This window comes from Aeromonas sp. 600948 (assembly GCF_049174875.1).
Classification (GTDB): Bacteria; Pseudomonadota; Gammaproteobacteria; order Enterobacterales; family Aeromonadaceae; genus Aeromonas; species Aeromonas veronii_A.
Genome location: NZ_JAAKTY010000008.1, coordinates 1 through 56,381, shown reverse-complemented (window position 1 = coordinate 56,381; position 56,381 = coordinate 1). Strand labels below are relative to the sequence as shown.

General features: G+C 60.9%; 52 protein-coding genes and 1 riboswitch (1 of these 53 running past the window's edge). Of the genes, 23 read left to right on the top strand and 29 right to left on the bottom strand.

Annotation, left to right across the window (positions count from 1 at the left end):
• From G5182_RS08955 to G5182_RS08945, 3 genes are all read left to right on the top strand, one after another.
• Positions 1-1,500: the 3' portion of a cation:proton antiporter gene (locus G5182_RS08955; RefSeq protein ID WP_204420232.1), read on the top strand. The gene continues 288 nt to the left of window position 1, outside the view; the window shows 1,500 of its 1,788 coding nt (coding positions 289-1,788); its start codon lies off the left edge, out of view; it ends in the stop codon at positions 1,498-1,500.
• A complete protein-coding gene (locus tag G5182_RS08950; protein ID WP_421254340.1) occupies positions 1,497-2,069 on the top strand; it encodes a DNA-J related domain-containing protein in 573 nt (190 codons plus the stop codon). The genes G5182_RS08955 and G5182_RS08950 overlap by 4 nt, the downstream gene beginning before the upstream one ends.
• A 66-nt stretch (positions 2,070-2,135) precedes the next feature.
• Positions 2,136-2,384: a hypothetical protein gene (locus G5182_RS08945; protein ID WP_005343091.1), complete on the top strand. Its 249-nt coding sequence runs from the start codon at positions 2,136-2,138 to the stop codon at positions 2,382-2,384.
• 160 nt (positions 2,385-2,544) lie between these two features.
• On the opposite strand, the gene dmeF is transcribed toward G5182_RS08945, so the two are convergent.
• Positions 2,545-3,504 (bottom strand): CDF family Co(II)/Ni(II) efflux transporter DmeF, encoded by a 960-nt coding sequence (gene dmeF, locus G5182_RS08940; protein ID WP_421254339.1) that lies wholly within the window; start codon positions 3,502-3,504, stop codon positions 2,545-2,547.
• Positions 3,505-3,575: 71 nt separating this feature from the next.
• Here dmeF and G5182_RS08935 point away from each other — a divergent pair, with 71 nt between their 5' ends.
• From G5182_RS08935 to G5182_RS08925, 3 genes are all read left to right on the top strand, one after another.
• Positions 3,576-3,851, top strand: coding sequence for a metal/formaldehyde-sensitive transcriptional repressor (locus G5182_RS08935; RefSeq protein ID WP_005343089.1), 276 nt, complete (start codon positions 3,576-3,578; stop codon positions 3,849-3,851).
• Between the two features lie 170 nt (positions 3,852-4,021).
• The gene (locus tag G5182_RS08930; protein ID WP_421254338.1) at positions 4,022-5,218 is read left to right on the top strand and encodes an aromatic amino acid transaminase; all 1,197 of its coding nucleotides are present in this window, start codon (positions 4,022-4,024) and stop codon (positions 5,216-5,218) included.
• 66 nt (positions 5,219-5,284) lie between these two features.
• Positions 5,285-6,217 (top strand): LysR family transcriptional regulator, encoded by a 933-nt coding sequence (locus G5182_RS08925; RefSeq protein ID WP_216952117.1) that lies wholly within the window; start codon positions 5,285-5,287, stop codon positions 6,215-6,217.
• A 63-nt stretch (positions 6,218-6,280) separates the two neighbouring features.
• Here G5182_RS08925 and G5182_RS08920 read toward each other — a convergent pair whose 3' ends face one another.
• The 4 genes from G5182_RS08920 to G5182_RS08905 all read right to left on the bottom strand — a co-directional run bounded on the left by G5182_RS08920 (position 6,281) and on the right by G5182_RS08905 (position 9,809).
• A complete protein-coding gene (locus G5182_RS08920) occupies positions 6,281-6,604 on the bottom strand; it encodes a DUF1820 family protein (RefSeq protein ID WP_216952118.1) in 324 nt (107 codons plus the stop codon).
• Positions 6,605-6,728: 124 nt separating this feature from the next.
• Positions 6,729-7,628, bottom strand: a complete 900-nt coding sequence (locus G5182_RS08915) for a YjjW family glycine radical enzyme activase (protein ID WP_421254337.1) — start codon at positions 7,626-7,628, stop codon at positions 6,729-6,731.
• A 10-nt stretch (positions 7,629-7,638) separates the two neighbouring features.
• Positions 7,639-9,165, bottom strand: a complete 1,527-nt coding sequence (locus G5182_RS08910; RefSeq protein ID WP_421254336.1) for a YjjI family glycine radical enzyme — start codon at positions 9,163-9,165, stop codon at positions 7,639-7,641.
• A gap of 164 nt (positions 9,166-9,329) precedes the next feature.
• Entirely contained in the window at positions 9,330-9,809 is a 480-nt protein-coding gene (locus tag G5182_RS08905) for a L,D-transpeptidase family protein (RefSeq protein WP_227341454.1), read from the bottom strand.
• Between the two features lie 281 nt (positions 9,810-10,090).
• Between G5182_RS08905 and G5182_RS08900 the strand changes: the two genes are divergently transcribed.
• On the top strand, positions 10,091-13,270 hold the full coding sequence (locus G5182_RS08900; RefSeq protein ID WP_421254335.1) for a S41 family peptidase: 3,180 nt from the start codon (positions 10,091-10,093) through the stop codon (positions 13,268-13,270).
• Between the two features lie 15 nt (positions 13,271-13,285).
• Here the strand turns inward: G5182_RS08900 and G5182_RS08895 are convergent, their stop codons facing one another.
• Positions 13,286-14,578 (bottom strand): ferredoxin reductase family protein, encoded by a 1,293-nt coding sequence (locus G5182_RS08895; RefSeq protein WP_227341456.1) that lies wholly within the window; start codon positions 14,576-14,578, stop codon positions 13,286-13,288.
• A gap of 179 nt (positions 14,579-14,757) precedes the next feature.
• Here G5182_RS08895 and G5182_RS08890 point away from each other — a divergent pair, with 179 nt between their 5' ends.
• Positions 14,758-15,117, top strand: a complete 360-nt coding sequence (locus G5182_RS08890) for a hypothetical protein (RefSeq protein WP_421254334.1) — start codon at positions 14,758-14,760, stop codon at positions 15,115-15,117.
• 99 nt (positions 15,118-15,216) lie between these two features.
• On the opposite strand, the gene G5182_RS08885 is transcribed toward G5182_RS08890, so the two are convergent.
• The 4 genes from G5182_RS08885 to G5182_RS08870 form a co-directional block, all read right to left on the bottom strand.
• Positions 15,217-16,266 carry an HlyD family secretion protein gene (locus G5182_RS08885; protein ID WP_216952122.1) on the bottom strand — a complete coding sequence of 350 codons (1,050 nt, stop codon included), beginning with the start codon at positions 16,264-16,266 and terminating at the stop codon, positions 15,217-15,219.
• Complete coding sequence (locus G5182_RS08880; protein WP_216952123.1) at positions 16,266-17,606, bottom strand: glycosyltransferase family 2 protein; 1,341 nt, start codon at positions 17,604-17,606, stop codon at positions 16,266-16,268. Before G5182_RS08880 ends, G5182_RS08885 begins: the two co-directional genes overlap by 1 nt.
• Positions 17,599-18,942, bottom strand: a complete 1,344-nt coding sequence (locus G5182_RS08875) for a diguanylate cyclase domain-containing protein (RefSeq protein WP_227341458.1) — start codon at positions 18,940-18,942, stop codon at positions 17,599-17,601. The genes G5182_RS08880 and G5182_RS08875 overlap by 8 nt, the downstream gene beginning before the upstream one ends.
• Positions 18,943-19,562: 620 nt before the next feature.
• Positions 19,563-21,407, bottom strand: a complete 1,845-nt coding sequence (locus tag G5182_RS08870; protein ID WP_227341459.1) for a M3 family metallopeptidase — start codon at positions 21,405-21,407, stop codon at positions 19,563-19,565.
• A 273-nt stretch (positions 21,408-21,680) separates the two neighbouring features.
• On the opposite strand from G5182_RS08870, the gene G5182_RS08865 reads away from it, so the two are divergent.
• Both G5182_RS08865 and gbpA read left to right on the top strand, forming a co-directional pair.
• Positions 21,681-23,363 carry a methyl-accepting chemotaxis protein gene (locus G5182_RS08865; protein WP_227341460.1) on the top strand — a complete coding sequence of 561 codons (1,683 nt, stop codon included), beginning with the start codon at positions 21,681-21,683 and terminating at the stop codon, positions 23,361-23,363.
• 265 nt (positions 23,364-23,628) lie between these two features.
• Positions 23,629-23,714, top strand: a riboswitch (cyclic di-GMP riboswitch).
• 65 nt (positions 23,715-23,779) lie between these two features.
• Positions 23,780-25,201: an N-acetylglucosamine-binding protein GbpA gene (gene gbpA / locus G5182_RS08860; protein ID WP_421254333.1), complete on the top strand. Its 1,422-nt coding sequence runs from the start codon at positions 23,780-23,782 to the stop codon at positions 25,199-25,201.
• A gap of 150 nt (positions 25,202-25,351) precedes the next feature.
• On the opposite strand, the gene G5182_RS08855 is transcribed toward gbpA, so the two are convergent.
• The 11 genes from G5182_RS08855 to G5182_RS08805 all read right to left on the bottom strand — a co-directional run bounded on the left by G5182_RS08855 (position 25,352) and on the right by G5182_RS08805 (position 35,558).
• Positions 25,352-26,188 (bottom strand): transporter substrate-binding domain-containing protein, encoded by an 837-nt coding sequence (locus tag G5182_RS08855; protein WP_040067363.1) that lies wholly within the window; start codon positions 26,186-26,188, stop codon positions 25,352-25,354.
• Positions 26,185-26,946, bottom strand: coding sequence for an amino acid ABC transporter ATP-binding protein (locus G5182_RS08850; protein ID WP_421254332.1), 762 nt, complete (start codon positions 26,944-26,946; stop codon positions 26,185-26,187). Before G5182_RS08850 ends, G5182_RS08855 begins: the two co-directional genes overlap by 4 nt.
• On the bottom strand, positions 26,943-27,605 hold the full coding sequence (locus G5182_RS08845; protein ID WP_159142968.1) for an amino acid ABC transporter permease: 663 nt from the start codon (positions 27,603-27,605) through the stop codon (positions 26,943-26,945). Before G5182_RS08845 ends, G5182_RS08850 begins: the two co-directional genes overlap by 4 nt.
• 92 nt (positions 27,606-27,697) lie before the next feature.
• Positions 27,698-28,363, bottom strand: coding sequence for an amino acid ABC transporter permease (locus G5182_RS08840; protein WP_216952129.1), 666 nt, complete (start codon positions 28,361-28,363; stop codon positions 27,698-27,700).
• Entirely contained in the window at positions 28,360-29,571 is a 1,212-nt protein-coding gene (locus tag G5182_RS08835; RefSeq protein WP_227341464.1) for a threonine synthase, read from the bottom strand. Before G5182_RS08835 ends, G5182_RS08840 begins: the two co-directional genes overlap by 4 nt.
• A 193-nt stretch (positions 29,572-29,764) precedes the next feature.
• Positions 29,765-30,712: an HTH-type transcriptional regulator Cbl gene (gene cbl / locus G5182_RS08830; protein WP_159157696.1), complete on the bottom strand. Its 948-nt coding sequence runs from the start codon at positions 30,710-30,712 to the stop codon at positions 29,765-29,767.
• 123 nt (positions 30,713-30,835) lie between these two features.
• Positions 30,836-31,903, bottom strand: coding sequence for a sulfate/molybdate ABC transporter ATP-binding protein (locus G5182_RS08825; RefSeq protein ID WP_106843854.1), 1,068 nt, complete (start codon positions 31,901-31,903; stop codon positions 30,836-30,838).
• Between the two features lie 23 nt (positions 31,904-31,926).
• Positions 31,927-32,817 (bottom strand): sulfate ABC transporter permease subunit CysW, encoded by an 891-nt coding sequence (gene cysW, locus G5182_RS08820; protein WP_227341465.1) that lies wholly within the window; start codon positions 32,815-32,817, stop codon positions 31,927-31,929.
• Complete coding sequence (gene cysT, locus G5182_RS08815) at positions 32,814-33,653, bottom strand: sulfate ABC transporter permease subunit CysT (protein WP_139436707.1); 840 nt, start codon at positions 33,651-33,653, stop codon at positions 32,814-32,816. The genes cysW and cysT overlap by 4 nt, the downstream gene beginning before the upstream one ends.
• A 271-nt stretch (positions 33,654-33,924) precedes the next feature.
• Positions 33,925-34,500 carry an RBBP9/YdeN family alpha/beta hydrolase gene (locus tag G5182_RS08810; protein ID WP_227341466.1) on the bottom strand — a complete coding sequence of 192 codons (576 nt, stop codon included), beginning with the start codon at positions 34,498-34,500 and terminating at the stop codon, positions 33,925-33,927.
• Positions 34,501-34,556: 56 nt separating this feature from the next.
• Positions 34,557-35,558, bottom strand: coding sequence for a sulfate ABC transporter substrate-binding protein (locus tag G5182_RS08805; protein ID WP_128814869.1), 1,002 nt, complete (start codon positions 35,556-35,558; stop codon positions 34,557-34,559).
• A 215-nt stretch (positions 35,559-35,773) separates the two neighbouring features.
• On the opposite strand from G5182_RS08805, the gene G5182_RS08800 reads away from it, so the two are divergent.
• The 4 genes from G5182_RS08800 to G5182_RS08785 all read left to right on the top strand — a co-directional run bounded on the left by G5182_RS08800 (position 35,774) and on the right by G5182_RS08785 (position 38,375).
• Positions 35,774-37,036, top strand: coding sequence for an MgtC/SapB family protein (locus G5182_RS08800; RefSeq protein ID WP_227341467.1), 1,263 nt, complete (start codon positions 35,774-35,776; stop codon positions 37,034-37,036).
• A gap of 86 nt (positions 37,037-37,122) precedes the next feature.
• On the top strand, positions 37,123-37,713 hold the full coding sequence (locus tag G5182_RS08795) for a sugar O-acetyltransferase (RefSeq protein WP_227341468.1): 591 nt from the start codon (positions 37,123-37,125) through the stop codon (positions 37,711-37,713).
• Complete coding sequence (locus tag G5182_RS08790; RefSeq protein ID WP_216959552.1) at positions 37,710-38,048, top strand: DUF1294 domain-containing protein; 339 nt, start codon at positions 37,710-37,712, stop codon at positions 38,046-38,048. The genes G5182_RS08795 and G5182_RS08790 overlap by 4 nt, the downstream gene beginning before the upstream one ends.
• A gap of 114 nt (positions 38,049-38,162) precedes the next feature.
• The gene (locus G5182_RS08785; RefSeq protein WP_040067337.1) at positions 38,163-38,375 is read left to right on the top strand and encodes a hypothetical protein; all 213 of its coding nucleotides are present in this window, start codon (positions 38,163-38,165) and stop codon (positions 38,373-38,375) included.
• Positions 38,376-38,460: 85 nt separating this feature from the next.
• Here G5182_RS08785 and yrfG read toward each other — a convergent pair whose 3' ends face one another.
• A complete protein-coding gene (gene yrfG / locus G5182_RS08780) occupies positions 38,461-39,141 on the bottom strand; it encodes a GMP/IMP nucleotidase (protein WP_203977625.1) in 681 nt (226 codons plus the stop codon).
• A gap of 143 nt (positions 39,142-39,284) precedes the next feature.
• Here yrfG and nudE point away from each other — a divergent pair, with 143 nt between their 5' ends.
• Both nudE and cysQ read left to right on the top strand, forming a co-directional pair.
• Positions 39,285-39,893 carry an ADP compounds hydrolase NudE gene (nudE, locus tag G5182_RS08775; RefSeq protein ID WP_216959555.1) on the top strand — a complete coding sequence of 203 codons (609 nt, stop codon included), beginning with the start codon at positions 39,285-39,287 and terminating at the stop codon, positions 39,891-39,893.
• Between the two features lie 37 nt (positions 39,894-39,930).
• The gene (gene cysQ, locus G5182_RS08770) at positions 39,931-40,743 is read left to right on the top strand and encodes a 3'(2'),5'-bisphosphate nucleotidase CysQ (RefSeq protein WP_005357849.1); all 813 of its coding nucleotides are present in this window, start codon (positions 39,931-39,933) and stop codon (positions 40,741-40,743) included.
• On the opposite strand, the gene G5182_RS08765 is transcribed toward cysQ, so the two are convergent.
• Positions 40,740-41,057: a hypothetical protein gene (locus G5182_RS08765; protein ID WP_227341469.1), complete on the bottom strand. Its 318-nt coding sequence runs from the start codon at positions 41,055-41,057 to the stop codon at positions 40,740-40,742. The genes cysQ and G5182_RS08765 overlap by 4 nt on opposite strands.
• 123 nt (positions 41,058-41,180) lie before the next feature.
• Here G5182_RS08765 and G5182_RS08760 point away from each other — a divergent pair, with 123 nt between their 5' ends.
• Entirely contained in the window at positions 41,181-42,452 is a 1,272-nt protein-coding gene (locus G5182_RS08760; protein ID WP_227341470.1) for an aromatic amino acid transport family protein, read from the top strand.
• 72 nt (positions 42,453-42,524) lie between these two features.
• On the opposite strand, the gene G5182_RS08755 is transcribed toward G5182_RS08760, so the two are convergent.
• The 3 genes from G5182_RS08755 to metJ form a co-directional block, all read right to left on the bottom strand.
• A complete protein-coding gene (locus G5182_RS08755; protein WP_227341471.1) occupies positions 42,525-42,863 on the bottom strand; it encodes a tRNA-binding protein in 339 nt (112 codons plus the stop codon).
• A gap of 72 nt (positions 42,864-42,935) precedes the next feature.
• Complete coding sequence (locus tag G5182_RS08750) at positions 42,936-43,670, bottom strand: AraC family transcriptional regulator (RefSeq protein ID WP_227341472.1); 735 nt, start codon at positions 43,668-43,670, stop codon at positions 42,936-42,938.
• Between the two features lie 41 nt (positions 43,671-43,711).
• On the bottom strand, positions 43,712-44,035 hold the full coding sequence (gene metJ / locus G5182_RS08745; RefSeq protein ID WP_005340251.1) for a met regulon transcriptional regulator MetJ: 324 nt from the start codon (positions 44,033-44,035) through the stop codon (positions 43,712-43,714).
• Positions 44,036-44,255: 220 nt separating this feature from the next.
• Between metJ and metB the strand changes: the two genes are divergently transcribed.
• Both metB and G5182_RS08735 read left to right on the top strand, forming a co-directional pair.
• On the top strand, positions 44,256-45,428 hold the full coding sequence (metB, locus tag G5182_RS08740) for a cystathionine gamma-synthase (RefSeq protein WP_227341473.1): 1,173 nt from the start codon (positions 44,256-44,258) through the stop codon (positions 45,426-45,428).
• The gene (locus tag G5182_RS08735; protein WP_216979568.1) at positions 45,428-47,884 is read left to right on the top strand and encodes a bifunctional aspartate kinase/homoserine dehydrogenase II; all 2,457 of its coding nucleotides are present in this window, start codon (positions 45,428-45,430) and stop codon (positions 47,882-47,884) included. Before metB ends, G5182_RS08735 begins: the two co-directional genes overlap by 1 nt.
• Before the next feature lie 91 nt (positions 47,885-47,975).
• Here the strand turns inward: G5182_RS08735 and G5182_RS08730 are convergent, their stop codons facing one another.
• Both G5182_RS08730 and G5182_RS08725 read right to left on the bottom strand, forming a co-directional pair.
• Complete coding sequence (locus G5182_RS08730; protein WP_005343043.1) at positions 47,976-49,241, bottom strand: inorganic phosphate transporter; 1,266 nt, start codon at positions 49,239-49,241, stop codon at positions 47,976-47,978.
• 25 nt (positions 49,242-49,266) lie between these two features.
• Positions 49,267-49,947 (bottom strand): TIGR00153 family protein, encoded by a 681-nt coding sequence (locus tag G5182_RS08725; protein WP_005340244.1) that lies wholly within the window; start codon positions 49,945-49,947, stop codon positions 49,267-49,269.
• A 169-nt stretch (positions 49,948-50,116) separates the two neighbouring features.
• Between G5182_RS08725 and G5182_RS08720 the strand changes: the two genes are divergently transcribed.
• Positions 50,117-51,085 carry an inorganic triphosphatase gene (locus tag G5182_RS08720; protein WP_216979569.1) on the top strand — a complete coding sequence of 323 codons (969 nt, stop codon included), beginning with the start codon at positions 50,117-50,119 and terminating at the stop codon, positions 51,083-51,085.
• Between the two features lie 91 nt (positions 51,086-51,176).
• Here the strand turns inward: G5182_RS08720 and dapA are convergent, their stop codons facing one another.
• The gene (dapA, locus tag G5182_RS08715) at positions 51,177-52,049 is read right to left on the bottom strand and encodes a 4-hydroxy-tetrahydrodipicolinate synthase (protein WP_005357833.1); all 873 of its coding nucleotides are present in this window, start codon (positions 52,047-52,049) and stop codon (positions 51,177-51,179) included.
• Between the two features lie 280 nt (positions 52,050-52,329).
• Between dapA and rsmC the strand changes: the two genes are divergently transcribed.
• The 3 genes from rsmC to glgA all read left to right on the top strand — a co-directional run bounded on the left by rsmC (position 52,330) and on the right by glgA (position 56,177).
• Positions 52,330-53,358 carry a 16S rRNA (guanine(1207)-N(2))-methyltransferase RsmC gene (rsmC, locus tag G5182_RS08710; protein WP_216979570.1) on the top strand — a complete coding sequence of 343 codons (1,029 nt, stop codon included), beginning with the start codon at positions 52,330-52,332 and terminating at the stop codon, positions 53,356-53,358.
• A 151-nt stretch (positions 53,359-53,509) separates the two neighbouring features.
• Positions 53,510-54,727, top strand: a complete 1,218-nt coding sequence (glgC, locus tag G5182_RS08705; protein WP_216952148.1) for a glucose-1-phosphate adenylyltransferase — start codon at positions 53,510-53,512, stop codon at positions 54,725-54,727.
• Complete coding sequence (gene glgA, locus G5182_RS08700; RefSeq protein WP_216979571.1) at positions 54,717-56,177, top strand: glycogen synthase GlgA; 1,461 nt, start codon at positions 54,717-54,719, stop codon at positions 56,175-56,177. The genes glgC and glgA overlap by 11 nt, the downstream gene beginning before the upstream one ends.
• Positions 56,178-56,381 lie beyond the last annotated feature (204 nt).

Below are 56,381 nucleotides of genomic sequence, written 5' to 3'. Positions count from 1 at the left end.
AGCTTCGCCGTCATCGGCAGCGCCGGTTACTTCCTGCTGGGGCTGGACTGGCGGGTCGCCACCATGCTCGGCGCGGTACTGGTGGTAACGGGCCCGACGGTGATCGCCCCCATGCTCAACGTGATCCGCCCCACCCGGGAGGTGGACCGCATCCTGCGCTGGGAGGGGATCGTCATCGACCCTATCGGCGCCCTGTTTGCGGTGCTGGTGTTCGAGGCGGTCCGCCTCGGCAGTCAGGGAGATCTCATCAGCCATACCCTGCTGGCGCTGGGCAAGACAGTGCTGGTCGGTTCCCTGATCGGGGTGGCAGCAGGCTGGCTCACCACCCTGCTCATTCGCAAGGACTGGCTACCGGTCAGCCTGCACAAGTTCGGCGTGCTGGCGCTGGTGCTGCTCACCTTCAGCCTCTCCAACTGGCTGAGCCACGAGTCCGGTCTGCTGGCGGTGACCGTGTTCGGCATCTGGCTCGCCAATCAGGAGGGGCTGGATCTGGAGGAGGTGCTGGCGTTCAAGGAGGATCTCGCGGTCATCCTTATCTCCAGCCTGTTTATCCTGCTGGCAGCGCGCCTCGATCTGGCCCAGCTCTGGCAACTCGGCCCCATGGTGCTGGCGCTGCTCTGCGTGGTGCAATTCGTGGCGCGTCCGCTCTGTATTCTGGTCTCGACCTGGGGCTCGGATCTCTCCTGGCGAGCTCGCGCCCTGCTGAGCTGGATCGCCCCGCGTGGCATAGTCGCGGCGGCAGTCAGTGCCTCGTTTGCCATCAGCCTGCATCAGGCCGAGATCCCCGATGCCGACAAGCTGGTACCGCTGGTATTTGCGGTGATCATCTCCACCGTGGTGTTGCAGAGCCTCACCTCGGCACCGCTGGCCAGCCTGCTCAAGATGCGCCAGAGCGCCCCCAACACCTGGCTCATCATAGGGGCCAACTCGGTGGCGCGGGCCATTGGCAAGGCGCTGGCGGATCAGGGGGTGCCGGTACAGCTCTGCGATCCCGCCTGGGAGTTCTGCAAACAGGCGCGGATGAGCAACCTCCCCTGCTACTTCGGCAACCCCCAGTCGGAACATGCCGAGCTGCACCTGCCGCTTACCAGCATCAGTACCGTGCTGGCACTCTCCCCCAACCGCCACAACAACGCCCTCGGGGTGCTGCACTTTGCCCACCTCTACGGCGAGGAGCAGGTCTACTCCCTGCGATCCAGCGAGCAGCACGGCAAGGCCAACCGGGAGAGCGCCACCTTTCGCGCTCGCCAGAACCTGTTCGGCCCCGACATCAACTATGCCAAGCTGAGCAGCCTGCTGAGCCGGGGCGGCCAGATCAAGGCGACCCGCCTGAGCGAGACGTTCGACTGGGCCCAGTATCAGACCGCCAATCCCGGCGCCATCCCGCTGTTCATCATGGATGGCAAGGGCAAGCCCCAGATCGTTACCGGCCCTGTCACCCCGCAGGCGGGTGAGCTGCTGATCGCCCTGCAGCCACCCAGAGAGCAGGGTGCCGAATGAGCGAAGCCAACCACAATCCGCTGATCGCCCCTCTGCTGGTGCTATTGCAACAGGCGGCGGGAAGCTACAAGGTGCATGAACTGATGGCCGCTCTGCGCCAGCAGGGGGAGATCCCCCGGCTGGCCGACGATGAGCAACTACAGCTGTTTCGGGTCAACTTCCTGATCATGAACGCCCTCTACCAGTTGCAGGCCGAGCTCTGGCAAGAGGGATGGTGGCTGGTAATCAGCACCCTGGATATCCGGCTCGAACCGCTGGCCGGGAATCAGGAGGCCAACCACGGCTTTGCCCTTGGCGAAAATCTGCGTAGCTACTATCTCGACTGGCAGGTGTTCTGGCAGACCGACCGTGCCGAAGTTGAAGCCCTGCTCAACCGCTTCTGGCGCGCTTATGACGGTGAGGGGCACAAAGCCGAGGCGCTGGCCCTGTTCGGGTTGAATGAGGGGGCGAGTCAGGAGGCGATCCGCCGCCGCTGGCGGGAGCTGGCACTGCAGCACCATCCGGATCGGGGTGGCAATGCCGAGACCTTTATCCGCATCCGCTGGGCCTGGGAGGTCCTGTGGGGATGATCCGGTTGCCGTCCGCACAAAGAGAGGCATAGACTGGAGCTGAATCCCCCTTCACAGGAGAGCATCATGACAGTCAGTGAACTTCGCAAGCTCTATCAACAACAGATCCTGCAAGAGGCCGAAATACTCCACGACGTGGCCATCCCCGGCTGGATCATCGAATTCAGAGGCAATGATGGCGCTCTCTACGAGCTGACCGATACCCTCGGCTGCCCAGTCAGTTTCGATACGGTCGAACAGGCCCGCGATCATGTGCATCTGGTAGCTGACTGCCCGATGCAGGTAGAACACCTCTATCGCTTCTTCGAACGTTAACTCAAACCGTCACATCTCACCCCTAGCCCCGGTGAGGCTTGTACCAGGCACATAGTCAGCACGTGCCTGCCACAGGCCTCCCCAGAAAAAACTGCTTCGATTTACTCGTGTTGCAGAGTACAAGTTGCACGCTATCTGGCATAGACAGCCATAAATCTGGCTATGGAGTGGCTATCTCTATGGTCACATGGACCAGCTCTTCATGTATCGCCAACCGCGCGCGGATCTCGCTGGCGGAGACAGGCGCAGTCATCAGCAGGGAGAGCACGCAGGCATACTGCTGCTGGCCCACCCGCCAGACGTGCAGATCGCGGATCTCGGCATCCGGCAGGTCGGCAATCACCTCACGGATCTCACCCACCAACGGGGTATCCATCTCGGCATCCAGCAGCACCCGACCGGAGTCGCGCAGCAGACCCCAGGCCCACACCGCCACCAGTACGGCCCCCACTATGCCCATCAGGGGATCCAGCCAGTCGGCCCCCCACAGCATGCCCCCCACCAGTGCCAGGATCGCCAGCACGGAAGTGGCCGCATCCGCCAGCACGTGGATATAGGCGGCACGCAGGTTGAGATCCTGATGGCCGTGGTGATCGTCATGGTCATGATGATCGTGGTCGTGATGCCCATGATGGTGGTCATGCCCATGGCCGTGGTGATGATGGCCGTGATCATCCTTGAGCAGCCAGGCACAGGCCAGATTCACCAGCAGCCCCACCAGCGCGATGGCGATCGCCTGTTGATAGTGGATCGGGCTGGGATCGAGCAGCCTGAACACCGACTCGAACAGCATCAGCCCGGCCACCCCCACCAGCAGGAGAGCGCTGGTGAAGCCACCCAGCACCTCGATCTTCCAGGTGCCGAAGCTGAATCTGTGGTCGCGGGCAAAGTGGCGGGCGGCGCGGTAGGCCAGCACCGAGAGGCCGAGCGCCAGCGCGTGGGAACTCATGTGCCAGCCATCGGCCAGCAGCGCCATGGAGTTGTAGAACCAGCCGCCGCCGATCTCCGCCACCATCATGATGACGGTCAGCAGCACGGCCCAACGGGTTTTCTGTTCAGCCAGCGGATTCCCTTCGTGGACGACGGGTTGGTGGCAGTGGGATGAGACAAGGGATGACATGGATTTCTCCTGAGAGCGACGATGCAATATACTATACCCCAGTATAGTTTTATTGATCGAGAGGATCCTGCATGTCACACACCATTCACGGTAAAAAGAAGCTGCTGGCACGGGTACGTCGCATCAAGGGACAGGCCGGTGCGCTGGAGCACGCGCTGGAGCAGGAGAGCGACTGCGCCGCTATTTTGCAGCAGATCGCGGCCATTCGCGGTGCCGTCAACGGCCTGATGCTGGAGGTGCTGGAAGGGCACATGCGTGAGCATCTGGGTGCCGAAGAGGCGACCCCGGCCGAGCGGCTGGAAGATCTGGATCAAGTAGTGCGGGTATTGCGATCCTATCTGAAGTAGGACCGGTGAATGAGGCTGCGGGCGACCCCGCATCATTCCGTTTACGGCTGTGTGGCGTCTGCCCGCCAGCCCCCGTCCCTTTCGGGCTTGAGCCACCGCCAGCTTTGCGCCATGATGTCCAGCCCGGCTGACCGCCGGTTTTACTGGACAGTCAATTTCAAGGATCCCCCATGTTTGAACACGTCGATGCCTATGCTGGCGACCCCATCCTGACGCTAGTCGAGACCTTCCACAAAGACACCCGCGAGCAGAAGGTGAACCTGGGGATCGGCCTCTATTACGACGAGCAGGGGCGCATTCCGCTGCTGCCGTCGGTGCAGCAGGCCGAAGCCCAGCGCGCGGCCGCCCCTGCCCCGCGCCCCTACCAGCCGATGGAAGGCGCCGCCAACTACCGCACCGCAGTGCAACACCTGCTGTTTGGTGCCGACCATGAAGCGGTCAAGGCGGGACGTATCGCCACCATCCAGACCATCGGCGGCTCCGGCGCGCTGAAGATCGGCGCCGATCTGCTCAAGCGCTACTTCCCGACCTCCGAGGTGTGGGTCAGCAATCCCACTTGGGACAACCACAAGGCGATGTTCGAGGGAGCTGGCATCAAGGTGCACGACTACCCCTACTACGATGCGGCCACCGGCGGCGTGCAGTTCGATGCGATGGTCGACTGCCTGAGCACTCTGCCGGCCAAGAGCATCGTGCTGCTGCACCCCTGCTGCCACAACCCGACCGGGGTGGATCTCTCCCGCGCCCAGTGGGATCGGGTGATCGCGCTGGTGGTCGAGAAGAACCTGATCCCCTTTATGGATATCGCCTATCAGGGTTTCGGTGACGGACTGGAAGAGGATGCCTACGCCATTCGCGCCATGGTGGCCGCAGGGGTCAGCTTCTTCGTCAGCAACTCGTTTTCCAAGAACCTCTCCTTCTACGGCGAGCGCTGCGGCGGTCTGTCGGTCATCTGTCAGGATGCCGAAGAGGCGAGCCGCGTACTGGGCCAGATGAAGGCCACCGTACGTCGCAACTACTCAAGCCCTCCCACCCACGGTGGCCAGATCACTGCGGCGGTGATGAGCCAGCCGGAGCTGCACGCCCTGTGGGTCGGCGAGGTGACCGAGATGCGCACCCGCATCAAGGCCATGCGCCAGAAGCTGTTCGAGGTGCTGAGCGCCAAGGTGCCGGGCCGCGACTTCAGCTACTTCATCAACCAGCGCGGCATGTTCAGCTACACCGGCTTCACCCCGGAGCAGGTGGACAGGCTGCGCGAGGAGTTCGCCGTCTATCTGGTGCGATCCGGTCGCATGTGCGTGGCGGGCCTCAACAGTCGCAACGTCGACTACGTAGCCGACGCCATGGCCGCGGTGCTCAAGGGCTAATCCGCACCAGCCCCGCTTTGGCGGGGCTTTTTTGTCTTGTCTCTTCCCTTCGCTTGTGGAGTACTTATGGATCTGATCGCACTCTCTCGGCTGGGAGGTCGCCATCTGGTCACCCTGCATCTGCTGCTCGACAACCAGAGCGTCACCCGCACCGCCGAGCGGCTATGCACCACGCCTTCCACCGTTAGCAAGACCCTCAACCAGCTGCGGGGTCTGCTGGGGGATCAACTGCTCTACCGCCAGGGCAACCAGCTGCTGCTCACCCCCATGGCCGAGCGACTGGCTCCCACCCTGCACCGGTTGTTGGGGGAGCTGAACGGCCTCACTCGCCAGAATGCCTTCAACCCCCAGCAGTGGCAGGGCTGCTTGCGGCTGGGATTGCGCGAGAGCGTGATGACCTGGCCGGTGGGCCCCATTCTGGGTCAGCTGATGAAAGAAGTCCCGGGCATGGTGCCGGAGATCTGGAACAAGGATGAGCAGGGGCTGGAGGCGCTGGCAGCGGGCAAACTCGACTTCGTGATCCTGCCCCATGACCAGAGCCAGCCGTTACCGCGCCAGCCTGGGCTGGTGTGGGAGACCCTGCGGGAAGAGAAACTGGTCTGTCTGCTGCGCAAAGACCACCCGGCGCTGGCCAAGCCCTGGGATCTCGATGCCTACCTGAGCTGGCGCCATATCGCCATCCGGGATCAGGAGCTGGCCAACCCCTTCTTCGAGCAGAGCCTTGCCCAGCAACAGGTGCGTCGCCAGATTGGCGCCACCCTGCCCGATTTTGCCAGCGCAGCTGCCCTGCTGCCCCAGACCGATCTGATCCTCACCGCCATCGGTGGCTGGGCGGCATGCATCGCCAGCCAGCCAGATCTGGAGCTGCGTCCGGCACCGTTCGATTACGGCAAGGTGAGTCACAGTCTGGTCTGGTATGGCCCGGCCGGTGATGGCTCGGCCCGCCACTGGTTCCGCCAGCGGATCCTGCAACTGGGTCGCGAGCTGGTCGAGCCCTGAGCCAGGTGACAGCGAGAAGAGATGGATGTTTCGCCACGGCGAAACATCCACGGCAATGAGGGATCAGGGACGTTTGGTATAAATGGGACTGGGGAAAGAGGCGACATTGCTACCCAGATCCGTAATGCGGGCAGCCCCCTGCTTTTTCACCTGATCGATGCGCAACACCTGATGCATGGGGATAAGGGTGTGACGCACATCGGCAAATTCGCTCTTGAGCTTTTCATGGCTGGGATCGACGATAAGCGCCGTGTGGTTGTCCCAGACAAAATCGGCGATCTCGATAAAACCGAACAGTTGGCCCTGATTCACCTGGCGCACATAGACCTCGTAGCGCTCGTTGTGGCAAATAAACTGAACCCGATATAACGCCTTGCTTTCACTCATGATTTATCTGTGATGGAGGAGGGACGGATGGGCAATATCATAACGAGCCCCAAGGCCCCCTCCAATAGACAGAAGTCACAGTTGTGTGCTTTTACTACACAGCAAGGGAATCGATCAGACCTCTTTAGATCAGCGGTGGCAAGGTCACCGCCCCCACTCCCGCAGCACGCAACCGACTCGCCAGCCACTCCAGCTCGCTGCGGGTCGCCTCTGGCCAAAACCTCGCCTCCCCCCGTACCCCGTGGTGGCGAAAGCCATTGAGGCGAATGGGCACAGGCCCCAGCTGCTGCAAGAAGGCGGCGAGATCCGCGTCCAGCTCACCATTCGCATCCAGAAAATCGCTCTTGCCCGGCACGTGGAGCAGCCGCAGTTCGGTCAGCTTGCCGTGACTTGCCAGCAGTTGCAGCGATGCCAGCACCCGTTCGCGGCTGTAACCGGTCAGCGAGAGGTGTACCGAGTCACGCCACCCCTTGAGATCGAGCATGGCACCATCGAGCACCGGCAATAGCCGCAGCCAACCGCTCTCGGCCAGCGAGCCGTTGCTGTCTAGCAGGCAAGTGAGATGGGCCAGATCCGGCGCGGCCTTGATGGCGGTAAAGAGCGCAACCACGAAGGGGAGCTGAGTAGTCGCCTCACCGCCTGAGACGGTAATCCCGCTCAGCAATGGGCCGTAGCGGCGCAGCAGGGCCAGCACCTCGGCCACCGTCATGGTAGCGGTCTTGGGATTGGCACTGCGCGGGCAGACATCCAGACAGGCGTCGCAGTCGGTACAGAGCGCCGCCTGCCAGCGCACTCTGTGCTCGCCAGAGTGACCCTCATCCAGAGAGAGGGCACCGCTCGGGCAGACCGCAAGGCAGTCGCCGCAATCGTCGCACAGCCCTATGGTGTGCGGGTTATGGCAGCCGGGGCAGCGAAAGTTGCACCCCTGCAGAAACAGCACCAGCCGGTTGCCCGGCCCGTCGACACAGGAGAACGGCAGCACCCTACTCACCAGAGCGCTGCGTGTTGGCAAGACATCAGCCATCGGTGCGAACTCAATACTCGCCGATGGTCGATTCGTGGGCGACTACCCGCGGTGCCCGCTGACGAATGGCGGTCACTTCACTCGCCTCGGCACCGAGACAGGTGGTCTGCAAGCGCGATCCCTCCTCTGCGAAGCGAGCCACGTCGCTCTTGCGGATCATATAGCCGGTCACCCGCACCAGCTCGCTGTCGGCCACGTTGGCGGTGAACTCGCGCATGCCGATGGCAAGCGCTCCCTTGCAGAGCTGCAGCAGTGCCTGCGGGTTCTGGCGGATGGTGGGATCCAGCGTGAGGATCTCGCTGATCCCCGAATGGTAATAAGTGTGGTGCGGCGCCAGCGCCAGCACATGGCTGGCCGGATCCGGCTCCTGCCCGTAGGGGATGCGCACCCCGGGGGTGACTGCCACATCGATGCTGAGGCCACCTTGCGAGTGCAGCAGGGCGCGACCACCCCAGGCATGGGTTTGCGGCGTCGCAGTGACATATTCCGAGAGCTGGGCCGAGATGCGATAGCCAAGCTGGTTCGCCTCCTCGCCATGGCCGTAGCGATCCGGCAGATTCTCTTTATCCATCAGGATATTGACCGCTTCCGCCATGCCGTAGATGCCGAACATGGGGACAAAGCGATCCTCATCCAGCAGCCCCTCTTTCACCAGGAAGCTGTTGAAGAAGCCGGACTCCTGATGCAAGAAAGCGGCCCGCGCTTCGATCAACTGGGAGGCCAGACGGCAGTAATGGGGCAGCAGGCAACCGAGGAAATCATCGATCCCCTGACACTGCTCGGCGACCCGCTTGAGGGAGATGCGCACCAGGGTATTAGCGCCACCGGCCTGCGGCAGGGCGTTGTAGCAGCTGACGATACCAAAACCACGCTGGTCGAAGGTATCGCGGTGGATCGGGTAGTTGGCGATGTGCGGCTTGCTGCACTCGGCGATATTCTTCACCGCCTGCAGCAGCAGGCTGTCCGGGGTCTGCTCCGGATCGTGGAAGAAGGTGAGGTTCGGCGCCACCTGCTTGAGCTCGTTGTCGATGCGCAAGATCAGGCGGCAGATACGGTTGTCATCCGGCCCGATGTTGACGTGCATGAAGGCGTCCGGCAGCACCCTGTCCAGATAGATCCAGAACCCCTTCAGCTTGCGATAGAGGGTCTCGTCATCCAGTTCGCCGACAAACGGCAACAGCAGATGGTCGAGCCGCCCCAGCCAGACCGGCATGCCGGTGACGGAGGGGACATGGTGATAGAGGATGCGCAGGGCATTGAGCGCCTCGTCGAAATCCTGCGGCGCCGCCAGCTCCAGCCAGGCAGAGCCCTGAGTCAGAAATTTTTCATAGTCCGGCAGCACATAACGCGGCTTGTAGGGGGCGTGCCCTTCGAACATGTCGCAGATAAATCCCTGCTCCATCGCCTCGGCGACTGCGGCAGGCAGGTCGGGGTAGGGCAACGCATTCTCGGCGGCCAGCGCCAGTGCGTGGCTCTTCTGGGCAGCGGAGAGATGGGGATCGCGCACGATGCGCTGACAGGTTTCGATCAAAGACATGGGACACTCCTTCACGGATAGAACCCATATCCTTACCATTTACAGGCTTTTTTTGAAGTGACATTCACAACAATGCGAATGTCTCAAAAAGACATCCGTTAAAGGGGATCACAACCAGAACAGAACGGGGGCCTTGTCTGCCGACAAGGCCCCCGTTCTGCGGATCAGGGCTCGATGATGATGGGCGTACCCGGGTCAATGGCATTCCAGAGCTCATCCATCTCGTGGTTAAGTACCGCAATACAACCGTTGGTCCAGTTGGAGGGCTGTACCCGACGGTTACCCATCCGGTTAAGCTGACCATGGATCATGATCATGCCACCCGGGTTCACCCCCAACTCATTGGCGCGCTTGATATCGTCAAGATTCGGGTAGTTGATATGTATCGCTTTATAAAAGCCGGAGTTGCTCTTCTTGTAATCCAGGGTGTAGCGCCCCTCCGGGGTACGTTGATCCCCTTCCCGCTGCTTGTGCCCCTTGGGAGCCGGGCCCAGTGCAACCCAGTAGCGCTTCAGTTCCTTGCCATCCTTCATCAGGGTGAGGCTGTAGGTAGACTTCTTGACCACCACCAAATCGGCTTTTTCGGTAAAGGCAAAACTCAGCGCGGGCCACAGCCCCAGCACACACAACAATACGGCTCTCATTCCATCCCTCGACAAGCCTCTGGCAGGGCTTTTTATGGTTGTCACATCATCTGAATAGGCTCGCCCGTTGGCGAGCGAGCGCCATGATATTGGATCGCCATCAATACTCAATAGACCCAATAAAACATATCTTGGCTGCGAACGGTGAATGGTCCATGAACGACCTGCGCAAACATGACTAATTGACAATAAAAACAAAAACATAGCTTACACTTTCTGGCTAGCCATGATGCCGCAGATCGGTAAATATGTAACAATTGAACCTGATTCAGGATGACATCATGCCTCTGCACTTCTTGCCGAACTCTTCGCTGACCCGCCTGCTGCTGGTCAGCGCACTGCTCTGGCTACCCGCCAGTGTCGCCGCCGATGCACTCTGGCTGCGCGAGCCCGCCCTCTCCCCCGATGGCAAGCAGCTTGCTTTCACCTGGCAGGGGCGCATTTTTGTCGCCAGTGCCGGGGGTGGCCCCGCCACGGCGCTCACCGGCAGCGACTACCTGAGCCAGCGGCCAATCTGGTCGCCGGATGGCAAACAGCTCGCCTTTGCCGCCAATCTCTACGGCAACGAGGATGTGTTCGTGGTGCCTGCCAGCGGCGGCGAGATGGTGCGCCTCACCCGCGATTCGCGCACCGATCTGCCGCAAGCCTTCAGCGCCGATGGCAAACGACTGCTGCTGAGCAGCCAGCGCCTAGGTGCGCCCGATGCCGACCATTTTATCGCGGAAGGCTACCAATGGGGCGAGCTCTACTGGACCCCGATCACCGGCGGCACCTTGCAGGCCGATCTGCCGCTGCCTGCGACCCTGGCCCGTCCCCACGGAGAGCGGCTCGCCTATCAGATGCCCGCGGCGGATCAACCCTTTCGCAAGCATCAGCACTCGTTTGCGGTGCCCCGTCTCTGGTTGTTTGATGGCAAGCAGCACAAGCAGCTGACCGAAGATCGAGTGGCGGCCACCGATCCGGTCTGGAGCGACAAGGGAGATACCCTCTTTTACCTGAGCGAGCGCAGCGGCGATTTCAACGTCTGGCGTCGGGATCTTGCCAGCGGCAAGGAGCAACAGCTGACCCACTATCAGGGCCATCCGGTGCGGGGGCTCAGCGCCTCTCGCAATGGCGATCTGGTCTGGTCATGGCTGGGTGAACTCTATCGCCTCGATGCCGGTAGCAGCGAGCCACGCAAGCTGACCCTCACCCCGCAAGTGGCGAGCACGCCGGATGAGGCGAGCGAGACCCTGACCCTGGCAGACGAAGCGCTGGTCAGCGAAGAGGCGGACGAGCAGATCCTGGTGAGCGAGGGCAACCTGTTTGCCGTCGACCCCGAGCGGGAGCGGGTGCGCCAGCTGACCCGAGATCCGAGCGAGCAGTCCAGCCCCCTCTTCGCCGAGCAGGGCCGCGCCCTCATCTATCTGTCGGAGCAGCAGGGGCACGCTGCCCTCTATCGCCTGCGCAAGGGGGATCCGGATCTGCTGTTCAGCGATCCCGGCACTCTGACCGAGAGCCTGCTGCTGGCGATTCCCGGCAAGGGGATCAGCCGTCCGGTGCTCTCCCACGATGGCAAACAGCTCGCCTTCGTGGTGGATGGCCAGGCCATCCATCTGCTGGATCTGGCGAGCAACAAGCAGCGGGAGCTGGTGCCTGCCAGCTTCAACCCCTCGCGCCACGAGGTGCATCTCGCCTTTGCCCCCGACTCCCGCCATCTGGCGCTCACCTTCCGCCCCGATGCGGCAGAGCAGGAGATCGCGGTGATCGATACGGCCAATCCCAAGGCCAAACCGGTCAATGTCAGCCTCAACGGCTATCAGGATGGGCAACCGGGCTGGAGCCAGGATGGCGCCATCCTCTACTGGCAATCGACTCGATTTGGCGCACTGGGGCCCGATGGCGAGCCCCTCGTCACCAACCTGCTCGGCATTTACAGCAGCCGCGCCGCCAGAGCCGATGCGATTGCCGAACTGGAGCCGCCGAAAGGGGGATACGGATTTGAAAGCGATCGTCTCAACCATCGAGAAGCGCTGCTGCTGCAACCCACCGGCACCCTGCTCGCCAGCCGCATCATCGGCGACCAAGTGATCTATCTGGTGGAAGAGATGGGGGTCAACAGCGAGAGCGAGATCAAGGGCTACAGCCAGGATCTGCGCAAAGGCAAAACCAGCGAACTGTTTGGTGAGCAGCCCGGCCCAGCGCTGGCAAGCCTCAACCAGCAGGGCACCCTGGCTACCCTGGTGCGGGATGGGGATATCACCCGGATCCATCTCGACTCCGGCGAGGCCACCAGCGCCCCCTTCGCCTTGCAACCCACCAGCCGCTGGCAGGAACGCATGACCGCCGCCTTCGATCAGATCGCCCGCCTAACCCGGGACGAGTTCTATCTGGACGATATGAACGGGGTGAACTGGGATAGCTATGTCGCCGCTTACCGCCGCCTGCTGCCGGGCATCGGCAACCCGCGGGACTTTGGCAACCTGCTGGCGGAGCTGGCTGGCGAGCTCAATGTCTCCCACACCTGGGGCAGCGGCCCCGCCCCCTTCCCGCGCATGGCGGACGAGACCGCCAGCCTTGGCGGCTACTGGCAGGATGGCGAGCCGGGGGTGATGCTCACCGCCCTGCTCTCTGGCGGCCCGCTGGATCAGGAGAGCGATATCGCCCCGGGCGCCCGCCTGCTCGCCATCAACGGCGTCCCGATTGCCAATCTGGCCGAGCTGGATCGGGCCCTCAACCATCAGGCCGGTGCCCGGCTTGCCCTCACCTTCCAGCAGGAGGGCAACAAGCAAACTGACGAGGTGGTGCTCACCGCCATCAACAAGCTGCAGGAGTACCAGCTGCAACAGGATCGCTGGATTGAGAAACGGCGGGAGCTGGTGGCCAGCCTGAGCGGAGGACGGGTCGGCTACGTCTATCTGCCGGCAATGAATAGCGAGGTCTACGATGCGGTGGTGGCGGATGCCCTCGGCAGACAGCGCAATCGCGAGGCGCTGATCGTCGATGTCCGCTTCAACAGCGGCGGCTATCTCGCCAATACCCTGGTGGAGTTTCTGACCGGCAGCGGCAGCACCAAGGGAATGGCCAGCAGTTGGCCCCGTCAGGGCAAGGGGGAAACCGACGCCGCCACTCGCCAGTGGACCAAGCCCTCGGTGGTGCTGGTGAACGCCGCCAGCTACTCGGAAGGCTCCGCCTTCCCCGAGTACTACCGCGCCCTCAAGGTCGGCCCCATCGTCGGCGATCCGATACCCGGCACCGGCACCATGGTCTATAGCCACGACTCCCGGCTGATCCCAGGCCTCTCCTACGGCATTCCGACCCTGGGGCTGCGCAAGCCGGACGGCACCTTTTACGAGAATCAGGAGCTGATCCCGGATCTGCAGGCGCCTCTCACCCCCGCCGACATGGTGGCCGGGCGGGATCCGCAACTGGAGGCCGCGGTACAGGCCGCCCTCAAGCAGTTGCCAGCCAGCGCCAAATAACAGCGCCCATCAAGCTCAACGAAAGCGAAACAGCTCGCGATGCAGATGCCCGTCCGGCAACAGCCGGGTCAGGGCATCTGCCATCCCCTCCGGCCCGCAAAACCACACTTGCTCGGGCGCATCCTGCGCGATGCGGGCCAGATCCAGCCGCCCGGCCGCCTTGTCCAGATGCAGCTGATAACGCACACCGGTGCGATGACAGAGCTCGACCAACCGCTGGTGGTAGACAGCCCCCGCCAGATCCGGCGCGCACTGGATCAGGGTGCCCCCCTCGCAGCGCTCTCCACGGTCAGCCAGCCCCTCCAGCCAGGCGACGAACGGCGTGATACCTATCCCGGCCCCCAGCCAGAGGGCTCGGCCTCCCCTCTGCGGGGCGACAAAGGCGCCATAGGGGCCGGTCACCACCACTCCATCCCCGACGCGCGCCTCTGCCACCAGCTGACGGGTATGATCCCCGAGCGCCCGCACCGCGATCACCAGCTGGCGCCGATCCGCCGACACCCGCACCAGAGTAAAGGGGTGCGGCCCCTCCTTGGCGTCAAATTCGAAAAAGGCAAACTGACCCGGGCGGTAATGGGCGAGCGGCCGCCCCAACTGCATGGTCAGCTCGCAGGTGTGATCCGCCAGCGCCCGCACCGCAATGACCCGGCCGGGATGGCGATCCCGCGCCCCCACTTGCCCCAGCAGGGAGTAGAGGGCCCCGATAGCTCCCAGCCCACCGATTAACCAGATCGCTACCCCCACCGGGGTCATGGCCCCAATCTGAGGCAGCAGGCAGAGCCCGTGTCCCCACCCCGCCAGATAGATGAGCGGTGCCAGCCGGTGGATCAGCCGAAAACGGCCATAACTCACCAGGGCCAACAAGCTCACTACCACCAGCGCGATTAGCAGATAGAAACTCCACTCACCCAGGGTATTGCCAAGGGCATGGAGCGAGATGCCATTACCTGCACCAGCGCCAGCTGCACTGGCCCCACGCCGGGCGGGACGACTCAGCCAACCCGCCGAGACCGCCCACTTGGGCGCCTCCACCAGCAGCCAGTGAGCGGTCAGTGCCAATGCGCCGCCAATGGCCGTCTGACGGTGCAATCGCAACATCCGGTCCAGACCGCCACACCACACCTCCAGCCGCGGCAGGCGCAACGCCAGCAACAGCGAAATGGCCATATAGGCCATCCCCAGCAGGCCCGTCAGCAGCAACATCTCATGGCGCCAGGGCCACACCCCGTTGGCGTCCCCCGCATAACCCAGCCACCAGACTCCAACCGCCAGCAGCGGCAACAGCCACCACACCCGTTTACTCGTCATAACATGCCCCCTGGTTCCATCGCGGCAGGGCCTTACCCCTGCTCATGGTTCCATTACAACCCCGTCCGGTCACAAGACTTTGCCAGAGGGGGAAGCTTGTGTGGCAATGTGTGACAAACGGCAACAGCAGAGGGGCCCGCCGGCCCCTCTGGTCACCCTTGCTGACTGGCACTCTCTTCATGGGGAATAGCGCAAAATCCACCTCTGCCGTGATTGACGACCCGCCTGCAAAAGGAATCAAATGGGGACGACACATATCTGCGGCGGAAACCCTGCTGCCCACCTTCCGGACAAGGAGCTCCCCCTTGCTTTCATCCACCGAACAACGCGTCTGCTCAAGCTGTCAGCGCGAGACCAACCATGTCGTGGTGCTGGTCGACAAATCCTTTGGCCAGCAGCTGACACCAGAGCAAAAGCGCAAAGCCTTTATCAAAGACTTCATTAACGGCTGGGCCGCCAGCCCCTTTCTGGCCAACATGGATCGCTTTGAACGACATGCCATCTGCGAGCATTGCGGAAATAAAGTCATTGATGAATGAAAAAGGGAGAGGCAATCGCGGGCTTCCATACACCAGCCACCTTTTATGGCCGAAACCCAAAAGAAGGCGTTGCGATTCAGGATCACAACGCCATAGACGTCAATCAAACAACACGGTCACCGGCAACCCTTCCACTTGCAGGTTCGGGGGTAATTTTTCATCCAGCGAGAGTGCGACCTTGAGGGTTGCTTTCTCCCCTTCAAACGGAGCGGCTAACTGAGCCGGCAACTTGTCCGCCAGCTCGACCTGTCTGGCGACCCTGGCAGCCAGACGCTCCCCGCTGGGCAGCTTGACGACAGCCTTGTGTCCAGGAGCCATTGAAGAGAGATATTTGGGCTGCACATAGGCTATCACCAGCGGGTCTTCTCGCTTCGAGATAAGTGCCAGAGGAGCCCCCGAGAATACCCAGTCCCCCTCCTGTACCAGCACATCTGAAACCTTGCCAGTCGCCGGAGCTCTTGGCTGTTGATGGTACGCCATCGCTTCCATCTCGGTCAGCTCCTGATCGAGCAAGTGACGAGCACTGGCTAGCGGTCCGGTCAGTTGGTCCTCACTGATTTGCAGTTCCTGCGCTATCTTCTCTGCCCTTGCCTTCTGCAGAGCTATGCGTGACTGAGTCCAATTCAGCAGGGCCGTTGCGTACTCTGCACTGGATACCAGCTTCTCTTTTTTATAACCGGCATACTCCTGATAGATGACCTCCTGCTCCCGGCTCCCCCGTTCGGCAATACCAATCTGTTCGTCCAGATTGCGCAAGATAGCCTGTTCAGCCTCAGCCTTGCTCAATTCGATGGCCGCTCTGCGCGCTTTTCGTTCCGCCATGTTGGCCTTGAGGGTTGGAGATTCAAACTGCATCAGGGCATCGCCTTGTGACACCCCCTGGCCGGGAGCCGTGTAGATGTGTCGAATAAAGCCATCCCCATTGGCAACAACCAGTTGCGGCTCGGTGGTAATGATGGCTGGCGCCTGGGTCAGCCACCACTCGCGCCCCAGATACCACAGCAGAATAATAACGGGACTGAATGCCAGTAACAGGATGAGATACCAGCGAGCCTTGAAGGCGACACGCTTGGCGGGGGCATACAATACCCGGATCCCTTCATCCGACGTGGCATCCTGCTTCTTGGGGGGATTGAATGTGACTTTCATCAGAATTTATTTCCTCGTTTTAATACCCACCAGGGGGCCATGCTGCTCTCTTCATGACCGCGCCGGAACATCTCATTCAACAGTGCGATGGCGCACCACAAGCGCATCAGCAAGGTGTACACCGGGTAAAGACACAACCATGGCAGCAGACGTAGATCTGCCTTCGGGCGTTCAGATATAGCCAGCAAAAACACGGCGAAATTAACCAGGGTAAGAAACAGGTAAACCAGATAGAGACAGATCATCAACGCAGCGACAAACTGCCCCGGATAGCTAAGCACCAACCACCAGCTATAACCCATGACCAGCAGGGGCAGCACCACGTTTTGCGCCACCCCGTAGATCAAGGTAAACAAAAAGGTCTTCCAGCCCAGAATACGCGGCGTCAGGGAGAGCTTGTGCTTGCGCAGATAGAGAAACAGCAGATCTCCATCCCAGCGTAAACGCTGCTTGGCAAGCGTGATCACGTCTGCGGGCGCATCGGTGTGACCGATGGCACGAGGGGCGAACCCTATCTTTAAAGCCGGATGGCGTTTGAGGTAATGCTTAATACGGACTGTCAGATCCAGATCTTCTGCGGTATGGGTATCCCACCCACCAATCTGGCGCAAAAAATCACGACGAAACGCACCGAAGGCTCCCGAGATATTGTTGATGAGGTTCCACTCGCTCAGTCCCGTCTTGCCCCCCTGCATGGAGATCATGTACTCAATGCTCTGCATCCGGGTCAGTACGCCATCGTTCAGATTTCGCACCCTTAATGCCCCTCCCACAGCAGGCACATCAGGATCATCGAAACAAGCCACGATCTCATCGATCATGTTGTTGTCAAAGGAGGTATCTCCGTCCGCGTTCATCACTATCTCGCCAGTCGCAGCGGAGAGACCGGCATTGAGAGTGGAGACCCGGCCTCCCCTCTGCCATTTCGGTAGCAGGACCAAACTTCTGTTCTCGCACCCCTCGAATTCACGAACACAATTGAGCGCAGCCTGATAGGTATGCGCGTTGGCCTTGGCGCCATCAATCACAGCAATGATTTCCATTTGACCGCGATAAAGCTGTTCCTTGAGCGTCAATATGGTGGAGCGGATCGCCTCACCTTCCCCATAACAGGTGATGATGCAAGACACTTTGGGACAGCGCCGAGCGCGCGGCAGTTCAGATGCCCTGGGAACCTGGCGCGCATACCATTTCAGGATCCCGGTCAACGTCAGCGCCATCAGTGGCACCTCCATCAACAGCAACATGGGCAACAGCAACAGAATCATCCGGGGAGAAAACTGGAGGCTACCCAGTATCTCTATCAGGATGTAGTGCACCGTATTCATCCACTCATGCATCCGGGCTATCTCCATCCAGCCACTGGCCGAGCCATACCGCTGTATCGTCGCCCAACAGGGCGGGCAAAGGTTGTACTTTCACCGCCAGCGTCAGAGCATCCAGTCCTTCGATGAGATTCAATGCCTGAATGCGCTCCTGCAGAATGCGCCAGTCGTCGGCATCAGTATGCGGCAACAGCAATAACAATCGGTCATCGGCATACTGGCAAACGACATCGGTATCACGGAATAGAGCTTGCAAACGGCTGAGCAGAGCGGCCAGTCGCTGCTGAGTCTTTAGCATGCCCAACTCGGCCCGCAACTCAGCCAGATGCTCAACCCGAATAGCCAGCAAGGTATGGCAGCCACCATGGCGTTGCAGCAAGCTATTGTTCCATTGCAGCAACCAGGGGAAGTGCTCCATGGCCATAGGGGTACCCCAGGTCAACGGCAGATGCAGTTGTTGAGTTCCTTCCCGTGCGATGTGGCGGGCCAGCTTGCCGATGCGATATTCATAGATGGGCGCAACCACCAGATCATCGGGTTTGTGCGCCTGGCCACATTCATGGCAACGCGCCTGGACGGCAGCCTCCATAAAACGGGCATGGCATGACAAACAACGGAATTTCTCAAGGGGCCTGTCATAGTCAACACCGATGTGACGCAGAGTCGTGACGCACTTGGGACAACGCAGCACACCCTGTCGCATGAATGCATCCTGATCATCCACGTGCCCGCAGGTGAAGCAGTGCACAGCTGGCTTGGCCTGGATGGCGATATGAGCGCATTCGGGACACACATCGACAAAATTGAGATGTGCCGAGTTGCAACTGTGACAAAGACGTACCCGGTCCACCAGCTGCTCACTCTGCAATAAACGCTCTGCAACCAGCTGCGGGAGGGCATCCCCTGCTTCGCTGCCCAGCAGGCAATCCAGCAGGGGATAGCTGTACCCCTGACGGCAACCAGCCTGCCAACGTGGCAACAAGCGAAAATGGGAGCGAGGCCAGCTGTACCAAGCCAGCTTTTCCATGTCATCCGGATGCTCTCGAGGGGTCAACAACGCCAACCGTTCAAGCATGTCAGAGGCCCGTTCATCCAGCTGTGTCAGGAGACCGTCGGCCAACATGGGAGAGAGCGGGCTCTTCACAACACAAAATACCGGCTGCAAATAACGTATCGGGTCACGCCGCACAGCCTGCAATACCCTGTCCTGCTCATCTGCAGGCAGGTTGAGCAGTAATACCGGCTGCTGCAATGGATCCCAGCAGGACAGATCGAGAAGTGGCAAGGCAACACGATCCACCGAGCCTCCCAGCAGCGCAATCTGACCGGGGTGTTCACTCGTGCTCATCATGGGGAAATAACCTCTTTCCATTCACTGACAAATAGATACCAAGCCAATAAAACGGACCCGCCTGTTGCCATGCATCGGCAGACTCAGGCAATGTCGCGAGATGCGCATTGCCCTGCACGGACAGCACAACAGCAGTGTCAACGTTATCGACGGATAGCATGAAGCAGGCGAACGCGCAGAAAGAGTTGAGAGCTGACGCCATTTTCATGTGCGGCTCAGCCATCTCGGGGGAAGAGATCTGAAGCTTTCCGAGCCCGACTCACATCGGGGGTGGCAAGGTGGGCGATTTTGCAGTTGTGGACAATTTAGTCAACCCGGAAAGATGAGAATAACTAGCAGATAGTTGAATGGATCAATCTTTATGCACAAAGATGACTACAAAAAGCACTATTAACAGAAAAGACAAAAGAGCGTAACTCAGTGAATCTACTATCTTGCAGCCTACAATTCCTATTCATGTTCATATGAATACATATCTGATGGCAAAATGCGGACCCAATCGGCAAGGCGACAAACTGTGTCGCGCACCTGCCAATAATATGGCAGCGTCTGCCACGGTTACGACAACGAATAACCATGAAAAGCACAGCTCCCGGCCTGATCACCGGGAGCTGTGCGGATTATTCGGCTGAAACCGGTTGGTAATGGTTGACGATCCACGCCTCGAAGTCGGCCAGCATGCGGGTTTCCGACTCGTTGTTGTCGGCGATAAGCTCGGCGCCGTGGACCACCCGGATATGGGCATCGAGCGGGCTTCCCTCGCCAGCCGCGGGGCGCTGCTGGGCTGCGGCCATGCAGGCTTGCGCCTGTTGCCACGCCTCAGCGGCGCTCAGGTTGCACGCCTCGGCCAGCGGCACGGCACTGAAGCCTTCACCAGTCAGGCTGCGCAGGGTCTCATCATGAGTCATGCCGTTGCCCGGCCCCCAGTAGTGGGCGGCCAGATCCGGCCCGATGCGCGGGTTGTCGGTGAGGTAGCCATCGCGCTTGAGGAAGTAAGCGCGGGTCTGTTCCACCGCCATCAGCGCCAGCAGGTAGCCGTGATAGGCGCAGGCCGACTCCTGATTAAGGAGGTGCGGAATGGCCAGCAGCGGGCGCGGGCTCTCGACACCGAGGATCTTGCGCTCCCACTTGCGGGCCAGCGCCAGCACAGCCTCGGGAGTACGTTCAGCCTCATCCATGGCGTAGAGATCCCGCTCGAAGTAGGCCACCAGCGCGATCTGACGTTCGTTAAAAGCGCGAAACGGCTGACGGGCGGCGATCATCTCCTTGATAAGCGCATCGGGGATCGCCTCTCCTGCCGCATTTCTGGCGTAGCGTTTGAGCCAGTCGGCATCGTCCAGCAGGCTGTCGCAGAACATCGACTGGGTCTCGGCATAAGCCATAGAGGTGGGCGGAAACTCCTGTGAGAAGCAGGGGGCATTGCCGGTGACATTGGCAAAATGCGCGGCGTGGCCCCCCTCGTGGAACAGGGTGTTGAGCCCGCTCCAGCCGCTGCCCACCTGCGCCGGATCGGCCAGGCTGGTGAAATTGACCACCGCAGGTATCCACTCCCCCTGCTGGAAGAAGCTCGGCACCGGGCCGTGGCAGAAGCCGTTCTCGTATTTCCCCTCCCGGGTCAGCAAGTCCAGGGTGAGGGTCGCCCCGCGATACTGGATGCCGAGACGACGGAAGCTCTCGACCCAATCCTTCAGCGCCCGCGAGAAGGGCACATAAGGATCGAGCTGGCGGGTTACATCACCACTGATGGCGTAGCGCAGGTTATGGGGCATCAGGGCCGCCTCCCCCTTGGCAGCTTTCAGCTCGGCAAGGCTTTGCTGCAGCCGGGCGTCGGTGCGGGAAATGAAGTCGTCGAGGATGGCGAACAACTGCTCCGGGCTCATCTGCTCGTTCTTGCGCACCTTGTAATCGAAGTAGTCGCGATAGCCCATGGCGCTGGCAAAGCGGTTGCGCAGCGCCACCACCTCGAGAAAGCCGTTGCCGACCACCCACTGCTCCAGGGTGTGGAACATGGCGAGCGCGCTCTGGCGCACCGCCTCGCTCGGGCTGGCGGCAAGGGAGGTACTGGCGGCGGGTAGGCTACCAGCCACCTGCTGGCCATGCTCATCCAGCAGGGTCAGTTTCAGCCCCTTGCGGCGGGCGAACAGCGCCGCCTCGGCAGCCACCAGCTCATCCATCAGGGCGGCAGCGGCGGGATCTTCAATCACATTGCACTCGAAGAAGGCGATCCAGCCTTGCAGACCGCGCTTGATATCATCCTCGTCGGCCTGCGCCAGCATCTCCCGCAATTCGGGCAGACGGGCCGGATTGGCGCAAAAAGCCTTGTAGGCCTGCTCGGCCGCGGTAAAACCGGCCTGATCGTCGCTGGTACCCATATAGGTGGACCAGAAGAGATCCTCCTTGCGCCTGTGTACCTGCAGATAGTCGGCGTTGAGCTGGTTGAAGTAATTCCTGGCAATGGAACTCATAAATTCCCTCTTGTTATGGGGTCACCCGCAGCGGGGCCCACTCCTTTTTTAGTGAAATGCCAAATGATTCACACTCTTTGGCAAAAATTGCGCAGGGATGCGCCTGAACACGCTACCAAAAAATGGGGAGTGCTGTCTGCTGGCTATACTGTTGTCAAAACGCTCATTTAAGGGCGCGCGACCACTGGTTAATAGTAAATAAGTTGTTACATCAAGCAATTGGCTGCCGCAGTAACGAGCCATAGAAAATCAACAGGGAATGAGGGTTTCGTCATGTTCAAGCTCGGTGATATCACCGTGAGCCGCAAATTGTTTTTGCTGCTCACGTTGGCGTTTGTCGGTTTTGTCTCGCTGCTGTTCATCTCGGCCAACGCGCTCCAGCGCAATCTGATGAGTGAGCGAGAGGCGCGGCTCAATGCGGTATTAAGCCAGGCCATGAGCCAGATCCAGTTTCTGGCCAGCACCCTGCCTATGGAGCAGGCGCAGCAAGAGGCACGCAAGCTGCTGACCAATATGCGCTTTGACGACAACAACTATCTGTTCGTGATCAATGAGAACCGCCAGATGCTGGTGCACCCCATCCGGCCGGAGCTGGTCGGCCAGACCATGGGGGAAGGAACAGGTGCCACCGCCGGGCAGTTCTGGCTGCAGATGGTCGATATTGCCAAGGGAGGCAAACAGGGCACCCTGCAATATGTCTGGAGCGGCCCATCGGGCGAAACTGCTGACAAGCTCTCCATGGTGTCAGGCTATCAACCCTGGGGCTGGATCCTCGGTTCCGGCATGCTGCTGCAGGATATCCAGCAGACCATCTGGGCCCAGTACATGAAGATGGGTAGCGCCACCGCCATTGTGACCCTGCTGATGGGGCTGCTGGGCTGGCGCATCACCCGCTCCATCGTCTCACCCCTCAACCAGATCAACAACGCCATGCAACGGGTCGCCCAGGGGGATCTGGTGGTGAGCATCCCGGTACATGGCAAGGATGAGCTGGGCATGGTCGCCCGCTGTACCAATCAGAGTCTCGATGCCATTCGTCACGCCCTGCTGGAGGCCAGTCTGGGTGCCCGCAACGTGGCCGATGCAGCCCTGCGCATCGCCGCCTCCGCCGAGCAGACCAATCAGGCGGTGACCAGCCAGCGGGATCAGCTGGCCCAGCTCGCCACCGCCATGAACGAGATGAGCGCCACCATCTCCGATGTGGCCGGGCATGCCGAAAATACCGCGCGGGATACCCAGGAAGCGACCGGAGAAGCTGGCCTCGGCAACCGTGACGTTCACGCCAGTGTGCACGGCATCAAGGCGCTGGCTACCGAGGTGGAGCAGGCCACCCTGCAGGTCAACCAGCTCAAAGAGGGGGTGATGCAGATCGGTGAAGTGACCGCCGTCATCAGCTCCATCTCGGATCAGACCAATCTGCTGGCGCTCAACGCCGCCATCGAAGCAGCCCGTGCTGGCGAGCAGGGACGTGGCTTTGCCGTGGTCGCCGATGAAGTGCGCCAGCTGGCCAGTCGTACCCGCCAGTCCACCGAAGAGATCCAGAGCACCATCGCCCAGTTGCAGCAACGGGCCGTCACTGCTGCCAATGCCATGGATGCCAGCCGAAAACTGGCCGAAAGCAGCGTCAACCAGTCACAACAGGCTGGGCAGGATCTCACTCTGATCGTCAACCATATCCAGCATGTGAGCGACATGGCGACCCAGATCGCGACCGCCGCCGAGCAGCAGAGCATGGTGGCCGAGGATATGAACCGCAACGTCAGCGGCATCAACGACTCGGCGCTGGAGATGTCCCAGTCCGCCTCGCAACTGGCGCAGGAGAGCGAACTGCTGGCCGGTCTTTCTCGCAGCCTGGATGAGCGGCTTGCGGTGTTCAAACTGGGCAAGGAGTCCACCAAGACCCCGATGGCACCAACTCTACATCACACCAATAGCGAGCAGCGCGCCCGTCATTGATGGCGTCAATCCGTGTCGCCTTGTCACCCAACCTGCCAGCCAAGCTGGCAGGTTTTTTTTACGTCAGCAACATGCAATCAACATGCATCTTATCGGCATATTCAACGTTAATCGGTGCCATTCACAGATAAGAGAACAATTTAAAAACAGCCAGTTAGAATGATTTGCGCGCCATTGAATGGCGCATTTAAACATTTAACTTCAAATAATTAATCAATGCAGTGCACAATGCTGATGGCCGAACATTTGGCCCATCACTAACCATCTAGTCATTTGGCAAACTGACCGAAAGGTCGGGACGCAAAGCCTCCGGTCTACAGACGTTTTGTCCAGGATAGCGGGGTTGCCACACGCAAGTGTGCATCGGGGAACTCCCCGGCCAACTGACTGCCCACATCTATCGAACAGAGGAATGTATGGCAGCAAAAATCCAACTCAATCACATCGCGGCGATGCTGGCCCTGCTGGCCAGCGGTAGCGCCCTGGCCCACGGCTACATCAGCCAGCCCGAGAGCCGCAACTACCTGTGCAAAACCGGTGGCAACAGCCAGTGTGGCGGCGTGCAGTGGGAGCCCCAGAGCGTGGAGGGCCCCTCAGGCTTCCCGCAAACCGGCCCGCAGGATGGTCAAATCGCCTCGGCGGGCAGCCCGCGCTGGAGCGAGCTGAACATCCAGACCAGCGACCGCTGGACCAAGCGTGAAGTACAGCCCGGCCCCTTCGCCATCAGCTGGACCTTTACCGCCAACCATGTCACCCGCAACTGGCGCTACTACCTCACCAAGCAGGACTGGAACCCCAACCAGCCGCTCACCCGCGCCTCGTTTGATCTGACTCCCTTCTGCGTCATCGACGGCAACATGGTGCAGCCACCCAAGGAGATGACCCATCAGTGCGTGCTGCCGGAGCGCACCGGTTATCAGGTGATCCTCGGCGTGTGGGAAGTGGGCGACACCAGCAACAGCTTCTACAACATCATCGATGCCAAGTTCAAAGATGGCAGCCAGCCACCGCTGGAGTGGAGTCAGGCAGGCACCATCTACCCCTCCATCGATCTCGCAGTGGGTGACAAGGCGATGACCCGGGTATTCGATGCCAACGGCGAGCGCCCCGATCTGCAGACCGTGCTGACCATCACCACCGCCGAACAGGGCCAGAAGAACAACTGGACCCATGCCCTCGCCAGCAAGATCAACGCAGAGCAGAGCCAGATCCGCGCCGGTCAGCAAGGAGCCGATGGCCAGTTCAATCCGGTCTACGGTATGAACCCCGTCTATCTGAAGCGAAACAGCAAGCTGGAACGAGTCGAGATTGACCTGCAACAGCTGCAACCGCCAGTGGTGGACAGCATCAGCGTCAGCGGTCTGGCCAGCGACTATGTGCTGGACAACGGCCAGGCCACCCTCGATTTCACCGTCACCGCACAGGGCGATCTGGCCGTCACCAACACCCTCTATGACCACGGCGGCGTGGCCAAGGGTGAAAGCAGTGCCGACATCAAGGACAGCAGCCACACCTTTACCATGGCGCTGGAAGGGCTCAAGGCAGGTCACCACCAGCTGGTGATCAAGGCCACCCCGAAAGCGGGCGGCGAGACCATTCAGCAGACCATGGACCTGATGTTCAAGGATCAGAGCAGCGGCGAATACGACTTCGTCTTCCCGAACTCGCTCAAATCCTATGCCGCCGGCACCAAGGTGCAGCAGCCGAAAAATGGCAAGGTCTATCAGTGCAAGCCCTTCCCCTACAGCGGCTACTGCCAGCAGTGGACCACCACAGCCACCCAGTATGAGCCGGGCATCGGCTCCCACTGGCAGATGGCGTGGGATGAAGTACACTAACCCACGCTTGGGCACATAAAAAAGGGCGTCCTCTCTAGCAGGGGACGCCCGGAAAAATCAAACCTTGCGGTTTGCATACCAACGGAACCAAGACCTCACTCTTCACTTACTTCACACACTCAACACACTCTTCAAAACAGGGGTTGTCCATTAACCCTGCCATTTTCCTCCTTCGACGATCACATCATTCGGATCGGTATCAGGGCTCAGCTTGTCACGCACATACTGGTCATAGAGTTTCAGCAAGTACTTTTCTTCCCCCAGCTTGGCGAGACGGTCGTTGACCCAGTCACGCAGCTCGATATTGCCCTTCTTCACCGCCGGGGCAATGGGATCTTCCGAGCCCAGTTTTTCGGGCAGTACCCGATAGCCCGGATTCTCCTTGGCCCAGCTGAACAGCACCAGGTTGTCCTGAGCATAGGCGTCGCCACGGCCCTGGGCCAGCGCCTGCAAGGATTCGGTATTCTTCTCGAACTTGAGCACCTTCCACTCCGGGTGGTTGCGGGTCAGCCAGATGTCGGCCGTGGTGCCGGTGGTCACGATCAGGGTCTTGCTGGCCAGATCGTCGAGCTTCTTGGCCGGGCTCCCTTCCGGCACCAGCACCTGTACCGCCACTCGCAGGTTCGGGTTGGTGAAATCCACCACCTCGCGCCGCTCCGGGGTCACCGTCATATTGGCGAGGATCAGATCCACCTTGTCGCTCTGCAGGAAGGGGATGCGACTGGCTGGCTCCACCGCCACGAACTCGATCTTGTTCTCGTCCCCCAGCAGATCCTTGGCGAAGCGGCGGCCGAGATCGGTGTCAAAACCGACGTAGTTGCCCTTCTCGTCCACGTAGCCAAACGGCGGCTTGTCGGTGAAAACGCCGACGATGAGCTTGTCCCGCGCCTTGATCTTGTCGAGAGAACCGTCCGCCGCATGGGCAGCGCCGCTGGCGATACCCAGTCCCAATAAGGCACTAAGCAGAACCGAGGTGATTTTTTTCATGCTGACTCCTTTCGTTTGATGACATTTGTATAAGAAAACTTGGCGAGGAACTGGCGCGCACGCTGGCTCCTGGGATTGTCGAAAAATTGGTGGGGCGCGGCCTGCTCCAGAATGTGGCCACCATCCATGAAGACGATGCGATCCACCACCGCCCGGGCGAAGGCCAGCTCGTGGGTGACGATAAGCAGGGTCATGCCGCTACCGGCGAGATTGCGGATCACCTCCAGCACCTCCTGCACCATCTCGGGGTCGAGAGCGGCGGTTACCTCGTCAAACAGCATCACCTGCGGGTTCATGCACAGCGCCCGCACGATGGCGATGCGCTGCTGCTGGCCGCCGGAAAGCTGGCGCGGATAGTCATGGCGCCGCTCCCACAGGCCGATGCGGGTCAGCAGCTGCTCGGCTTGCAGCAGCGCCTCTGCCCGCTCCCGCTTTTGCACCTGCAGGGGGCCGAGCAGCACATTTTCCAGCACCGTCAGGTTGGGGAAGAGGTGATAACTCTGGAACACCATGCCGATCCGCTGGCGCACCCGCTGCCAGTCGGTGGAGCCATCCAGCAGCACACCATCGAAGCGGATCTCGCCCCCCTGAATGGGCTCGAGCCCGTTGAGAGTGCGCAGCAGTGTGCTCTTGCCGCAACCGCTTGGCCCCAGGATGACGATCACCTCCCCGGCGCGCACGCTGAGGCTGATCCGATCCAGCACCAGATTCGGGCCGAACTGTTTACTGACAGAACCGAGTTCAAGCAGAGGTGTCATACCGCATTACCCCATTGTTGCTCCAGCCGGCGCGAGGCGAGCGAGAGCGGATAGCAGACCAGAAAAAAGAACAGAAACAGCAGACCGTAAATAAGCAGCGAGCCATAGGTGCGCTCGATGATCTGCTGGCCCACCTTGATCACCTCCACCACCCCGATCAGCACCGCCAGCGAACTGGTCTTGATGATGCGGGTGTAGATGTTGATGGTCGGCGGTGTCAGCCGCTGCAACGCCTGCGGCAGCAACACATGGCGATAGAGCTGCCAGGTCGAGAGCCCGAGCGCCAACCCGGCCTCCTGCTGACCACGGGCGAGGGAGTTGAGGCCACCGCGCACCACCTCTCCCACCTCGCTGGCGCCCCAGAGGGCGAGTACCAGCACGGCGCACCAGAAGGCCGGAATATCGAGGCCGAAAAAGATCGGCAACCCGAAGAAAAAGAGATAGAGCCACACCAGCACCGGCACTACCCGAAACAGCTCGAGATAAAGCCGCAGCAGACCCCGCACCAACCGGCCGCCCTGTTGTGCCAACACGCCGTAAGCGATACCGCCGAGGGTGGCAAACAGGATGGCCAGCAGCGAGATGGCGAGGGTCTGGCCTGCGCCCACCGCCAGCAGTGGCAACGCCTGCGTCAGCTGCTCAGTAACGGAATTGACCATATTGAGCCCTCCTTTCCTGCGCCTCGGTGGCGAATGACTGCGGCAGCTGGAAGATAAGTGCCCACATCGGGATCCTCGCCTGCATTAGCGATTCAGTGACCGAACTGACCATGTTGCAGCCTCCTTTCAACGACGCGCAGAGCGAGGGAGAGCGGCAGAAAGATCAGCACGCACATCAAGGTCAGCACCGCCAGCATCTCGTAGGTCTTGTAGTAGAGGGCGATGTAATTCTTGGTGGTGTAGAGCAGCTCTGGCACCGCCACCGCCGAAGCCACGGTTGTCTCTTTGAGCAGAAAGATGAAGTTGGCAAACAACGCGGGCAGACTGGCGAGCCAGGCCTGGGGCAACTGCACGTGGCGCAGCAGTTGCCAGCGGGAGAGGCCGATGGCCCGGCCAGCCTCCAGCTGACTGGCGGGCACCGCCTGAATGCCCGCCCGCAGCGCCTCGGTCAGATAACCACCGCCGAGGAAGGTCATGGCAATCACCGCGGTAGTAAACCCGGAGAGCGACAAACCGAGCGCAGGCAGCCCGAAATAGAGGAAGAAGAGCTGGATAAGCAGCGGCGTGTTGCGAGCCAGCTCGACATATCCGCGGATCAGTGCGCTGAGCTGCCGCTTGTGCAGGCTCAACAGGGCGACGTTGAGCAGGGCGACCGCCAGCGAAGTGAGGATCACTATGGCTCCCAGTTGCAAGGTGACCCAGACCGCCTTGCCGAAGGCGGGCAGCGTCGTGAGGATGAAAGGCAGATCCAGATTCATGCCGGGATCCTCCCGTCACGCTGCAGACGCTGGGGCAGGACAGTGATCGCATCCGGGTACTTGATGCCGGTACCGGTATTGAGCACCACGACCTGCTCTCCCCCACGGATCCAGCCAGCCTCGCGCAGTTGCCGAGCAGCAGCAAACGCGGCGGCCCCCTCAGGGCAGACAAAACTGCCTTCGCGAGAGGCAAGCTGGCGGATCTCGCTCTGGATGGCCTTGTCATCCACCGCGATGGCGCAACCCTCGGTGCGATAGAGGGCGTCCAGCACCAGAAAATCCCCCAACGCCTTGGGTACATTGATGCCGAACGCCAGCGTCCGGGAGTCGGGCCAGAAGCTCGATTCGGTGGCTCTCTGTTGCCACGCCTGCACAATGGGCGCGCAGCCACTCGCCTGTACCGCGACCAGTCTGGGCAACGCGCCCTTTACCCAGCCCAGCTCCTGCAGCTCGCGCAGCGCCTTGTAGATACCGATGAGGCCGACCCCGCCACCGGTCGGATAGATGATCACATCCGGCAGGGTCCAGCCCAGCTGTTCGGCAATCTCCAGCCCCATGGTCTTCTTGCCCTCAATCCGGTAAGGCTCCTTCAGGGTTGAGGCATCAAACAGGGCGTGCTCCGCCACCGCCTGCGCCACCTGACGACCAGCATCGCTGATCAGGCCATCCACCAGATAGAGACGGGAACCGGCGAGGGAGGTCTCCAGCCGGGTGATGGCGGGGGCTGCCTGCGGCATAACGATGGTGCTGCGCAGTCCAGCACGGGCACCGTAGAGCGCCCATGCAGCGCCTGCGTTGCCGTTGGTCGGCATGGCGAAGTGAGTGACGCCGAGTTCACGCGCGCGGGAGATGCCCACCGCTGCACCACGAGCCTTGAAGGAGCCGGTGGGGATGACGCTCTCATCCTTCATCCAGAGATCCGGAATACCGATCTGCTTGCCCAGCGTAGGCAGCCGTAGCAGTGGGGTGAATCCCTCCCCCAGCGTCACAACGTGGGCGGGATCCCGTACCGGCAGCAACTCGTGATAACGCCACAGGCTGGCCGGGCGCCCCAGCAATGCCGCCGGGTGCCATGCTCGCTTCAGCGCATCGAGATCGTAGCTGGCCAGCAGTGGCGCACCTGCCCGGCTCAGTTGCCAGGGCTGGTCAGCCTCATGGATCTCGCCACTCTTGCTGCAACGCAGATGTGATAGGTAGCTATACGGCATGCTTTATCCTGAATGGATCGACTTTGGTCAGTCACTTATTCCATCCTGCAACCCAAGTACCGGATAACAAACAAAATTAACTGGCAAACCTAAGTGAAAAAATTCATATGAAGCCGTCTGTTTTCGCTGGCAATCTCATCTGCCAGCAATAAGGAAGGGAGCCATTGGCTCCCCTTTTGTCATCTCTTCCTATTCAAATCTGGAAGTCGAGGGCGGGCTCGCTGCCCATGGCGCGGGCCTGAATATCCGCCAGCGCCAGCTCGGGGTTGCAGAGCTGGATAAACTGCCAGGCAAAGTTGTGCTGGAACTGCCCCTGCTTGAGGCCAATCCAGGCGGTGTGGGGGGCAAAGAGATGGCTGCCATCAAGCTGTACCAGCCCCTGATCACGCTGGGTGTCGAACGCCATATCGGCCAGTATGCCGACCCCCATCTCCAGCTCGACATAGGTCTTGATGACATCGGAGTCCTGCGCCGTCAGCAGGATCTGCGGCTCGATGCCAGCCGCAGCAAACGCCTCATCCACCCGCACCCGCCCGGTCAACCCGGCTTGATAGGTGACGATGGGCCAGTTGGCCAGCGCCGCCAGCGTCAGATCCCGCTCGCCAGTCAGCGGATGTTGCTCGGGCACCACGATATTGTGGTGCCAGCGGTAGTAGGGGAATGCCACCACCCCTTCGCTCTTGTCGAGCTGCTCGCTGCTGATGCCGATATCCACCTCGCCGGTCTGCACCAGCCGCACTATCTCCTCCGGGCTGCCCTGACGCAGCTCCAACTGTACCAGCGGGAACTGCTCGCGAAACGCCTTCACCACCCGCGGCAGGGCATAGCGCGCCTGGGTATGGGTGGTCGCCACCAGCAAGCGGCCCGAGTCGCGGTTGGCGAAGGTGCTGGCCAGTTTGCGGATGTTGTTGGCGTCATTGAGAATGCGCTCGGCAATCACCAGCAACTCCTTGCCAGGCTCGGTCATACCGAGCAGCCGCTTGCCGTAGCGGATAAATAGTTCGATACCGAGCTCCTCTTCCAGCTCGCGGATATGGCGACTCACCCCGGATTGCGAGGTAAAAAGGGCGTTGGCCACCTCGGTCAGGTTGTAATCCCGCCGCGCTGCCTCCCGGATAATGCGTAACTGCTGAAAATTCACCTTGTCGCCTCCTGCGAAGAGTGGGCGACACAATCTGCCCGCCCCTCTCATTTTTGTTATTTGGCCGGGATCATGCCCGGCTAACAGCCTGAAACGGGCGACCACACCGCCCGCAACACAGCATCAAATCTGATAATCGGGATAGAACTGCGCCTGTCTGGCCACCAGCCTCACCCCCTGTCCCGGAGCAAACAGCTTGGCCGCCTCCTTGCTCAGCTCCGCCTCATAGTGGGCCCCTTTGGTTTCGCCATCGCCACGCAGTTCCACCCGAATGCGTGGCCCCATGGGCAGCAGACGGGTGATGGTGGCGCGGATCCCGCCCGGCGCATCGGCTGGCAGAATCTCCAGTTCATGGGGACGGACATAGGCGATGGCGGCACTGCCGTGGGCCAGATGAGAAGCCGACGGCCCGCCGAGCAGCTGCTCGCCGACACCGAATCCCTGCTCCGCCACCCGACCGCGGAACTGGTTCACGCTGCCAAGGAAGCTGTGGACGAAGGAGCTGGCGGGCTGGTCGTAGACCTCGGCCGGGGTGCCAATCTGCTCGACCCGTCCGGCGTTCATCAGCACCACCCGATCTGCTACCTCCAAGGCTTCTTCCTGATCGTGGGTGACGAACAGGCTGGTGACGTGCAGCTCGTCGTGCAGCTCGCGCAGCCAGCGGCGCAGCTCCTTGCGCACCTGCGCATCGAGGGCGCCGAAGGGCTCGTCCAAGAGCAGTACCTTGGGCTGCACCGCCAGCGCGCGGGCCAGCGCGACCCGCTGACGCTGACCGCCGGAGAGCTGGGTCGGATAGCGCTCGGCCACGTGGCTGAGCTGCACCAGATCCAGCAGCTCTTTGACCCGGGCACGAATGGCCGCCTCGGCCGGGCGTTCACTGCGCGGTTTGACCCTAAGGCCAAACGCCACGTTCTCGAACACCGTCATGTGGCGAAACAGGGCGTAGTGCTGGAACACGAAGCCGACGTTACGCTCGCGCACATGGAGATCCGAGGCATCCTCACCGCGGATGATGACGCTGCCACTGTCGGCTTGCTCCAGCCCGGCGATGATCCGCAGCAGGGTAGTCTTGCCGCAACCGGAGGGGCCGAGCAGCGCCACCAGCTCACCGTCGTGAAAGTCGAGGTTGATGTCTGCCAGCGCCGCGTACTGATTGAAATGCTTGTTGAGTTGTTGAACCTGAATGCTCATGGCTGCCTCTTTAAAACGGTAATTCATTGAGATTTGGTGGGCTGGGCACGCAGCCGGGCCAACAGGGTTTCACCTAGCAGGGTGAAGATCCCGAACAGAGCCAAGAGGCTTGCCACTGCAAAGGCGGCGCCGGTCTGGTACTCGTTGTAGAGGATCTCGATATGCAGCGGCAGGGTATTGGTCTGGCCGCGAATATGGCCGGAAACCACCGACACCGCGCCAAACTCCCCGACCGCGCGGGCGGTACAGAGCAGCAGGCCGTACATCAGGCTCCAACGAATGCCGGGCAGGGTGACGCGCCAGAACATCTGCAGACCGCTCGCCCCCAGCATGATGGCCGCCTCCTCCTCTTCCGGGCCGCGCGCCTCCATCTGGGGCAGCAGCTCGCGCACTACGAAGGGCACGGTAATGAAGGTGGTGGCCAGGATGATCCCTGGTGTGGCGAAAATGATCTTGATGTCGTGTTCGCTCAGCCAGTCACCGAACCAGCCGCGGCTGCCGAACATCAACACCAGCATCAGACCGGCGATCACCGGCGACACCGAGAAGGGCAGATCGATGATGGTGATGAGCAGCTGCCGACCCGGGAAGCGGAAGCGGGCGATGGCCCAGGCCGCCGCGATCCCGAACAGCAGATTGAGTGGGACGGCGCAGAGCGTCACCAGTGCTGTCAGACCGAGGGCGCTCAGGGCATCCGGCTCGCTGATGGCGTGCCAGAAGAAGGCGAGCCCCGGCGTCAGCGCCTGAATAAAGACGGTGGCCAACGGCAGCAGCAACAGGGCGGCAAACCAGCCGAGACCCACCGTGATGAGCAGCCATTTGACCCACTGGGGCTCGCGGATCACGACCGGCGCCTTGCGAGCGGGGGTTGCCTCCACAGAGGCCGCCTCAATGGCGATAGCAGATGAACTCATATCCGGCTCCCTCCGATGCGAGACCAGCTCCAGGCCTGCAACTTGTTGATTAGCAGTAACAAAATGAACGAAATCAGCAGCATCACCACGGCAATGGCAGAGGCACCGGCGTAGTCATACTCCTCCAGGTGGCTCATGATCATCAGCGGCGCGATTTCCGAGACCATAGGCAGGTTGCCGGCGATGAAGATGACGGAGCCGTACTCCCCCACCGCGCGGGCAAATGCCAGCGCAAACCCGGTGAGCAGAGCTGGCACCAGAGTTGGCCAGAGCACCCGCAGGAAGGTCTGCCAGCGATCGGCGCCGAGGCTGGCGGCGGCCTCCTCTTGCTCGGTTTCAGCCTCCCGCAGCACCGGCTGCAGGGTGCGCACCACAAACGGCAATCCGATAAAGGTGAGTGCGATAACGACGCCGATGGGGTTGTAGGCGAGCTGGATGCCGAGCGGCGCCAGCAACTGGCCGATCCAGCCGTTGGGGGCGAAGATGGCGCACAGGGCGATGCCGGATACAGCAGTCGGCATGGCAAATGGCAGGTCGATCAGCGCATCCACCAGACGACGACCGGGGAAGGTGTAGCGCACCAGGATCCAGGCCAGGATCAGGCCAAACAGGCTGTTGAGCAGCGCCGCGACAAAGGCCGCACCGAAGCTCAGGCGAAAGGAGGCGAGCACCCGGGGTGAACCGATCACCTGCCAGAACTCGGCGGCGGTCAGGTTGTTGATCGCAAACAGCACCAGGGCCGAGAGCGGCAACAGCACCAGCAGGCCCAGATAGAGCAGGCTGAACCCCAAGGTGGGGCCAAAACCGGGCAGGACAGAATAAGAACCAAATCGCATAACACATCCATCTGTTATGAAGAATTTTCGATATGGTGATTCTGCGCACTCCCCTCATCGGCAACAAACATCAATTGCGACTTTGCTAATCACTTTTTTGTCTAACCGCAGAGTCACAAGGCTCTTGGCGCACTCCAGATAAAAAAAGGTCTTTTATATAAATAAAAGACCTAAGAAATGGAGCAATACGGAGCGGAGCATTCAAAGAACGGGGGCATGGAGTAGCCAGCGAACAGCGCGCCCGACAACCCTCCAACCACTTCACAGATACCTAGCGAAAGCCCAATACGACCGGCCGGGGCGATGCGGCCTTGACCGGTGCCACTACCAGCTCACCACGGCGGTAGAGAGCCCCCAGCAAATGCAGCCCCTGATGCCAATCCCCATGACCGGACTGGGCATTGATATGGCCCGCCTCACCGGCATCGAACAGCGGCACCTGCCACTGACGGCTCCAGTATTCGGCCCGTTCAAAGCTCATCCAGGGATCATTGCGGCTGGCCACCAGCTGGGCCGACACCTGCAGCGGCCCGGCCAAGGCCTCATCCGAAATGCCAAAACGGGCAGGATCGGCGGGCGCCACCAGAAAGATCGAGGCCACCTTCTCCGGCTGCAAGCGGGCCGCCGCAATGGCAGTCAGCGCGCCAAAAGAGTGAGCCACCAGATGAACCCGGCTGCGGCGACGTTTCAGCTTGCTCGCCAGCTTGGCACTCCAGACCCTGAGGTCCGGCTTGTCCCACGGTAGCCCGGTCATCCGCTGCCATTGGGGAAAATGATCGTGCCAGCGGCTCTGCCAGTGATCCGGCCCACTGTTGTGCAGACCGGGAACCAGGAGGATCTTGTTCATCTTGGTGCTCCTATCGGCTGGCACAGGGGCCAGTTCAGTGATGGATAACGAAGCTATCAACGACCCGGCTGATAGATCTGGTCAAACAAACCACCCTGGGCGAAGTGTTTCTTCTGGGCTTTCTCCCAATCCCCTTCCAGATCCTTGACGGTAAAGAGGGCAAGCTGCGGGAACTGGGCCGCGGTCTCCTTCAGGATCGCCGGGTTGCTGGGGCGATAGTGATGTTTGGCGACAATATGCTGCCCCTCGTCAGAGTAGAGATAATCGAGATAGGCCTTGGCCACCGCTTCGGTACCGTGCTTCTTGGCCACCTTGTCCACCACCGCGACCGGCGGCTCCGCCAGAATGGAGACCGAAGGCACCACCAGCTCGAACTTGTCGCTGGCACCCGCCTGACCAAGCACCAGCAGGGCTTCGTTCTCCCACGCCAGTAGCACGTCACCGAGACCGCGCTCGGTAAAGCTGGTGGTGGCACCGCGGGCGCCTGAGTCCAGCACCTTCACGTTCTTGAAGAGATCGCCGACAAACTGCTTGGCCCCCTCTTCACTGCCGCTCTTCTTCAGGGCATACCCCCAGGCGGCCAGATAGTTCCAGCGTGCCCCGCCGGAGGTCTTGGGGTTGGGAGTCACGATGGCGACATCCTTGCGCACCAGATCATCCCAATCCTTGATCTGCTTGGGATTGCCCTTACGCACCAGGAAGACAATGGTGGAGGTATAGGGCGAGGCGTTGTTGCCGAGTCGGCTCTGCCAGTCGGCAGCGGTCAGCCCCGCCTTGGCGATGGCGTTGACATCGTAGGCGAGCGCCAGCGATACCACGTCGGCCTCCAGTCCATCCACCACGGCGCGGGCCTGTTTGCCGGAACCACCGTGAGACTGGCTCACCACCACGTCGTCACCGGTTTTGGCCTTCCACTCCTTGGCAAAGGCGGCGTTGTACTCCTGAAACAGCTCGCGGGTCGGATCGTAAGAGACGTTGAGCAGGCGGATCTCGGCGGCATTGGCCTGACCAAATGCCAGCAGAGAGAGCAGGGTCAGGGCGGTCATTCGCAGTTTCATGGTGAACCTCCATATCGTTGGGTTGAGAACAGCATGCCGTGGAGTTGTTATGCCCAGAAGAAAGAAATAACTCTTTGCTTATCTCTTTTGCTCATATCAGCTCAGCCACCCGCACCGGGAGTCGGACGCAGACTCTGTGAGCCATGCCCCTCTGCCTCCTTACGTCCTGTGCCATCATGGGAACAAGGCAGGCAGATGACGAAAAGGAAGTCGTTATGTGGATCAATGCAGAACCGGTCAACGGTGCCCTGGTCTCGCTGGCCATCGGCCTTATCATTGGACTTGAGCGGGGCTGGCAGGTGCGCCAGCTGGGGGACAACCAGCGCATCGCCGGGATGCGGACCTATGGTCTCATCGGCCTGCTCGGCGGGGTGTGCGGTTTGCTACTGCCCACCCTGGGCCCCTGGCTGCCGCTGCTCGGCCTGCTGGCGGTGGTGATCGGCTGCGGCCTCTCGGTCTGGCTGGCCCAGCGCTGGCAAGGGGAGTTTGGCCTCACCAGCTCGGTAGCTATGCTGCTCACCTATTTGCTGGGGCTGATGTCGGTGCTGCTGAGCCCGAGCGAAGCGGTGGCCTGCGCCGTGCTGGCCGCCCTGTTGATGGGCTTGAAGGGGCAGATCCAGCAGGGGATGCTGTTTCTGAGCGAAACCGAATTCCACGCCACCCTGCGCTTTCTGCTTATCTCGCTGGTGCTGCTGCCGGTGCTGCCCAACGAGGAGATGGGGCCCCTCGATGCCTTCAACCCCTTCAAGATATGGCTGATGGTGGTGGTGATCGCCGGCATCTCGTTTTGTGGCCACTTCGCGGTGCGGCTGCTCGGCACCCGCGCCGGACTGGTGCTCACCAGCATACTGGCGGGATTGGCCTCCTCCACCGCCCTCACCCTGCAGTTCGCCCGCCTAAACAAGGAGCAGGGCGGGCTGGAGCGGCTGCTGGCCACCGGTATCCTGCTGGCAGGGGCCACCATGTGGCTGCGGCTGCTGGTGCTGGTGCTGCTCATTCACAGCGAGCTGGCGATGCGCCTCGTCGCCCCCCTGCTGCTGCTGGCCACCACCGTCTACGGCTTCGCCTTCTGGTTCTGGCGCCAACGCGAAGAGCTGACCGACGGCCCGGTAAAACCGGAAACCAGCAACCCGCTCGATCTGGCCACCGCCATCAAGTTCGGCCTGCTGCTGGCACTGATCGGCTTTATGGCCACACTGTTGCAGAGCAAGGTGGGCAACTCGGGGGTCTACCTGCTGGCGCTGGTGTCGGGGATCACCGATGTGGACGCCATCACGCTGTCGCTCTCCCAGCTCTCCCACAAGGAGCTGGCACTGGAGGTCGCCGCTCGCGGCATCCTGCTGGCCGGTTTGATCAACTCGCTGGTGAAGGGGTTGCTTGCCCTCGGCATCGGCGGTCGCAGTCTGGGGCTGCGGGTGCTGCTCCCCTACTTCGTCTCGGCCCTGCTGATCCTGCCCCTCCTCTGGCCAGCAGGATGACCGGGATCACCTGCAACGAGTGACAGACTGACGGCGCCCCTGACAGTCACGTATACTGCCTGCTCTTGCAGCATGAGGAGGTAGCAATGGCGAGCGACTGGGACAAGGTACTGGCAGGCGGGGCACTGGATAGCCAGAGCGAGGAGATAGCCAACGACCGGATCCGCGGTCAGGCGCTGCTGGCCCGGCTCAATGGTTCACCTGCAGGCGATGGCCCTCTGCGCCAGCAGATCTGCCGCGAGCTCTTTGGCCACTGCCCCGACTCCTGCTGGATCAGCACGCCGTTCACCTGCGAGTTTGGTCGCAACATTCATATCGGCGAGAAGACCTTCTTCAACTTCAACATCACCGTTCTCGACGTGGGTGAAGTGCACATCGGCAGCCATGTGCTGCTGGCCCCCAACGTGCAGATCTACACCGCCACCCACACCATGAACTATCTGGAGCGACGCAACTGGACCGCCTACAACAAGCCGGTGCGGATCGGCGATGACTGCTGGATCGGCGGTGGTGCCATCATCTGCCCCGGCGTCACCATAGGGCCTCGCTCTATCATTGGCGCCGGCGCCGTGGTCACCCGCGACATCCCGGCCGACTCGGTGGCGGTGGGCAATCCGGCCAAGGTGATCCGCAAACTCAAGCAGGATGAGGAGCGCTGCTGGGAGCTGGCCCAGTGATGGCGCTGGCACTGCTGCCACTGGGCGCCGCCCTCTGGCTCGGCCTCGGCGAGCAGCAGTGGTGGCCGCTGGCCGTGTTGCTCTTCATGAGCCTGCTCACGGTAGTCGCCTACGCCTGGGACAAGCGGCAGGCGGTGCGCGGTGAATGGCGCATTCCCGAATCTCGCCTGCACCTGCTGGAGCTGTGCGGCGGCTGGCCGGGGGCACTGGTGGCCCGCCAGTGGCTGCGTCACAAGACCCAGAAGCGCAGCTACCGGCTGGTCTTCTGGTTTATCGTGCTGCTGCACCTCACCCTGTGGGCGCTCTGGGTCGGGCGGCCACTCTGGCAGCAATAGCCAACTGCATCACAAAGGCGAAACGGGACCCATTGCGGCCAATTGGCGGCTGTGAGAAAACAGAACAGATCCCATCAGCGTTTTCGCCGTTTATAGACGACAAGGAGTCGTGACATGACCATGTGGACAGGCATAGTCCTGATCGTATTTATCAGCCTATTGTTCGGATACCTCGGCAAGCGAGCCCGCTACCAGATGGGGGATGCACGCATCACCGACCGCCTCGGCAAGCAGGATATGATCATCAGAGAATTGCAGGAGCGGATCGCCAATCTGGAGGCGATCGTCATCGAAGAGGAGAAGCGGCGCCCGTTTCGGGAGCTGTGATTTTTCGCCATCAGGCGTCAGATAACCAAAATTCAAATCAAAGAAAGAGGGCTGCATGATGCAGCCCTCTCTTGTTTGAACTGCTTCAGATTGCCAGCGGCAGCAACTCGGCATAGTCGCGGATCGCCGGAAAAGCGGTAATGCTCTGCTCCGGCTTGCAGCTATCCGGATTCTGGATCGCCAGCTGATAGCCGATACCATAGTCGGCGGCAGCCCGCAGGATCCGCTCGCTATCATCCACAAACAGGGTGCGGGCCGGATCGAACGCCAGCCGCTCGGCCAGTGCCTGCCAGCAGTGCTGGCTCTCCTTCGACCAGCCCAGTTCGTGGGTACTCACCATCAGATCCAGATGGTCGCTCAGCCCCAGCTGCGCATCCTTCACCGACAGGCTGGCGGGGTGGGCATTGGTGAAAAGCACCAGCTGTTTGCCCGCGGCGCGCAGCGCGGCCAGAAAGGGGATGGCGTGGGGACGCCACTGGATCTTCGCCAGCAGCTCCTGCTTGAGGGCCCGAATGTCGAGCCCCAGGGTCTCGCTCCAGTAATCCACGCAGTACCAGTTCAGGGTGCCGTTGACGGCGTGATAGTGGACGTCGATCTGCGCTTTGGCTTCATCCAGCGGCAGGCCGAGCCGCTCGGCGTAACGCTCCGGCACCAGCTGCTGCCAGAGGTGGTTGTCAAAATGCAGATCGATCAGGGTACCATCCATATCGAGCAAGACGGTATCAATCTGGTGCCAAGGCAAGGTGGTGGAGCGGGAGTGTGGCATCGGGCCTCTTGAGCGCGGATCTCGGAAAACGGGGCGGCAGTATAACGGATTTTTCCTCCCCCTTTGCCATCCCTGGCCCGTGGTGTTCGGTGTGAGAGTCGTTTACTCTTGAAGCACGATTTTTTAACGAGCCGTCACCCCTGATGAGTGAGCACCACAAAAGCCCCCCCGAACAGATTTCGATCGACCAACTGGATCATCCCAAGAGCAAGCCGGAGATCCTCAAGGCCGATATCGTGGCCGAGAGCCGACTGTTCAAGGTGGAATCGCTACACCTCAAGTTCTCCAACGGCGAAGAGCGGGTCTACGAGCGGATGCGCGGCGGCAATCGTGGCGCCGTCATGGTGGTGCCGCTGTTCGATGCCCACACCCTGCTGCTGGTGCGCGAATATGCCGCCGGCACCCACTCCTACGAGCTGGGCTTTCCCAAGGGGCTGATCGACCCGGGCGAAGATGCCTTCGAGGCGGGCAACCGGGAACTGATGGAGGAGGCGGGCTTTGGCGCCAACAGCCTGACCCTGCTCAAACAGGTGTCGCTGGCGCCCGGTTACTTCTCCAGCCGGATGGACATTTTGCTGGCGCGGGATCTCTTCCCCGAGCAGCGGATCGGCGACGAGCCCGAACCGCTGGAAGTGATCCCCTGGCCGCTGAACCGGATCGACGAATTGCTAGCGCGACCCGACTTCACCGAGTCGCGCAGCATCAGTGCCCTGCTCCTGGCCCAAAAGTGGCTGGCGGAGCAGGCAGAGTAGCCCGCAGACGGGCAGTTAACAGACAGAGGATAACGAGATGCAGGAGTTGTTGGCCTGGGTGCCGGGGGTCAAGGAGATTGCCCGCGAAGCCGGAAGGATCCTTCACGACATCTATCATGGCGGTCAGTTCGAGCGTCAGCTGAAGGAGGATGCCACTCCGGTCACCAGTGCCGATCTTGCTGCCGATGCCTACCTCAAACAGGCGCTGTCGGCGCTCACTCCCCATGTGCCGGTGCTGACCGAAGAGGCGGCCGACATCCCCTTCAGCCAACGATCCAACTGGCGGCAGTACTGGCTGGTGGATCCCCTCGACGGCACTGGCGAATTTATTGCGGGCAGCGGCGACTTCGCCACCCTGATCGCCCTGGTGCGGGACAATGTGCCGGTGCTCGGGGTCATCTACGCCCCCGAGTCCAACGTGCTCTACTGGGCGGTGCGCGGCTACGGCGCCTTCAAGGAGGTGAATGGCGAGGTACTGCCCATCAGCGCTATGCATCACGAGCATGACCAGCCCGACTCGCTGGTAGTAGCCATCAGCCGCCGCCAGAAGCTGGAGAACCTCACCCGCCGCCTCAACCCGGCCATCAACTACGAGCTGATCCCGCTTGGCTCCAGCTCCCTCAAATCCTGTCTGGTGGCGGAAGGGGCTGCCGATTGCTACGTACGACTAGGCCCCACCGGCGAGTGGGACACCGCCGCCGCCCAGTGCATCGTCGAGGCAGCCGGTGGCCGTATCCTCAGCCTGGCGTTGCAGCCACTCAGTTACAACGAAACCGAGTCGCTGGAGAACCCTGACTTTATCGTGATGGGGGATCCGGATCTCGCCTGGGGCAACATTCTGGCCCACTAGGCGGATAGCGATGTCATCACACCAGACAAGCAGGCGGCCCGATGGCCGCCTGCTTTTTCAGGGAAGTTGCCCCGGGTGATGGCCGGTGTGATCCGCTGGTCAAGGCGCTCTTGAACAGCGTGATACGCTGGCAAAGAAGCGAAATGATAGTGAAACATCACAATTGGTCGGCGAGAAATGGTGCGATTTTTCACGTAATTCTGAAAACACCTTATTAGCCAAAATAAAAAAATGATCGCAGATAAAAATTTGGTTTTATATTTCACAAAAATCACCATTGTCAGTTTTGTTGCATTCTGTGACCAAGATTCCATTCCCAATCTCGCTGGCTAAACCCCGCAATGGCAGTGATATGTTTCAGCCCCGCTTTTTGAGAATTAAATCCCGATAAACCACAATTAACTCAGATTAAAACACTGACAAAAAGTGAATTAGTAATGAGTTTATCTGTAGAGGCTACCAAGGAGCTATCCGGTTCCTGCTCCACCACAGCCAGCATCACCCGCTGGCGCCGTCACGACACCCACTGGGTTATCAGCCTGTTTGGCACCGCCGTTGGCGCCGGTATCCTGTTCCTGCCCATCAATCTGGGTCTGGGCGGCATCTGGCCTCTCGTCATCGTCGCGGTACTGGCAGGCCCCATGACCTTCCTCGCCCACCGCGGGCTGGCGCGCTTCGTGCTCTCCTCGTCACGCCCCCACGCCGACTTCACCGAAGTGGCGGAGGAGCACTTCGGCAAGATGGCCGGTCGCCTCATCTCGGCGCTCTACTTCCTCTCCATCTTCCCGATCCTGCTCATCTACGGGGTCGGACTGACCAACACGGTGGAGAGCTTTATGGTCAACCAGCTCGGCATGGCGACCCCGGATCGGGTGATGCTCTCCGGCGTGCTGGTATTCGCCATGATCGCCGTGATGCTGGCGGGTGAGAAAGCGATGCTGCGCGCCTTCGCCTTTATGGTCTATCCGCTGGCGGCCATTCTGGCGGCCCTCTCCTGCTACCTGATCCCTCAGTGGCAGTGGCCGGAAGTGACCGCGTTTGAAGGAGTCAGCTTCCTCAACACCGTCTGGCTGGCGCTGCCGGTCACCGTGTTCGCCTTCAGCCACGCCGCCGCCATCTCCGGCTTTGCCAACGTGCAGCGCCGTGAATATGGCGAGCAGGCGGAAGCCAAGAGCGGCCTGATCCTGCGCAACACCACAGTGATGCTGTTGGGCTTCGTGCTGTTCTTCGTCTTCTCCTGCGTGCTGAGCCTCTCGCCAGCCCAGCTGGCTGAAGCCAAGGCCCAAAACGTCTCTGTGCTCTCCTATCTCGCCAACATCACTGACAACCCGGTGATTGTGACTCTGGGGCCGCTCATCGCCTTTATCGCCATCAGCTCCTCCTTCCTCGGCCACTTCCTCGGTGCCCGTGAAAGCCTGAAAAGCCTGATCGCCAAGCCTACCGGCCTGCCGTTGGCCAAGGCAGACAAACTGGGTATCGCCCTGATGTTCTTCGCCATCTGGGGTGCCGCAGTCATCAACCCGGGCATTCTGGGGCTGATGGAGACCCTCTCCGGCCCGGTTATCGCCATGATCCTGTTCATCATGCCGGTGATTGCCATCTACAAGGTGGAGGCGCTGGCCCGCTTCCGTCACGGCTGGACCAACTGCTTTATCCTGCTGACCGGGTCGCTGGCGGTATCGGCGCTGATCTTCAGCCTGTTGAAGTAACGACTCGCAGCAGAAAACAAAAAAGAGAGGCGACCCCGGGGTCGCCTCTCTTGTCTCTGTTCGGGCGTGAACTCAGCCCAGCTTGGCGCCGTTCTCCACCGCCCGCTCGGGAATGGCCATCACCACGGCGCCATCCGGCCGGTAGAAACCGGTCAGCAGAAACTCCGACTGAAACGGGCCAATCTGTTTGGTCGGGAAGTTGACTACGGCGATGATCTGGCGGCCCACCAGCTGCTCTGGCTGGTAGAGGGCGGTGATCTGGGCACTGCTCTTGCGAACCCCCAGTTCAGGGCCAAAATCCGCCCACACCTTGTAGGCCGGTTTACGCGCCTCGGGGAACGGCTCGACCCGCACCAGGGTGCCCACCCGGAGCTCCACCACCTCGAAATCCTGCCAGCTAATCGTCTCCATTTCTGCTCCTGTTTATCGTGCACCTTGCATGACCCGCAGCATGGCCCAAAGAGAGCATCTCGTCTTCGGCGATCAGCCGTTTCGTTGCGGCAGGCGGCCGTTTTGCTGGCGCCAGAGGGACGGAGTGAGCCCGGTCTCACTCAGGAAGCGCTCGCCGAAAGCCCCCTGATTCTGGTAACCGCAGCGGCTGGCAATCTCCCCAACGGGCAGTTGCGTACCGGCAAGCAGGGTACGCGCCAGCGCCATGCGTCGACTGCGAATGTAGTGGGAGACGCTTACCCCCAGCTGCTGGCGAAAGGCGAGCTTGAACTGGCTCTGGCCAAGGCAGGCGATGGTGGCGAGTTGCTGATTGGTCAGCGGGGCGGCGAGGTTGGCATCGATATGGCGCTGCACCTTGAGGATGCGAGCGGCAAGGCGTGGAATGGCTGCTCTCTGCATCCCCTGCCCTTCCGCCAGCAGGGAGAGCCACACCTGCGCCATGCCCGCCACCTGCCGCCCTTCGGCCACCATGCGGTGCAGAAAAGCGAGGTAGTGGCGCTGGGGCTCATCCAGCTCGATAAAGGGGCAGGCCGCCAGATCCCCGGGTAGCCAGTCGCTCTCCTGCACCAGAAACGAAAGCGCGGGATCGGCGGCGTAGTCGTGCCGCTCGCCGGGAGCGATGATGCAGGCAGAACCGGGGGCAAGTCTGCGCCCCCGGCCCTGCACCTCGATCTCGAGGGGGCCGTCGAGGGGGATCACCAGCTGGGCAAAGTCGTGGCTATGGCTGCAGACGTGGTGGTGATAGTGGCGCAGGCTGAAGCGGGACATGGCAGATAGCAATGACGCGGCCAGGGCCGCGTCATTGGGGGTTATTCCTTGTCGAAATCTTCGATCTCTTTGCCCAGCGCTTCCATGATGGCACGCGCTTCGGCAGGGACGCTGTCTGGTTGATCCTTGCGCAAATCTTCGTCGCAAGGGAGCGGCTGGCCGGTGAAAGCGTGCAGGAAGGCTTCACAGAGCAGCTCGCTGTTGGTCGCATGACGCAGGTTATTCACCTGACGGCGGGTGCGCTCATCGGTCAACACTTTCAACACCTTGAGCGGGATCGAGACGGTAATCTTCTTGACCTGTTCGCTCTTCTTACCGTGTTCCGCGTAGGGGCTGACGTAGTCGCCGTTCCACTCTGTTCCCATGACTCACCTGTTCTCATTTAGCCGTGAGCGCGGATTTTAACCCTTAAGGAAATTAATGGCAATCCAACAGCAAAGCCATTTAGACGTCTGGAAGTGTTGACGGCTTTTTTAAGCTGGCGTAGTGTGGTTCATCATGATGCCAGCATTGGCACGATTGCGTGTGGCAAAAGCAGCGTGGCAGGAAGAGCGGCCACCGTCCAGAGAGATCAAGGAGAGAAACATGACCCACAAGGCCACCCTGGCGGTTCGCACCGGGATTGAGACAGACCAGCAACACGGTGCAGTGGTGCCGCCTATCTACCTCTCCAGCAACTACACCTTTGCCGACTTTGGCGAACCCCGTCAATACGATTATGCCCGTTCCGGCAACCCGACCCGCACCAATCTGGCGGACGCGCTGGCGGCACTGGAAGGGGGCGCTGGCGCCGTGGTCACCGGCACCGGCATGGGTGCTATCCATCTGGTCACCACCGCCCTGCTCAAGGCTGGGGATCTGCTGATTGCCCCTCACGACTGCTACGGCGGTACCTGGCGCCTGTTCGAGTATCTGGCGACCAAGGGCCACTACCGGGTGCAGTTTGTCGATCAGGGGGATGAGGCCGCACTGGCCGCCGCTCTGGCCCAGAAGCCTGCGCTGGTATGGGTCGAGACCCCTTCCAACCCGTTGCTGCGGGTGGTGGATATCAGCGCCATTGCCAGCGCAGCTCATGAGGTGGGTGCACAGGTAGTGGTGGACAACACCTTCCTCTCCCCCCTGCTGCAACAGCCGCTGGCACTTGGTGCCGATGTGGTGGTGCACTCCACCACCAAGTACATCAACGGTCACTCAGACGTGGTGGGGGGGGGGGCGATTGCCAAGGAGGCCGCACTGGCCGAGTCGCTGGTGTGGTGGGCCAACTGTCTGGGGCTCACCTCCGGGGCGTTCGACTCCTACCTCACCCTGCGCGGCCTGCGCACTCTGGCCCCCAGATTGCGCACCCATCAGGAGAACACCGATCGCATCCTCGCCTTCCTGCAACAGCAGCCACTGGTGAAACGCATCTATCACCCCAGCCTGCCGAGCCATCCGGGCCACGATATTGCGCGCCGTCAACAGTCCGGCTTCGGCGCCATGCTAAGTTTTGAACTCGATTGCAGCGAGGCAGGCATTCGCGCCTTCCTCGCGGCCCTCACCCTCTTCTCGGTGGCCGAGTCCCTCGGCGGGGTGGAGAGTCTGGTGGCCCATCCGGCCAGCATGACCCACAGGGCCATGACCCCGGCGGCGCAGCAAGCAGCAGGCATCAGCGCCCAACTGCTGCGGTTGTCGGTCGGTATTGAACACGGTGAAGACCTGGTGGCCGATCTGGCTCAGGCTTTTGAACAGGCGCAGCAGGCAGAACAGGTAGCGAAGTAATGGAACAGCAGCAACAAGGAGAGATCGCGGTGGCCACAGAAGCAGGATTGAAGCGGCGTCACGTCCACAAATTTGGTGGCAGCAGTCTGGCGGATCCGGTCTGTTATCGCCGGGTCGCCAGTATCGTTGAACAACAGGTGGGCGGGGATGAACTGATCGTGGTCTCCGCCGCCGGCAAGACCACCAACCGGCTGATCCAGCTGGTGGAGCTGGCCGAAGCGGGGGACGAAGCCGCCGGTGAAGCCATCTCTGCCCTGCAGGCCTATCAGCAGAGTCTGATCGACGGCCTGCTGGAGGGTGAACTGCAGCTCGATCTGAGCAAGCAGCTGGCCGACGACATGCAACTGATAGCCAAAACGCTGGAGGGACAGTTTGATCGCTTCGCCCGCAACGGCCTGCTCGCCTTTGGCGAAGTGTGGTCGGCGCGCCTGCTGGCAGCCCTGCTCACCAGCCGCGGCGACAAGGCCATCTGGCTCGATGCCCGCAGTTTCCTGCGCGCCGAGGATGGCGCTCTAGTCAAGGTGGATACCGCGCTTTCCAGCGAGCTGCTCAAGGCGCGACTGGCGGAGCATGCCGGTCGCATCGTGGTAACCGGCTTTATCGCCGCCGACATGGAGGGGCGCTCCCTGCTGCTCGGTCGCAATGGATCCGACTACAGCGCCAGCCTGTTGGCCCTGCTGGCGGACGGCGAATCCACCACCATCTGGAGCGATGTGGCCGGGGTCTATAGCGCCGACCCGCGTCGGGTGAAAGAAGCGCGTCTGCTGGAGCGCCTGAGCCTCGCCGAAGCCAACGAGCTGGCCCGCCTTGGCTCCTCGGTGCTGCACTCGCGCACCCTGCAACCGGTGGCCGACAGCCGCCAACGCCTCACCCTGCGCTGCAGCTACAACCCGGACGAGGGCTGTACCCATATCCTGCGCCGCGCCCCCCGCTCCGGCGGCGCCCGCATCGTCTCCTCGGTGGATCAGATCGCCCTCATCGAGCTGAAGGTGCTGCCACAGACCAACTATGAGCAGACTGTGGCCACCATCGAGGCCCATCTGGCTCGTCACCGTCTCAACCCGCTCACCCTGCAGCGCCAGCCGGATCGCCGGATCCTGCGCCTCGCCTACACCCTTGAGGTAGCACAGGGCGCCTTCGAGCTGCTGCGCGACTTCCAGCTGCAAGGGAGCTTCACCGGCCTCATCCAGAAAGAGGGGTACAGTCTGGTGGCGCTGGTCGGCGCCGGTGTCACCGACAACGCGGAGCAGTGTCACCGCTTCTATCAGCTGCTGGCAGATCAACCGCTGGAGTTCGTCCAGGTGGCCCGAGATGGCCTGAGTCTGGTGGCCGTGCTGCGTCAGGTAGTGCTGGAGCCGCTGCTCATCGCCCTGCACAGCGCCCTCTTCAGCCGCCCGACCCGGGTCGGACTGGTGGTGTTCGGCAAGGGCAATATCGGCGGCCACTGGCTCAGCCTCTACGCCCGTGAAAAGGCACGGCTGGAACATGAGCTCAATCTGGCGCTCACCCTCTACGGCGTGTTCAGCTCGGAAGGGGGCCTGCTCGATGAAGAGGGGCTCAACCCCCTCAAGGTACAGGACAACTTCAACCCCAAGCCGCTGATCTGGCCGGAGTTGCTCTCCCAGCTTGAGCAGCACGGCTTCGATGCGCTGATTGCGCTGGACATGACCGCCAGCGAAACGGTGAGCCGCTACTATCCGGATTTTGCCCAGCTCGGCATTCATATCATCGCCGCCAACAAGTTTGCCGGCGCCGCCGACAGCGAGTTCTACCAGCGCATCAAGCAGACCTGCCGTGACCATCAGGTGCAGTGGCGCTACAACGCCACCGTGGGCGCCGGGCTGCCAATCCAGTCCAGCATCCAGATGCTGCGTCAGAGCGGCGACCGCATTCAGGGGGTCTCCGGCATCTTCTCCGGCACCCTCTCCTGGCTGTTCCAGCAGTATGACGGCACTCGCCCCTTCTCCGAGCTGGTGGACGAAGCATGGCAACACGGCCTGACCGAGCCGGATCCCCGCGAGGATCTCTCCGGTCAGGATGTACGGCGCAAGCTGCTTATTCTGGCGCGGGAAGCAGGCTTTGAGCTCGACTCCGCCGATATCGAGCTGGAGAATCTGGTGCCCGTCCCGCTGCGCAAGGTGACCGCCGATCAGTTCATGGACAGACTGAAAGAGCTGGATGGCCCGATCCAGACCGCCTTCGAAGGGGCCAAGCGCCTCGGCAAGGTGCTGCGCTACGTGGCCCGCTTCGAGCATGACGGCAAGGCGCGGGTCGGACTGGAGGCGCTGGAGCCCCACCACCCGTTTGCCAACCTGTTGCCGTGCGACAACATTTTCGCCATCGAGAGCGACAGCTACCGCACCAACCCGTTGGTGATCCAGGGGCCGGGGGCGGGTCGGGAAGTGACCGCCGCCGCTATCCAGTACGATCTGTGGCAAATCTGCGCCAGCCTCTAAAGCAGATTGCAAAGGGAGCTGCACCTCTCTCCCGCGCACAATAAAAAAGCCCGAGTCGATGACTCGGGCTTTTTGCTGAATGCCGCTTCGATTAGGAGAAGCAGGCCTGCAGCACGTAGAAGATCGCGATAGCCAGAATGGCACCAGCAGGCAGGGTGATGATCCAGGAGACCACGATGTTGCGCAGAACACCCAGATTCAACGCCGCAATACCGCGCGCCAGGCCAACCCCCATCACAGCACCGACCAAGGTCTGGGTGGTAGAGATGGGCAGACCGGTACCGGAGGCAATCACCACGGTCGCGGCAGTGGCCAGCTGGGCAGCAAAACCACGGCTCGGGGTCAGGTGAGTGATGCCGGTACCGACCGTCGCCATCACCTTCTCGCCCATGGTCGCCAGACCGATCACGATACCGATACCGCCGAGGGGCAGGATCCACCAGGCAATGGCAGCCTGACTGGAAATCTCGCCACCGGAAGCCACGATAGAGGCCACCGCAGAGAGCGGGCCAATGGCGTTGGCCACGTCGTTGGAGCCGTGGGCAAAGGCCATGGCACAGGCGGTGATCACCATCAGGATGCCAAACACCTTCTCCACGTTGGCGAAGTGCATCTTGCTGTCATCCTGCGGGTTGTACTTCTGGCCGCGAATGTAGATCCAGCCGGCAAACGCCACTGCGATGGAGATGGCGATGGAAAGCAGAATGCCCTCACCATCGCTCAGGTGCAGACCGACGTGGGTCAGCCCCTTCTTGATGGTCACCAGACAGATAACCAGCGCAGTCAGGAACATGTAGAACGGCACATAGCGCTTGGCGTTGTTCAGGGGATCATCGGTGTTGAAGATAAGCTTCTGCACGCTGATGAACATGAAGTAGGCGATGACACCTGAGATGGCCGGGGTGATGACCCAGGAGCCAACGATGCCGCCAAACTTGCTCCACTGCACCGCTTCCGGGCCAATGCTCACCACAGCGAAACCGACGATGGCGCCGATGATGGAGTGAGTGGTGGAGACAGGCCAGCCGAAGTAGGAGGCGAGGATCAACCAGGCGCCCGCCGCCAGCAGGGAGGCGATCATGCCGAGCACCAGCAGGTCCGGGCTATCGACAAACGCATTGCTGTCGATGATGCCGTTACGGATGGTGGCCGTCACTTCGCCACCGGCCAGATAGGCACCGGCAAATTCGAAGATCATGGCAATGATGATCGCCTGACGAATGGTCAGGGATTTGGTGCCGACCGATGTGCCCATGGCGTTGGCCACGTCATTCGCGCCAATACCCCAAGCCATCAAAAAGCCGAACAAGGCCGCCACGAGCACCAGAGTGGTGCCGTAATTCGCGATAATGTCCATTAGTAGTGTTTACCCAGTCAGTCGATTACGAACGAGCCAGCATCAGTTCCAGACGGGCGCCTACGCGCTCGGCCTGATCTGCCAGGTCACCTACCCATTCGAGGATCTTGTAAAGGAACATCACATCGATCGGATTGTAATTGTGCTCAACCGCTTGCAGCTGTTGGCGCAGTCCGATCTGCATGGTGTCTGTATCGTCCTCGATCAGATCCAGCTGATGGATCATCTCGGCAACCATTTCCACTTCCCGTCCTTTGAAGCCGGTCTCGAGCAGCTCGTCGAGCTCCCCGATCGCTTTCTCGGCCTGAGCGGTCGCATCAATACAACGTTTGAGGTAAGCCATGAAATCCGTCCGCATTTCGGCGGGGAACTCCATGCGACGGCCAAGCATGCGGCCGGAGATATCCTTGGCACGGTTGGCAATCTTGTCTTGCTGGGTCAACAGCTCCAGCAGGTCGGTACGTGCAACCGGCAGGAACAGGCCGCGAGGCAGTTTCAGACGGATTTCGCGCTTGAGGGTATCTGCCTCTTTTTCCAGTTGGGCGATCTGCTGCCGGATCTTCTCGGCATCTTCCCAACGGTCTTCGGCAACGGCGTCAAAGAAGGGAACCAACTGCTGGGAGCACTGGTGAACCTTGACGATATGCTTCTGCAGCGGCTTGATGGGGGACTTGGCAAAAAGCCCCAAAATAGTATTTACTGGCATGGCCAAACCTGTGTCGGTGAAAAAACACTCGATACGATTTTATGAGGCGCGCATGGTAACCGAACTGCGCCCTCAATTAAACCGCGAATTAATCTAGTCGTCTCGCGGGCATTATATCCCCGCGACCCGAATCCTGCCCCCCAAAGTTGCCTGCCAGCCCGGAATGACTATGCAAACTGAGATCGAGATAAAGTTTTTTGTCGCCCGCGACATTCAAGCCAAGTTATCCAACCTGCTGAATTCTCTTGAGATTAAAGAATCGTCACAACAGCAGCTCGGCAACGTCTATTTCGATACGCCGACCCTGGCTCTGCGCCAGCTGGAGATGGGGCTGCGCATTCGCCGCTGCAACGCCTTCGCCGAACAGACCATCAAATGCCGTGGCCAGGTGGTGGGCGGCCTGCACGCCAGACCCGAGTACAACACCCCCGTGAGCGGCGATCTGCCGACCCTCTCGGCCTTTCCCGATGAAATTTGGCCGACCCTGACCGAGCGTGACCACATTCAGCAGCAGCTGGTCGCCCAGTTTCGCACCGACTTCCTGCGCCGCCACTGGCTGATCGTCTTCGAGGGGGCCAAGATTGAGCTGGCCTGGGATCAGGGCGAGATAGTCGGCAGCCAAGGCAGCACCACCATCAACGAACTGGAACTGGAGCTCAAATCAGGCGCTACCGCGGCGCTGTTTGCGCTGGCCCAACGCCTCGCTAGGATCGGCGGGCTGCGCCTTGGCGCCCAATCCAAGGCCCAGCGCGGCTATCGACTGGCTGGTCTTGGCAAACCGCTGTCCCTGCAGGCGCTGGTCGAGCATGAAGGTATGGATGGCATAACGGGGGTAAGCGAGGGGCTGCGTCACTGGCAGCACCACGAGCAGCTCTGGCTGGAGCATCCTCAGGATAAAGGCATTCAACAGCAGGCACTCGCGGCCCTGTGCCAGGGGATCGATCTGGTCGCCCGCACTGCGGCCGCGCTGCCACAACCCGCACCTTGGCTGCCAGCTCTGACCAGCCTGCACGCCCATCTGCAAGCCCAATCGGACGAGCAAAACGAGTGGCCTGCCGAACTGGCCGATCTCTTCCTCTATCCGGCGTATGTCGAGTTGCAGCTGGCCATCGCCACATGGCTGCATCACGCAGCCTGAGCGTGGCCATACCGGTACTAAAGGTCGGAAATAAAGACCGGAAACAAAAGCCAAAAACAAAACGGGTGAGCCTTGGCTCACCCGTTTTGCATTACAGCAGGTTGAGCTGCTGCATGGCGCTGCGAATGCGCTCGCGGGTCGCTTCCGACAGTGGCATCACCGGCAGACGGCACTCCTCGCTGCAGAAACCGAGCAGAGAGGCGGCATACTTGGCACCGGCCGGGCTCGGCTCGGCAAACATCGCCTGATGGAGCGGAATCAGCTGGTCTTGCAGTTCACGCGCTTCTTGCCACTTGCCAGCCAGCGTGAGGTTCTGCACCTCGGCCACCAGCTTGGGGGCCACGTTGGCGGTCACCGAGATACAGCCCTGACCACCGCCGATGTTGTAGGCGACGGCAGTGGCATCTTCACCGGAGAGCCAGGCGAAGGGCTTTTTGATCAGCTGACGCTCGGTCCAGGGGCGGGCCAGATCGCCGGTGGCATCTTTCACCCCGGCAATGCGCGGCAGTTCGGCCAGACGGGCCAGAGTGGCGGGCTGCACATCGACAATGGCGCGCGGCGGGATGTTGTAGACAATGATCGGCTTGGCGGTGGCGTCGTGTACCGCCTTGAAGTGGTGGTAGAGCCCCTCCTGATTGGGACGGTTATAGTAACCAGCCACATGCAGGGTGGCATCGGCCCCCACCCGCTCTGCATGGAGGGTGTACTCGATGGCTTCGACCGGATTGTTGGAACCGGCCCCGGCAATCACCGGAATGCGACCAGCGACCTGCTTGACCACCAGCTCCACCACCCGGCAGTGCTCGTCGTGGGTCAGGGTCGGACTTTCCCCCGTGGTGCCCACCGGCACAATGCCGTGAGTGCCCTGTTCGATATGCCACTCCACCAGACGCAGCAGCGCCTCTTCATCCAGCTTTCCCTGTCGAAACGGGGTGATCAACGCAACGATTGAACCTTGAAACATGGGATCTCCTTCTCCTAAATGACGCGCATATGGCAATAAAAAACCCCGGTACGATGTGCGCAACCGGGGTTTGAAGCTTCTCAGGGATGAGAGGTTACGCGCGAACGTCGGCAGGCCCGAATTTCAGGCTTTTTTTGTGCTTTCGTTTCAACCCGTTGAACCGCATTTCGTCATCTCTGGTCAAAAAATGGTGTCTGGGCATATTTCGGGAACACGGCATAAATGTCAAGGCGAAAGGGGCTATGTATAATGGCCGCCCAAAATTGCGTGGAGAGACCCGATGAGCAGCCCAATCAGTGCCGTCAGCCAGATGCTGGAACGAAACCAAGCCCTCTTTGTCGGCAAGCGGCTACTTGTCTGCGGCGCGCTGGAGGATGACTACCCCCGCCAACTGGCGAGCCTGGCCCAGACCCTGACCGTATTTACCACCGATTACTGCTACTACCGCAGCCAGCAGGCCGCCCTCGGCGAGGCGATCCTGTTTGACCACCAGCTAGGTGGTGCCCCCCGCTTCGATGCCCTGTTGCTGCTGATGCCCAAGGCCAAGGCCGAGGCACAATATCTGCTGGCCATGATGACCCCCTTGCTGGAAGCGGGTGCCGATCTGTTCCTGGCCGGTGAAAACCGCGGCGGCATCAATGGCGCCGACAAGCTGCTGGCCCCCTATGGCGAAAAGCCGATAAAGCGCGATTCGGCGCGCCGCTGCTCGCTCTATCACGGTGAGCTGAGCAAGCCGGTTGAACCTTTCAATCTGGATAGCTGGTTTGGCCGCTATCAGTGCAAGGCGGGTGATACCGAGCTGACCGTGCTGGCGCTGCCCGGCGTCTTCAGCGCCGCCGAGCTGGATCTCGGCACCCAGATGCTGCTGGCCGCCGTGCCACCGATGAAGGGCGAGCTGCTCGATTTTGGCTGCGGCGCCGGGGTAATTGGGTCTGTGCTGGCCAAGCGCAATCCGGATCTGCGGGTCAACATGGTGGATATCAGCGCGCTGGCGCTCGAATCGAGCCGCCGCACCCTGGCGATCAACGGTCTGCAGGGCAAGGTCACCGCTTCCGATGTCTATTCGGATCTCTCCACCCGTTTCCAGCACATAGTCTCCAACCCGCCATTCCATGCGGGTCTCAAAACCTTCTATGCGGCGACCGAGCAGTTCCTGGCCAAGGCGCCGGAATTTTTGCTGCCAAATGGTTCGCTGACCATTGTTGCCAACGCCTTCTTGCGCTACCAGCCTATACTGGAGACACACTTCAAACGGACTGAAGTGATCAGCAGTGATGCCAAATTCAAGGTCTATCTGAGCAAAGTGTAATTAAGTGTAAGCAGTACAAGAAAACAGCTAGAGAGCCCCATACGGGATCTGGTAAGGTACTAAGAGCACGATAAAAACCACCCCTTTAGGGGTGTTTTTATACCGAGCTTTGAAAACCTTTTCATGTTGTTCATTCAGGGAGAGAAATACGATGGCTGGCATTTTGACCATGATCCTGGCTGGTGGCGAAGGTACTCGCCTGCAGCCTCTGACCACCACCCGCAGCAAGCCTTCCGTCCCCTTCGGTGGCAGCTACCGGCTGATCGATTTTGTCCTCAACAACTTCGTCAACGCAGACTTTCTACGCATCTATGTACTAACCCAATTCAAATCCCAGTCCCTCTATCTGCACATGAAGAAGGGGTGGAATATCGTCGGTATCACCGACCGCTTTATCGATCCCATCCCGGCCCAGATGCGGATGGGCAAACGCTGGTATGACGGCACCGCCGATGCCATCTACCAGAACCTCGGCTTTATCGAGCGGGCCGAACCGGATCACGTCTGCATCTTCGGCTCCGACCACATCTACAAGATGGATGTGAGCCAGATGGTCACTTTCCACAAACAAAAAAATGCTGCCATGACAGTCGCGGCCCTGCGCATGCCCATCGAAGAGGCGAGCGCCTTCGGGGTGATAGAGGTAGATACCGAAGGACGGATGATCGGCTTTCAGGAGAAACCGAAGCAGCCCAAGCACATTCCCGGCGATCCGACCCAGGCGCTGGTCTCCATGGGCAACTACATCTTCGAGACCGATGCCCTCTGCCGTGAGTTGAAGCGGGATGCCGCCGAGGAGAACTCCAGCCACGACTTTGGCAAGGATGTGATCCCGAGCCTCTACCCGCGCGCCCCCGTCTATGTCTATGACTACAGCACCAACGTCATCCCCGGCGAGAAACCGCACGTCTACTGGCGGGATGTGGGCACTCTCGACTCTTATTGGCAAGCGCACATGGACCTGGTGGCCGACAATCCCCCCTTCTCCCTCTATAACCGCAAGTGGCCACTGCACACCCACTATCCGGCGCTGCCACCAGCTACCTTCATCGACAGCGACGAGTGCAAGGTGAAGATAGCCAACTCCCTGATCTCCGCCGGTTGTTTCATTCAGGGCAGCCAGATCCAGCGCTCCATCCTCGGTTTCCGCTGCAATATTGGCCCCTGCAGCCACATCAGTGAGTCGGTGTTACTGGGGGATATCAAGATTGGTGAGGGGTGCTCCATCCGGCGCGCGATTATAGATAAAAATGTTGAAATTGCGCCCGGCACCGTTATCGGTGAAAATCTGGACCACGATAGAGAGCGATTTACCGTATCCGAAGGCGGTATCGTGGTGGTACCTAAGGGAGCAAGAGTTGGCTATTAACCCACTGAAAATCCTGTTTGTTGCCTCGGAAGTTGAGGGGCTGGTCAAGACCGGGGGCCTAGCGGATGTCGCCAGAGCCCTGCCGATGTACCTGGCCCAGAAGGGGCATGATGTCAGGATCATGCTCCCCTTCTACAAGACGATAAAGCGACGGGATGAGGCCAGACTGGTCGCTTCTCGCTGGTTGCCAACCCACCCCGGGCTGCCGGATATCGGTTATCGCATCTACCAGATGGAGCTGGATGGCGTCTGCGTCTATCTGCTCGATTGCCCGCAATATTTCGATCGTCCCCAGCTCTACGCCGAGAACAATCAGGCCTATCCGGATAATGGCGAGCGCTTTGCCTTCTTCTCTGCCGCGGCCCTCCATGCCTGCGAGCAGCTCGGCTTTGCCCCGGATATCGCCCACTGCAATGACTGGCACACCGGCCTGCTGCCACTGCTGCTGAAAACCCGTCACGCCCACAACCCCTTCTTCCAGCAGACTCGCAGCGTGATCAGCATTCACAATGCGGCGTTTCAGGGAGTATTCGGGCGGGAGCAGTTCTGGGCCATGCCCGAGATCGCCGACTACGAACGCCGCATCAACTACGACTACGGCCACGTCAATCTGCTCAAATGCGGGGTGCTCTACGCCGACAAGATCAATGCGGTCAGTCCCAACTATGCCCAGGAGCTGTTGACTCACCTCGGCGCCCACGGCATGGCGCATATCTTCCAGCAGCGGGCGGCAGATCTCTGCGGCATCCTCAACGGCTGCGACTACAAGGACTGGGATCCTGAGTTCGACGAATTCCTGCCTGCGACCTACAGCATCGACAACATGGCTGGCAAACAGATCTGCAAAGAGAGCCTGCAGCAGGAGGCGGGGCTGGCCGTGGCGGACTTGCCCATCTACGGCATGGTTTGCCGCCTGACCGAGCAGAAGGGCGTTCCCCTGCTGCTCCCTGCGCTGGAGAAATTCCTCCACCATCAGGTACAAGTGGTGATCGTCGGCTCTGGCGATCCTGCGCTCGCCACGCAACTGCAAACCATGGCCCGGGATTATCCGGGCAAGCTCGCCTTCATCAACACCTATGACGATCGGCTGGCTCATCTGGTCGAAGCCGGTGCCGACTTCTTCCTGATGCCCTCTCTGTTCGAGCCTTGCGGCCTCAACCAGATGTACAGTCTCGCCTATGGCACCCTGCCACTGGTGCGCGCCGTGGGGGGTCTGAAAGATACCGTGGTGGATTGGGATGCGGATCCCGAGCATGCTACCGGCTTCTGCTTCAACGATCCGACTGCCGCCATCCTGCTCGATACCATGCGCCGCAGCCTGCTCTATTTCCTGCAGGACAAGGAGCGTTTTGCCAAGGTGCAGCGCAATGCCATGAACACCCGCTTCAACTGGCCTGACTCGGTCACCCAGTATGAACGGATGTATCAGAACGCATTGGGCCGTTACTGAATGCCAGACGTCGGCTAATTGCTGAAGTTTTGTACCCTTGGCGCCACTTTGGGCGTCAACAGCGAAAAAAGTCCCCTTTGGCTGTTGACGCTCCCCCAAAACTCTATAGAATCCCCCTCCGCAGTGATGCGAAGGTGGCGGAATTGGTAGACGCGCTAGCTTCAGGTGTTAGTGTCCCACGGATGTGAGGGTTCGAGTCCCTCT

Coding starts and splice junctions, on each gene's coding strand:
- G5182_RS08950 (WP_421254340.1), top strand. CDS start 1,497: ATGAGCGAAGCCAACCACAATCCGCTGATCGCCCCTCTGCTGGTGCTA.
- G5182_RS08945 (WP_005343091.1), top strand. CDS start 2,136: ATGACAGTCAGTGAACTTCGCAAGCTCTATCAACAACAGATCCTGCAA.
- dmeF (WP_421254339.1), bottom strand. CDS start 3,504: ATGTCATCCCTTGTCTCATCCCACTGCCACCAACCCGTCGTCCACGAA.
- G5182_RS08935 (WP_005343089.1), top strand. CDS start 3,576: ATGTCACACACCATTCACGGTAAAAAGAAGCTGCTGGCACGGGTACGT.
- G5182_RS08930 (WP_421254338.1), top strand. CDS start 4,022: ATGTTTGAACACGTCGATGCCTATGCTGGCGACCCCATCCTGACGCTA.
- G5182_RS08925 (WP_216952117.1), top strand. CDS start 5,285: ATGGATCTGATCGCACTCTCTCGGCTGGGAGGTCGCCATCTGGTCACC.
- G5182_RS08920 (WP_216952118.1), bottom strand. CDS start 6,604: ATGAGTGAAAGCAAGGCGTTATATCGGGTTCAGTTTATTTGCCACAAC.
- G5182_RS08915 (WP_421254337.1), bottom strand. CDS start 7,628: ATGGCTGATGTCTTGCCAACACGCAGCGCTCTGGTGAGTAGGGTGCTG.
- G5182_RS08910 (WP_421254336.1), bottom strand. CDS start 9,165: ATGTCTTTGATCGAAACCTGTCAGCGCATCGTGCGCGATCCCCATCTC.
- G5182_RS08905 (WP_227341454.1), bottom strand. CDS start 9,809: ATGAGAGCCGTATTGTTGTGTGTGCTGGGGCTGTGGCCCGCGCTGAGT.
- G5182_RS08900 (WP_421254335.1), top strand. CDS start 10,091: ATGCCTCTGCACTTCTTGCCGAACTCTTCGCTGACCCGCCTGCTGCTG.
- G5182_RS08895 (WP_227341456.1), bottom strand. CDS start 14,578: ATGACGAGTAAACGGGTGTGGTGGCTGTTGCCGCTGCTGGCGGTTGGA.
- G5182_RS08890 (WP_421254334.1), top strand. CDS start 14,758: ATGGGGAATAGCGCAAAATCCACCTCTGCCGTGATTGACGACCCGCCT.
- G5182_RS08885 (WP_216952122.1), bottom strand. CDS start 16,266: ATGAAAGTCACATTCAATCCCCCCAAGAAGCAGGATGCCACGTCGGAT.
- G5182_RS08880 (WP_216952123.1), bottom strand. CDS start 17,606: ATGCATGAGTGGATGAATACGGTGCACTACATCCTGATAGAGATACTG.
- G5182_RS08875 (WP_227341458.1), bottom strand. CDS start 18,942: ATGATGAGCACGAGTGAACACCCCGGTCAGATTGCGCTGCTGGGAGGC.
- G5182_RS08870 (WP_227341459.1), bottom strand. CDS start 21,407: ATGAGTTCCATTGCCAGGAATTACTTCAACCAGCTCAACGCCGACTAT.
- G5182_RS08865 (WP_227341460.1), top strand. CDS start 21,681: ATGTTCAAGCTCGGTGATATCACCGTGAGCCGCAAATTGTTTTTGCTG.
- gbpA (WP_421254333.1), top strand. CDS start 23,780: ATGGCAGCAAAAATCCAACTCAATCACATCGCGGCGATGCTGGCCCTG.
- G5182_RS08855 (WP_040067363.1), bottom strand. CDS start 26,188: ATGAAAAAAATCACCTCGGTTCTGCTTAGTGCCTTATTGGGACTGGGT.
- G5182_RS08850 (WP_421254332.1), bottom strand. CDS start 26,946: ATGACACCTCTGCTTGAACTCGGTTCTGTCAGTAAACAGTTCGGCCCG.
- G5182_RS08845 (WP_159142968.1), bottom strand. CDS start 27,605: ATGGTCAATTCCGTTACTGAGCAGCTGACGCAGGCGTTGCCACTGCTG.
- G5182_RS08840 (WP_216952129.1), bottom strand. CDS start 28,363: ATGAATCTGGATCTGCCTTTCATCCTCACGACGCTGCCCGCCTTCGGC.
- G5182_RS08835 (WP_227341464.1), bottom strand. CDS start 29,571: ATGCCGTATAGCTACCTATCACATCTGCGTTGCAGCAAGAGTGGCGAG.
- G5182_RS08825 (WP_106843854.1), bottom strand. CDS start 31,903: ATGAGCATTCAGGTTCAACAACTCAACAAGCATTTCAATCAGTACGCG.
- cysW (WP_227341465.1), bottom strand. CDS start 32,817: ATGAGTTCATCTGCTATCGCCATTGAGGCGGCCTCTGTGGAGGCAACC.
- cysT (WP_139436707.1), bottom strand. CDS start 33,653: ATGCGATTTGGTTCTTATTCTGTCCTGCCCGGTTTTGGCCCCACCTTG.
- G5182_RS08810 (WP_227341466.1), bottom strand. CDS start 34,500: ATGAACAAGATCCTCCTGGTTCCCGGTCTGCACAACAGTGGGCCGGAT.
- G5182_RS08805 (WP_128814869.1), bottom strand. CDS start 35,558: ATGAAACTGCGAATGACCGCCCTGACCCTGCTCTCTCTGCTGGCATTT.
- G5182_RS08800 (WP_227341467.1), top strand. CDS start 35,774: ATGTGGATCAATGCAGAACCGGTCAACGGTGCCCTGGTCTCGCTGGCC.
- G5182_RS08795 (WP_227341468.1), top strand. CDS start 37,123: ATGGCGAGCGACTGGGACAAGGTACTGGCAGGCGGGGCACTGGATAGC.
- G5182_RS08785 (WP_040067337.1), top strand. CDS start 38,163: ATGACCATGTGGACAGGCATAGTCCTGATCGTATTTATCAGCCTATTG.
- yrfG (WP_203977625.1), bottom strand. CDS start 39,141: ATGCCACACTCCCGCTCCACCACCTTGCCTTGGCACCAGATTGATACC.
- nudE (WP_216959555.1), top strand. CDS start 39,285: ATGAGTGAGCACCACAAAAGCCCCCCCGAACAGATTTCGATCGACCAA.
- cysQ (WP_005357849.1), top strand. CDS start 39,931: ATGCAGGAGTTGTTGGCCTGGGTGCCGGGGGTCAAGGAGATTGCCCGC.
- G5182_RS08765 (WP_227341469.1), bottom strand. CDS start 41,057: ATGGAATCTTGGTCACAGAATGCAACAAAACTGACAATGGTGATTTTT.
- G5182_RS08760 (WP_227341470.1), top strand. CDS start 41,181: ATGAGTTTATCTGTAGAGGCTACCAAGGAGCTATCCGGTTCCTGCTCC.
- G5182_RS08755 (WP_227341471.1), bottom strand. CDS start 42,863: ATGGAGACGATTAGCTGGCAGGATTTCGAGGTGGTGGAGCTCCGGGTG.
- G5182_RS08750 (WP_227341472.1), bottom strand. CDS start 43,670: ATGTCCCGCTTCAGCCTGCGCCACTATCACCACCACGTCTGCAGCCAT.
- metJ (WP_005340251.1), bottom strand. CDS start 44,035: ATGGGAACAGAGTGGAACGGCGACTACGTCAGCCCCTACGCGGAACAC.
- metB (WP_227341473.1), top strand. CDS start 44,256: ATGACCCACAAGGCCACCCTGGCGGTTCGCACCGGGATTGAGACAGAC.
- G5182_RS08735 (WP_216979568.1), top strand. CDS start 45,428: ATGGAACAGCAGCAACAAGGAGAGATCGCGGTGGCCACAGAAGCAGGA.
- G5182_RS08730 (WP_005343043.1), bottom strand. CDS start 49,241: ATGGACATTATCGCGAATTACGGCACCACTCTGGTGCTCGTGGCGGCC.
- G5182_RS08725 (WP_005340244.1), bottom strand. CDS start 49,947: ATGCCAGTAAATACTATTTTGGGGCTTTTTGCCAAGTCCCCCATCAAG.
- G5182_RS08720 (WP_216979569.1), top strand. CDS start 50,117: ATGCAAACTGAGATCGAGATAAAGTTTTTTGTCGCCCGCGACATTCAA.
- dapA (WP_005357833.1), bottom strand. CDS start 52,049: ATGTTTCAAGGTTCAATCGTTGCGTTGATCACCCCGTTTCGACAGGGA.
- rsmC (WP_216979570.1), top strand. CDS start 52,330: ATGAGCAGCCCAATCAGTGCCGTCAGCCAGATGCTGGAACGAAACCAA.
- glgC (WP_216952148.1), top strand. CDS start 53,510: ATGGCTGGCATTTTGACCATGATCCTGGCTGGTGGCGAAGGTACTCGC.